This is a genomic window from Streptomyces griseus, from assembly GCF_001715295.1.
GTDB lineage: Bacteria > Actinomycetota > Actinomycetes > Streptomycetales > Streptomycetaceae > Streptomyces > Streptomyces griseus_G.
Window position 1 is genome coordinate 700,423 of the sequence record NZ_MDKB01000002.1, and the last position, 54,042, is coordinate 754,464.

Annotated in this window: 49 protein-coding genes and 1 pseudogene; 16 read left to right on the forward strand and 34 right to left on the reverse strand. The window is 71.5% G+C overall.

Annotated elements, in window-relative coordinates; translation table 11 throughout:
- Positions 1 to 71: 71 nt before the first annotated feature.
- Entirely contained in the window at positions 72 to 239 is a 168-nt protein-coding gene (locus BA175_RS09600; protein ID WP_003966491.1) for a DUF3117 domain-containing protein, read from the reverse strand.
- A gap of 314 nt (positions 240 to 553) precedes the next feature.
- Here BA175_RS09600 and BA175_RS09605 point away from each other — a divergent pair, with 314 nt between their 5' ends.
- Positions 554 to 1,363 carry an enoyl-CoA hydratase/isomerase family protein gene (locus BA175_RS09605; protein WP_069170877.1) on the forward strand — a complete coding sequence of 270 codons (810 nt, stop codon included), beginning with the start codon at positions 554 to 556 and terminating at the stop codon, positions 1,361 to 1,363.
- A 15-nt stretch (positions 1,364 to 1,378) separates the two neighbouring features.
- Here BA175_RS09605 and BA175_RS09610 read toward each other — a convergent pair whose 3' ends face one another.
- Positions 1,379 to 1,960, reverse strand: a complete 582-nt coding sequence (locus BA175_RS09610; RefSeq protein ID WP_069170878.1) for a DNA-3-methyladenine glycosylase I — start codon at positions 1,958 to 1,960, stop codon at positions 1,379 to 1,381.
- Positions 1,957 to 2,349, reverse strand: a complete 393-nt coding sequence (locus BA175_RS09615; protein WP_175420790.1) for a DivIVA domain-containing protein — start codon at positions 2,347 to 2,349, stop codon at positions 1,957 to 1,959. Before BA175_RS09615 ends, BA175_RS09610 begins: the two co-directional genes overlap by 4 nt.
- Positions 2,350 to 2,493: 144 nt before the next feature.
- Here BA175_RS09615 and folP point away from each other — a divergent pair, with 144 nt between their 5' ends.
- Positions 2,494 to 3,366: a dihydropteroate synthase gene (gene folP, locus BA175_RS09620; protein WP_069170879.1), complete on the forward strand. Its 873-nt coding sequence runs from the start codon at positions 2,494 to 2,496 to the stop codon at positions 3,364 to 3,366.
- Positions 3,367 to 3,417: 51 nt separating this feature from the next.
- Here folP and BA175_RS09625 read toward each other — a convergent pair whose 3' ends face one another.
- Together BA175_RS09625 and dapE are read right to left on the reverse strand one after the other, a co-directional pair.
- The gene (locus tag BA175_RS09625) at positions 3,418 to 4,203 is read right to left on the reverse strand and encodes a TIGR00730 family Rossman fold protein (protein ID WP_069170880.1); all 786 of its coding nucleotides are present in this window, start codon (positions 4,201 to 4,203) and stop codon (positions 3,418 to 3,420) included.
- A gap of 85 nt (positions 4,204 to 4,288) precedes the next feature.
- The gene (dapE, locus tag BA175_RS09630; RefSeq protein ID WP_069170881.1) at positions 4,289 to 5,368 is read right to left on the reverse strand and encodes a succinyl-diaminopimelate desuccinylase; all 1,080 of its coding nucleotides are present in this window, start codon (positions 5,366 to 5,368) and stop codon (positions 4,289 to 4,291) included.
- 122 nt (positions 5,369 to 5,490) lie between these two features.
- Between dapE and BA175_RS09635 the strand changes: the two genes are divergently transcribed.
- Positions 5,491 to 6,387, forward strand: a complete 897-nt coding sequence (locus BA175_RS09635) for a hypothetical protein (protein ID WP_175420791.1) — start codon at positions 5,491 to 5,493, stop codon at positions 6,385 to 6,387.
- A 309-nt stretch (positions 6,388 to 6,696) separates the two neighbouring features.
- Positions 6,697 to 7,059, forward strand: a complete 363-nt coding sequence (locus BA175_RS09640) for an ATP-binding protein (RefSeq protein ID WP_069170883.1) — start codon at positions 6,697 to 6,699, stop codon at positions 7,057 to 7,059.
- A 160-nt stretch (positions 7,060 to 7,219) separates the two neighbouring features.
- On the opposite strand, the gene dapC is transcribed toward BA175_RS09640, so the two are convergent.
- Together dapC and fdxA are read right to left on the reverse strand one after the other, a co-directional pair.
- Positions 7,220 to 8,323 (reverse strand): succinyldiaminopimelate transaminase, encoded by a 1,104-nt coding sequence (dapC, locus tag BA175_RS09645; RefSeq protein ID WP_069170884.1) that lies wholly within the window; start codon positions 8,321 to 8,323, stop codon positions 7,220 to 7,222.
- A gap of 158 nt (positions 8,324 to 8,481) precedes the next feature.
- On the reverse strand, positions 8,482 to 8,802 hold the full coding sequence (fdxA, locus tag BA175_RS09650; RefSeq protein WP_018956287.1) for a ferredoxin: 321 nt from the start codon (positions 8,800 to 8,802) through the stop codon (positions 8,482 to 8,484).
- A gap of 117 nt (positions 8,803 to 8,919) precedes the next feature.
- Between fdxA and BA175_RS09655 the strand changes: the two genes are divergently transcribed.
- Positions 8,920 to 9,933, forward strand: a complete 1,014-nt coding sequence (locus tag BA175_RS09655) for a GNAT family N-acetyltransferase (protein WP_069170885.1) — start codon at positions 8,920 to 8,922, stop codon at positions 9,931 to 9,933.
- 28 nt (positions 9,934 to 9,961) lie between these two features.
- On the forward strand, positions 9,962 to 10,816 hold the full coding sequence (locus BA175_RS09660; protein WP_069170886.1) for a transglutaminase-like domain-containing protein: 855 nt from the start codon (positions 9,962 to 9,964) through the stop codon (positions 10,814 to 10,816).
- A 178-nt stretch (positions 10,817 to 10,994) separates the two neighbouring features.
- On the opposite strand, the gene BA175_RS30510 is transcribed toward BA175_RS09660, so the two are convergent.
- From BA175_RS30510 to BA175_RS09680, 4 genes are all read right to left on the reverse strand, one after another.
- The gene (locus tag BA175_RS30510; protein ID WP_175420792.1) at positions 10,995 to 13,094 is read right to left on the reverse strand and encodes a hypothetical protein; all 2,100 of its coding nucleotides are present in this window, start codon (positions 13,092 to 13,094) and stop codon (positions 10,995 to 10,997) included.
- Positions 13,095 to 13,269: 175 nt separating this feature from the next.
- A complete protein-coding gene (locus tag BA175_RS09670; RefSeq protein WP_069170888.1) occupies positions 13,270 to 13,716 on the reverse strand; it encodes a DUF6113 family protein in 447 nt (148 codons plus the stop codon).
- Positions 13,713 to 14,624 carry an N-acetyl-1-D-myo-inositol-2-amino-2-deoxy-alpha-D-glucopyranoside deacetylase gene (gene mshB / locus BA175_RS09675; RefSeq protein ID WP_069170889.1) on the reverse strand — a complete coding sequence of 304 codons (912 nt, stop codon included), beginning with the start codon at positions 14,622 to 14,624 and terminating at the stop codon, positions 13,713 to 13,715. Before mshB ends, BA175_RS09670 begins: the two co-directional genes overlap by 4 nt.
- 86 nt (positions 14,625 to 14,710) lie before the next feature.
- Positions 14,711 to 14,905, reverse strand: a complete 195-nt coding sequence (locus BA175_RS09680) for a hypothetical protein (protein WP_014154257.1) — start codon at positions 14,903 to 14,905, stop codon at positions 14,711 to 14,713.
- Between the two features lie 166 nt (positions 14,906 to 15,071).
- Between BA175_RS09680 and BA175_RS09685 the strand changes: the two genes are divergently transcribed.
- Entirely contained in the window at positions 15,072 to 17,198 is a 2,127-nt protein-coding gene (locus BA175_RS09685; protein WP_069170890.1) for a S9 family peptidase, read from the forward strand.
- A gap of 12 nt (positions 17,199 to 17,210) precedes the next feature.
- Here the strand turns inward: BA175_RS09685 and BA175_RS09690 are convergent, their stop codons facing one another.
- From BA175_RS09690 to BA175_RS09750, 13 genes are all read right to left on the reverse strand, one after another.
- Positions 17,211 to 18,233: a hypothetical protein gene (locus tag BA175_RS09690; protein ID WP_069170891.1), complete on the reverse strand. Its 1,023-nt coding sequence runs from the start codon at positions 18,231 to 18,233 to the stop codon at positions 17,211 to 17,213.
- A gap of 205 nt (positions 18,234 to 18,438) precedes the next feature.
- Complete coding sequence (locus tag BA175_RS09695) at positions 18,439 to 19,638, reverse strand: ABC transporter ATP-binding protein (RefSeq protein WP_069170892.1); 1,200 nt, start codon at positions 19,636 to 19,638, stop codon at positions 18,439 to 18,441.
- Positions 19,628 to 20,605 carry an ABC transporter ATP-binding protein gene (locus tag BA175_RS09700; protein ID WP_069170893.1) on the reverse strand — a complete coding sequence of 326 codons (978 nt, stop codon included), beginning with the start codon at positions 20,603 to 20,605 and terminating at the stop codon, positions 19,628 to 19,630. The genes BA175_RS09695 and BA175_RS09700 overlap by 11 nt, the downstream gene beginning before the upstream one ends.
- A gap of 13 nt (positions 20,606 to 20,618) precedes the next feature.
- Positions 20,619 to 21,611 carry an ABC transporter permease gene (locus BA175_RS09705; RefSeq protein WP_069170894.1) on the reverse strand — a complete coding sequence of 331 codons (993 nt, stop codon included), beginning with the start codon at positions 21,609 to 21,611 and terminating at the stop codon, positions 20,619 to 20,621.
- Complete coding sequence (locus tag BA175_RS09710) at positions 21,604 to 22,527, reverse strand: ABC transporter permease (protein WP_069170895.1); 924 nt, start codon at positions 22,525 to 22,527, stop codon at positions 21,604 to 21,606. Before BA175_RS09710 ends, BA175_RS09705 begins: the two co-directional genes overlap by 8 nt.
- A gap of 92 nt (positions 22,528 to 22,619) precedes the next feature.
- Positions 22,620 to 24,248 carry a peptide ABC transporter substrate-binding protein gene (locus tag BA175_RS09715; RefSeq protein ID WP_069170896.1) on the reverse strand — a complete coding sequence of 543 codons (1,629 nt, stop codon included), beginning with the start codon at positions 24,246 to 24,248 and terminating at the stop codon, positions 22,620 to 22,622.
- A 158-nt stretch (positions 24,249 to 24,406) separates the two neighbouring features.
- Positions 24,407 to 25,549: an ABC transporter ATP-binding protein gene (locus tag BA175_RS09720; RefSeq protein ID WP_069170897.1), complete on the reverse strand. Its 1,143-nt coding sequence runs from the start codon at positions 25,547 to 25,549 to the stop codon at positions 24,407 to 24,409.
- On the reverse strand, positions 25,542 to 26,600 hold the full coding sequence (locus BA175_RS09725) for an ABC transporter ATP-binding protein (protein WP_069170898.1): 1,059 nt from the start codon (positions 26,598 to 26,600) through the stop codon (positions 25,542 to 25,544). The genes BA175_RS09720 and BA175_RS09725 overlap by 8 nt, the downstream gene beginning before the upstream one ends.
- A gap of 11 nt (positions 26,601 to 26,611) precedes the next feature.
- Positions 26,612 to 27,556: an ABC transporter permease gene (locus tag BA175_RS09730; protein ID WP_069170899.1), complete on the reverse strand. Its 945-nt coding sequence runs from the start codon at positions 27,554 to 27,556 to the stop codon at positions 26,612 to 26,614.
- A complete protein-coding gene (locus BA175_RS09735; RefSeq protein ID WP_069170900.1) occupies positions 27,549 to 28,478 on the reverse strand; it encodes an ABC transporter permease in 930 nt (309 codons plus the stop codon). The genes BA175_RS09730 and BA175_RS09735 overlap by 8 nt, the downstream gene beginning before the upstream one ends.
- Positions 28,479 to 28,598: 120 nt before the next feature.
- Positions 28,599 to 30,221: a peptide ABC transporter substrate-binding protein gene (locus BA175_RS09740; protein ID WP_069170901.1), complete on the reverse strand. Its 1,623-nt coding sequence runs from the start codon at positions 30,219 to 30,221 to the stop codon at positions 28,599 to 28,601.
- 438 nt (positions 30,222 to 30,659) lie between these two features.
- Entirely contained in the window at positions 30,660 to 32,534 is a 1,875-nt protein-coding gene (gene typA / locus BA175_RS09745; RefSeq protein ID WP_069170902.1) for a translational GTPase TypA, read from the reverse strand.
- A gap of 369 nt (positions 32,535 to 32,903) precedes the next feature.
- Positions 32,904 to 35,204 carry an ABC transporter family substrate-binding protein gene (locus BA175_RS09750; protein ID WP_069170903.1) on the reverse strand — a complete coding sequence of 767 codons (2,301 nt, stop codon included), beginning with the start codon at positions 35,202 to 35,204 and terminating at the stop codon, positions 32,904 to 32,906.
- A gap of 245 nt (positions 35,205 to 35,449) precedes the next feature.
- On the opposite strand from BA175_RS09750, the pseudogene BA175_RS09755 reads away from it, so the two are divergent.
- The 3 genes and pseudogenes from BA175_RS09755 to BA175_RS09765 form a co-directional block, all read left to right on the forward strand.
- A pseudogene (locus BA175_RS09755) lies at positions 35,450 to 35,794 on the forward strand (glucoamylase family protein); the annotation flags it as partial.
- Positions 35,795 to 35,948: 154 nt separating this feature from the next.
- Positions 35,949 to 37,847: a hypothetical protein gene (locus BA175_RS09760; protein WP_069170905.1), complete on the forward strand. Its 1,899-nt coding sequence runs from the start codon at positions 35,949 to 35,951 to the stop codon at positions 37,845 to 37,847.
- A gap of 32 nt (positions 37,848 to 37,879) precedes the next feature.
- Positions 37,880 to 38,590 carry a PspA/IM30 family protein gene (locus BA175_RS09765; RefSeq protein ID WP_069170906.1) on the forward strand — a complete coding sequence of 237 codons (711 nt, stop codon included), beginning with the start codon at positions 37,880 to 37,882 and terminating at the stop codon, positions 38,588 to 38,590.
- Positions 38,591 to 38,951: 361 nt separating this feature from the next.
- Here the strand turns inward: BA175_RS09765 and BA175_RS09770 are convergent, their stop codons facing one another.
- The 6 genes from BA175_RS09770 to BA175_RS09795 form a co-directional block, all read right to left on the reverse strand.
- Positions 38,952 to 41,525 carry a SpoIIE family protein phosphatase gene (locus BA175_RS09770; RefSeq protein ID WP_175420843.1) on the reverse strand — a complete coding sequence of 858 codons (2,574 nt, stop codon included), beginning with the start codon at positions 41,523 to 41,525 and terminating at the stop codon, positions 38,952 to 38,954.
- A 191-nt stretch (positions 41,526 to 41,716) separates the two neighbouring features.
- On the reverse strand, positions 41,717 to 42,181 hold the full coding sequence (locus tag BA175_RS09775; RefSeq protein WP_069170908.1) for an ATP-binding protein: 465 nt from the start codon (positions 42,179 to 42,181) through the stop codon (positions 41,717 to 41,719).
- 147 nt (positions 42,182 to 42,328) lie between these two features.
- Positions 42,329 to 42,733, reverse strand: a complete 405-nt coding sequence (locus tag BA175_RS09780) for a (deoxy)nucleoside triphosphate pyrophosphohydrolase (protein ID WP_069170909.1) — start codon at positions 42,731 to 42,733, stop codon at positions 42,329 to 42,331.
- A gap of 169 nt (positions 42,734 to 42,902) precedes the next feature.
- A complete protein-coding gene (locus BA175_RS09785; RefSeq protein ID WP_139131382.1) occupies positions 42,903 to 43,070 on the reverse strand; it encodes an SPOR domain-containing protein in 168 nt (55 codons plus the stop codon).
- A gap of 684 nt (positions 43,071 to 43,754) precedes the next feature.
- Positions 43,755 to 44,507, reverse strand: coding sequence for a GntR family transcriptional regulator (locus BA175_RS09790; RefSeq protein WP_069170911.1), 753 nt, complete (start codon positions 44,505 to 44,507; stop codon positions 43,755 to 43,757).
- Between the two features lie 437 nt (positions 44,508 to 44,944).
- Complete coding sequence (locus tag BA175_RS09795) at positions 44,945 to 45,427, reverse strand: cupin domain-containing protein (protein ID WP_069170912.1); 483 nt, start codon at positions 45,425 to 45,427, stop codon at positions 44,945 to 44,947.
- A 204-nt stretch (positions 45,428 to 45,631) separates the two neighbouring features.
- On the opposite strand from BA175_RS09795, the gene BA175_RS09800 reads away from it, so the two are divergent.
- Positions 45,632 to 48,202 carry a glycosyl hydrolase family 65 protein gene (locus BA175_RS09800; RefSeq protein ID WP_069170913.1) on the forward strand — a complete coding sequence of 857 codons (2,571 nt, stop codon included), beginning with the start codon at positions 45,632 to 45,634 and terminating at the stop codon, positions 48,200 to 48,202.
- Between the two features lie 79 nt (positions 48,203 to 48,281).
- Here the strand turns inward: BA175_RS09800 and BA175_RS32110 are convergent, their stop codons facing one another.
- On the reverse strand, positions 48,282 to 48,470 hold the full coding sequence (locus BA175_RS32110) for a type II toxin-antitoxin system YoeB family toxin (protein WP_079159487.1): 189 nt from the start codon (positions 48,468 to 48,470) through the stop codon (positions 48,282 to 48,284).
- 24 nt (positions 48,471 to 48,494) lie between these two features.
- On the opposite strand from BA175_RS32110, the gene BA175_RS09805 reads away from it, so the two are divergent.
- The 4 genes from BA175_RS09805 (at position 48,495) to BA175_RS09820 (ending at position 49,965) form a co-directional block, all read left to right on the forward strand.
- Positions 48,495 to 48,764, forward strand: a complete 270-nt coding sequence (locus tag BA175_RS09805; protein ID WP_069170914.1) for a type II toxin-antitoxin system Phd/YefM family antitoxin — start codon at positions 48,495 to 48,497, stop codon at positions 48,762 to 48,764.
- On the forward strand, positions 48,757 to 49,020 hold the full coding sequence (locus BA175_RS09810) for a type II toxin-antitoxin system RelE family toxin (RefSeq protein ID WP_069170915.1): 264 nt from the start codon (positions 48,757 to 48,759) through the stop codon (positions 49,018 to 49,020). Before BA175_RS09805 ends, BA175_RS09810 begins: the two co-directional genes overlap by 8 nt.
- Before the next feature lie 301 nt (positions 49,021 to 49,321).
- Positions 49,322 to 49,573: a hypothetical protein gene (locus BA175_RS09815; RefSeq protein ID WP_069172030.1), complete on the forward strand. Its 252-nt coding sequence runs from the start codon at positions 49,322 to 49,324 to the stop codon at positions 49,571 to 49,573.
- The gene (locus tag BA175_RS09820; protein WP_069170916.1) at positions 49,573 to 49,965 is read left to right on the forward strand and encodes a DNA-binding protein; all 393 of its coding nucleotides are present in this window, start codon (positions 49,573 to 49,575) and stop codon (positions 49,963 to 49,965) included. Before BA175_RS09815 ends, BA175_RS09820 begins: the two co-directional genes overlap by 1 nt.
- A 132-nt stretch (positions 49,966 to 50,097) precedes the next feature.
- Here the strand turns inward: BA175_RS09820 and ychF are convergent, their stop codons facing one another.
- Positions 50,098 to 51,186, reverse strand: coding sequence for a redox-regulated ATPase YchF (gene ychF / locus BA175_RS09825; RefSeq protein ID WP_069170917.1), 1,089 nt, complete (start codon positions 51,184 to 51,186; stop codon positions 50,098 to 50,100).
- Between the two features lie 231 nt (positions 51,187 to 51,417).
- Between ychF and BA175_RS09830 the strand changes: the two genes are divergently transcribed.
- Positions 51,418 to 52,056: a DUF6542 domain-containing protein gene (locus BA175_RS09830; RefSeq protein WP_069170918.1), complete on the forward strand. Its 639-nt coding sequence runs from the start codon at positions 51,418 to 51,420 to the stop codon at positions 52,054 to 52,056.
- A 192-nt stretch (positions 52,057 to 52,248) separates the two neighbouring features.
- On the opposite strand, the gene ppgK is transcribed toward BA175_RS09830, so the two are convergent.
- Positions 52,249 to 52,986, reverse strand: coding sequence for a polyphosphate--glucose phosphotransferase (gene ppgK, locus BA175_RS09835; protein WP_069170919.1), 738 nt, complete (start codon positions 52,984 to 52,986; stop codon positions 52,249 to 52,251).
- A 267-nt stretch (positions 52,987 to 53,253) separates the two neighbouring features.
- The coding region (locus tag BA175_RS09840; protein ID WP_079159618.1) for a 4-hydroxy-3-methylbut-2-enyl diphosphate reductase at positions 53,254 to 54,042 on the reverse strand (789 nt) is incomplete at its 5' end.

Below are 54,042 nucleotides of genomic sequence, written 5' to 3' on the forward strand. Positions count from 1 at the left end.
TCCGGCCCCCGGCGCACCGCTGCCCCGGCACGCGTTCCGCGCCGGGGCAGGGGTGAAGTGTGGGCGCGGTCTCAGCCGACGACCTTCTTCAAGGCGTCGCCGAGTGCATCGGCCTCGTCCGGAGTCAGCTCGACGACAAGCCGACCGCCGCCTTCGAGCGGAACGCGCATGACGATGCCCCGCCCCTCCTTTGTCACCTCGAGCGGGCCGTCGCCCGTCCGCGGCTTCATGGCCGCCATGCTCGTTCCCCTTCCTGAAACCAGCTCATCGCAACCGGCGGCTCCATGACAGGCGCTGCCTCACCGGCGTCGAACACAATGCTTCCTCCGCATTATCCCGCATCGAAGACCCCGATGACCAACATCGGTCGGCATCGCTTGCGCAACGCGCTCTGCCAAAACCACTCAATTCGGCGATCCGGCTGCGATACTGCGCCGCCGCCACCCCTCAGCCGAGAGCCAATTGTTAGACGCAGGTCACATATACCGTGCACGCGGCGTCGGCCATGCTTGCGTGGACAGGCACAATGCCGGAGCCGTAAGGAGACCCAGCGATGGCCGACGTGGCCGACACCGTGCTCACCGACGTGAGCGACGGGCTCGCGACGATCACGATCAATCGCCCTGACGCGATGAACGCCATGAACACCGCCGCCAAGGTCGCGCTGCGCGACGCGCTGCGGGCCGTCGCGGACGACAGCGGCGTACGGGCGGTCCTGCTGACCGCGACCGGGCGGGCCTTCTGCGTGGGCCAGGACCTGAAGGAGCACGTCGCCAAGCTCGCCGAGGCCCGCGGGGCGGGGGGCGGCAACGCGCTGAGCACCGTGCGCGAGCACTACAACCCGATCGTGCGGGCCCTCACCGAGATGGAGAAGCCCGTCGTCGCGGGCGTCAACGGGGTCGCCGCCGGCGCGGGTTTCGGGTTCGCCCTCGCCGCCGACTACCGCGTGGTCGCCGACACCGCGGCCTTCAACACGTCGTTCGCGGGCGTGGCGCTGACCGCCGACTCGGGGGTCTCCTGGACGCTGCCCCGGCTGATCGGCGCGAGCCGCGCCGCCGACCTGCTGTTCTTCCCCCGCTCGATCACCGCCCAGGAGGCGTACGAGCTGGGCATCGCCAACAAGGTCGTACCGGCGGCCGACCTGGCCGCGGAGGCCCTGGCGGTGGCCCGTGCCCTGGCGGACGGGCCGACGGTGGCCTACGCGTCGCTCAAGGCCTCCATGGCCTACGGCGCCGGCCACACACTCGCAGAGTCGCTGGAGAAGGAGGACGAACTGCAGACCCGGGCGGGAGCCTCCGAGGACCACACGATCGCGGTCGAGGCCTTCCTCGCCAAGCAGCCGCCGAAGTACCTCGGCCGGTAGACCGGCTGCGGACCGCTACCGGCCGCCCCTGGCCACGCAGTCGGCCAGGTGGTCGTCGACCAGACCGCAGGCCTGCATCAGTGCGTAGGCGGTCGTGGGGCCGACGAACCGGACGGACCGCCTCTTGAGCTCCTTGGCCAGCGCGGTGGACTCCGGGGTGATCGCGGGGACGTCGTCGAGGGTGCGGGGGACGGCACGGGTGGCCGGATCGGGGGCGTAGGACCAGACGAGGGCGTCCAGCTCGCCCTCGTCCCAGCCGGCCAGCACCCGGGCGTTGGCCAGCGTCGCGTCGATCTTGGCCCGGTTGCGGATGATTCCGGCGTCGGCGAGGAGGCGTTCCCTGTCGGCGTCGGTGAACTCCGCCACCGCCGCGATGCTGAATCCGGCGAAGGCGCTGCGGAAACCCTCCCGGCGGCGCAGGATCGTCAGCCACGAGAGGCCGGACTGGAAAGCCTCCAGGCAGAGCCGCTCGAAGAGGGCGTCGTCGCCGCGGACCGGGCGGCCCCACTCGGTGTCGTGGTAGGTGAGGTAGTCCTCCGCGGACAGGCCCCACGGGCAGCGCGGGCGTCCGTCAGGTGCGGGCAGGACACCGCTCATCGCCCGTCCTCCTCCGCGGGCCCGCCGCTCTCCCCGGTGCGCGGCCGGCCGGGCCGCTCGAAGAGGCCGGGGCCTCCCGCCGCGGCCGCCCGCGCCCCGGCGAGTGCGGACTCCAGCTCGGCGATGCGGGCGTCCCGCTCGGCGAGCTCGGCGCCGAGCCTGCCCAGCGCCTCGTCCACGTCCGTCATGCGGTAGCCCCGCACCGCCATGGGCAGCCGCAGCGCCTCGATGTCGGCCCGGCCGACCGGGCGGTCCGCCGGGAGCGGATCGGTGAGCCGCTCGCCCTCGACGTCCTGCAGCACCGCGCTTCCACCTCCGCCGACCACCGCCAGTGTGACCGCGGCCACGACCACGGCCATCGTGAGCAGCAAGAACCAGAACACGTGCATCTCCCCGGAAGCGGATACCTGTCCGTCCAGATCGTGCCATGCGCCACCGACAGTCAGGGCCTTTCCCGACGGGCCGGGGCGGACCCGGCGTGATCCGGACGGAGGGCTTAGGGTCGCAGGCGACCTACCTAGGAGGACACAGCAATGCCAAGCGGGGCGCTCAGGCTGGGGCGGCGCGAGTTCGGACCGCACGAGCCGGTGATCATGGCCATCGTGAACCGGACCCCCGATTCCTTCTACGACCAGGGGGCGACGTTCCGCGACGAGCCCGCGCTGGCCCGGGTCGAGGAGGCCGTCGCGGAGGGCGCCGCGATCATCGACATCGGCGGGGTGAAGGCAGGTCCCGGTGAGGAGGTGTCGGCGCAGGAGGAGGCCCGCCGGACGGTGGGCTTCGTCGCGGAGGTGCGCCGCCGCCACCCGGACGTGGTGATCAGTGTGGACACCTGGCGGCACGATGTGGGTGAGGCCGTCTGCGAGGCGGGGGCGGACCTGCTCAACGACGCGTGGGGCGGGGTCGACCCGAAGCTCGCCGAGGTCGCCGCGCGGTACGGGGTGGGCCTCGTCTGCACGCACACCGGCGGTGCGGAGCCGCGTACGCGGCCGCACCGGGTGGCGTACGACGACGTGATGGCGGACATCCTGCGGGTGACCGTGGGCCTCGCCGAACGGGCCGTGGCGCTCGGGGTCCGGCCGGACGGCATCATGATCGATCCCGGTCACGACTTCGGCAAGAACACCCGGCACTCCCTGGAGGCCACGCGCCGGCTCGACGAGATGACGGCCACCGGCTGGCCCGTGCTGGTCTCGCTGTCCAACAAGGACTTCGTCGGGGAGTCGCTGGACAAGCCGGTCAAGGAGCGTGTGATCGGCACGCTCGCGACGACGGCCGTGTCGGCGTGGCTGGGAGCGCGGGTCTACCGGGTGCACGAGGTGGCGGAGACGCGGCAGGTCCTGGACATGGTGGCGTCCATCGCGGGCCACCGCGCGCCCGCCGTGGCCCGGAGGGGACTGGCGTGATCCCGGGGCGCCGGGTGGTCCCGGCGCCCCGCGGCCACCCGGCACCACCCCTCAGCGCCCGACTTCCTTCGTCACCAGCCGGACCGCCTCGTCCACGTCGTCGGTCACATGGAACAGCATCAGGTCCTTCTCGGAGGCCTTGCCGCCCGCGACCACCGTGTTCCGCAGCCAGTCCACCAGCCCGTTCCAGTACGCCGAGCCGAACAGCACGATCGGGAAGCGCGTCACCTTGCCGGTCTGCACCAGCGTCAGCGCCTCGAAGAGCTCGTCCAGCGTGCCGAGGCCGCCGGGCAGGACCACGAACCCCTGGGCGTACTTCACGAACATCGTCTTGCGGACGAAGAAGTAGCGGAAGTTGACGCCGATGTCGACATGTGGATTCAGGCCGGACTCGAACGGCAGCTCGATGCCGAGTCCGACCGAGACGCCCTTGGCTTCCCTCGCCCCCTTGTTCGCCGCCTCCATGGCCCCCGGGCCACCGCCCGTGATGACCGCGAACCCCGCCTCGACCAGGGCCCTGCCGATGCGCACGCCCGCCTCGTAGTCCGGCCCGCCGGCCGGGGTGCGGGCGGAACCGAAGACGCTGATGGCGCTCGGCAGTTCGGCCAGCGCCCCGAAGCCCTCCACGAACTCCGACTGGATCCGCATGACCCGCCACGGGTCGGTGTGCACCCACTCGGAGTCACCCTCGGTGTCGAGCAGGCGCTGGTCGGTCGTGCCCGGCTGCACCTGGTCCCTGCGGCGCAGCACCGGGCCCATCCGCTGTTCCTCGGGCTGCACCGCGCCCTCGGGGACCTGCGCGCCCTCGGGGATCCGCGCGTCCTCCGGGTTGCCCATGACCTGCTCCCTCCGCCGACCTGCGTGATGCGTGTGTCGCTCCAGCCTAGGTCCGCGGAGGTTACCGGCAGGGGAATGCCGTGCGTCAGGCGGTGAGCCAGGAGCGGAGGCGCTCCTCGCAACGCGTGATCCGGTCGACGCGCACGTGCTCGTCACGCTTGTGAGCGAAGAGGGGGTCGCCGGGGCCGTAGTTGACCGCCGGGATGCCGAGCGAGCCGAACCGGGAGACGTCCGTCCAGCCGAACTTGGGCTTCGCCGTCCCGCCGACCGCCTCCATGAACGCCTTGGCCGCGGGGTGCGAGAGTCCGGGCATCGCCGCGCCGGAGTGGTCGTCGACCGTGAAATCGGCGACGCCGCAGTCCGCGAAGACCTCCTGGACATGGGCCTCGGCCTGCTCCGGCGTGAGGTCGGGGGCGTAGCGGTAGTTGACCACCACGGTGCAGGCGTCCGGGATGACGTTGGTGGCGACGCCGCCCTCGATGCCGACGGCGTTGAGCCCCTCGTGGTACTCCAGGCCGTCGATGACCGGACGGCGGGGCTCGTACGCGGCCAGCCGGGCCAGTACCGGCGCGGCCGCGTGGATCGCGTTGGACCCCATCCAGCCGCGGGCCGAGTGCGCCCGCTCGCCCTCCAGCCGCAGGTGGACCCGGAGCGTGCCCTGGCAGCCGCCCTCGACCTCGGCGTCGGAGCCCTCCAGGAGGACGGCGAAGTCCGCCTCCAGCCAGTCCGGGTGCGCCTCGGCGACGTGGCCGAGGCCGTTGAGGTGGGCGGCGACCTCTTCGTTGTCGTAGAAGATGAAGGTCAGGTCGCGGTTGGGCTCCGGTACGGTCGCCGCGATCCGCAGCTGGACGGCGACGCCCGACTTCATGTCCGTGCTGCCGCACCCCCACAGCACGCCGTCCTCGTCGAGGCGGGACGGCACGTTGCCGGCGATGGGGACGGTGTCGATGTGGCCCGCCAGCACGACGCGCTCGGCACGGCCCAGCGAGGTCCGGGCGACGATGTTGTTGCCGTACCGGTCGACGGTCAGGTGGGTCAGCGGGCGCAGGGCGGCCTCGATGGCGTCGGCGAGGTCCTTCTCCTGCCCGCTGACCGACGGAAAGTCGACGAGCCGGGCGGTGAGTTCCGGGCCGTCCAGGGCCAGGTCGAGCGTGTGTCCGTACATGGCCACGAGCCTAAGGGCTGTCCCGCACTTCCCGGTGGATCAGCGTGCGACGTCAGATGCGGGACAGCCCTGAGGCGACAGGGATACCCGCCCCGGCCCTACCCTCCAGTACGGTGGGCCCCGTGCCCAGGACCGCCTCCACCACCCGCCGCAGCCGCCTCCTGCGTACCGCCGCCGCCTTCGCCGTGCTCGTGGCCGTGGCCGGTTACGTGGCCCTCCAGTACGTCTCCCACAAGGGCGCGCCGCGGTGCACCGTGCGGTCCGCCGACGGGGGCGGGGGCCGCACGTACGAGTTGAGCCCCGAGCAGGCCGCCAACGCGGCGACGATCTCCGCGGTGGGCACCGCGCGCGGGATGCCCGAGCGCGCGGTGACCATCGCGCTGGCGACCGCGCTCCAGGAGTCCGCGCTGCGCAACCTCGACCACGGCGACCGGGACTCCCTCGGGCTCTTCCAGCAGCGCCCGTCGCAGGGCTGGGGCACCCCGGCGGAGATCCTCGACCCGGTGTACGCGTCCGGCGAGTTCTACGAGCACCTGGCCGAGGTTCCGGGCTACTCGCGGTTGCCGCTCACCGTCGCGGCCCAGCGGGTGCAGAAGAGCGGATTCCCGCAGGCCTACGCCAAGCACGAGCCGGATGCCACACTGCTGTCCGCCGCGCTGACGGGCCGCGCCCCGGCGTCCCTGACCTGCTCGCCCGCCACGGCGACGGCCACCGGCCCCGGGGACGCGGCCGAGGTGCGGGCGGATCTGGTGCGCTCCTTCGGCAAGGACGTGCTGCCGGCCGCCGGGACCGCGGGCGCCTCCTCGGCCGGCCCGGTCTCGGTACCCGTGCCCGCGGAGGCCGGCGGGAAGGCCTCGCGGCGCGGCTGGGAACTCGCGCACTGGGCGGTGGCCCGGGCGGGCACCCTGCGGATCGAGACGGTCTCCTACGCCGGCCAGGTGTGGACCCCGGGCACCGGCTGGCGGACGGAACGCAAGGAATCGGGCACCGCGGCGGTCCGCATGCGGCTCGCTCAGTAGTACGGACCGTCCTGCGTACGAGTCAACCGCCCTCTCCCTCTCACCCGCGCGCACCCCTGCCCGGCGAACCCGGCGGATATCCCCGTGACCCCGTGCACGGCAACGGAAGTGACGTTTCGCCAGGACGTCTGCCCAGGCCTCCTCCGCCCGGGTCCCCGTGATGCGGATTATCTGACGCATTGCCGAGTCTTTACCCCGGCGTCCCGCAACCTTCCCCGCCCCCGGACCGGTTGTTCAGTGCGTCCGATCACCGGACAGGCAGATCCCCCGTCTGCCGATCATCCGCAGAAGTCCCGTCGAAGGAGCATCATGTCCCTCCCCCTGACCCGCAGGATCGCCCGTACCGCACTGCTGATCGCCGCGGGCGCGGCCCCCGTGGTCGGTGCGGCCGGTGCCGCGGGTGCCGCGGGGCTCCCGCAGACCCCCGCCCTCGGCGGCCTGACCTCACTCGACGGAGCCGGCGTCAGCAGCACCCTGGACTCCGCGTCGAAGCAGGGTGCCGGCGTGGCGAACGAGACCGGCGGCAAGGTCGTCGGCACGACCCTCCCGGTCGCCGGCAAGGCCGTCCAGAAGGCCGGCACGGTGGCGGACGGCGAACTGGCGGACGACACCCTGTCCACCGACGGCCTGCCCACCAAGGGCCTGCCGACGGGTGGCCTGCCGATCGGCTGAGCCACCGGCGTACGCGGCGGCCGCGAGGCCCGGGCAGCGCGCCCCGGCTTGCCGGAGCCGTCGCACCACGTCCGCCCACGGGGTGCGGCCCGGACATCGGCCGCCCACGCACCACGCCCGGCCGGGAAACCCCGGCCGGGCGTTCGCATGCACTGCCCGCTCAGGACAGGCGCTCGACCGCCGCGTCCACCCGCTCGTCCGTCGCCGTCATCGCAACCCGGACGAAGCGCCCGCCGGCCGGGCCGTAGAAGTCCCCCGGCGCCACCAGGATGCCCAGCCCGGCCAGGTGGGCCACGGTCTCCCAGCACGGCTCGTCGCGCGTGGCCCACAGGTAGAGGCTCGCCTCGCTGTGCTCGATCCGGAAGCCGTGTGCCTCCAGGGCCGCCCGCAGTGCCGTACGGCGCCGCGCGTACCGCCCGCGCTGCTCGGCCACGTGGGTGTCGTCGCCCAGCGCCGCGACGGTGGCCGCCTGGACCGGCGCCGCGGTCATCATTCCGCCGTGCTTGCGGATCCGGAGCAGCTCGCCGAGCACGGCCGCGTCGCCCGCGACGAACGCCGCGCGGTACCCGGCCAGGTTGGACCGCTTGGAGAGCGAGTGGACGGCCACGATGCCGTCGTAGCTGCCGCCGCACACGTCCTGGTGCAGCACCGAGACCGGATCGGCCTCCCAGCCGAGCTCCAGGTAGCACTCGTCGCTGAACACCAGCACGCCGTGCTCACGGGCCCACGCGACGATCCTCGTCAGCTCGTCCTTCGCGAGGACGCGGCCCGTCGGGTTGGACGGCGAGTTGAGCCACAGCAGCGCGAGCCCCGCCGGGTCCAACTCCGTCGGGTCGTCGTAGACGACGGGTTCGGCCCCGCAGAGCCGGGCGCCGACCTCGTAGGTGGGGTAGGCGAGCCGGGGGTAGGCCACCCTGTCGCCCGCGCCGAGTCCCAGCTGGGTCGGCAGCCAGGCCACCAGTTCCTTGGAGCCGACGACCGGCAGGACGTTCTCGTGCGTCACGCCGGCCGCGCCGAGCCGCCGTTCCACCCAACCCGTCAGTGCGTCCCGCAGGGCGGTCGTCCCCCACACCGTCGGATAGCCGGGGCTGTCGGCGGCGGCGATCAGCGCCCTCTGGATCAGCTCGGGCACCGGGTCCACGGGCGTGCCGACGGACAGGTCCACGATGCCGTCCGGGTGGGCGGCGGCCGTCGACTTGTACGGCGCGAGCCTGTCCCACGGGAAGACGGGGAGGCGGGAGGAGACGGGGGCTTCTGCGGACACGGAACTCTGCTTTCTCGTCTTCCCCGTACGGACACTCCCGTACGGACTGTCCCGTACGGCCGCTCGATCGGCGGGGTACGGGGCCGGGGCCTGGAAAACACCTCGGTCCCGTACGGGGACGAGCCGTACGGGACCGGGCGGCGCTCGTGGTGCCGCTGTTACTGGTTCTGCGGCGGCAGCGCGGCGATGAACGCGTGGTCGCGCTCGATGAGGCCCAGCTTGGACGCGCCACCCGGCGAGCCGAGGTCGTCGAAGAACTCGACGTTCGCCTTGTAGTAGTCCTTCCACTCCTCCGGGGTGTCGTCCTCGTAGAAGATGGCCTCCACAGGACAGACCGGCTCACAGGCTCCGCAGTCGACGCACTCGTCCGGGTGGATGTACAAGGACCGCTGGCCCTCGTAGATGCAGTCGACGGGGCACTCTTCGATGCAGGCCTTGTCCTTCACGTCGACACAAGGCTGCGCGATGACGTAGGTCACGCTGTCGTTCCTCCTCGGTAGGGCGTTGGCTCTCGCGCGGGAGCGCGGCGTCGTCGATGCCCGCCCCTAGTATCTCCGTTCCGGAGCACGATCCGAACAGGAGGGGCGAACAGACCTGTGGAATTCACCATCAGCGGACGACTCGAGGTTCGCATAACACCCGCTGACGTGGGAAAACGCGTGTCCGTACGGCGCGTCGCCGATGCTCCCGAGGCGGGCGCGAGGTTCGCCGACACGGTCGGGGTTCTCACATCGTGGGACAAAGGCCTCCTGTCGATCACACCGAAGAACGGTGAGAGCGTCCGCATTCCGGAAGCGGCGCTGGTCGCGGGCAAGGTCGTCCCGGCCGCCCCGGCGCGGCGGCGCGGCCCCTCCGCCTCCTTCGGCGAACTGGCCCGGGTCGCCGCACGCGCCTGGCAGCCCGTGGAGAGCGAGGCGCTGGGCGACTGGCGGCTGCGCGCCGCCGCCGGGTTCACCCGCCGGGCGAACTCCGTGCTCCCGCTCGGCGATCCGGGGATGCCGCTCGACGAGGCGCTGCGCCGGGTGCGCCGGTGGTACGGGGCGCGGAACCTGCCCGCCTACGTCCAGACCGCCACCGGTGGCGAGGACACCCAGGAGCAGCTCTGCGCGGGCCTGGAGGCGTCCGGGTGGCGGCGCGAGGTCTCGGCCGACGTACGGATCGCCGCACTGGCGCCGCTCGGCGACCGGGACGCGGACGTGTCCGCGGTGCGGACGGCCCGCGGAGCGGACGAGGCGTGGCTCTCCCGGTACCGGCGCTTCGACACCCCCGGCGAGGCCCCGGGGGCCCACGTGCGGGAGGTGCTGGAGAGCGGCCCCTCCGTGTGGTTCGCCACCGTCCCCGGTGAGGACCCGGCAGGGATGCCCGCAGCGATCGGCCGGTGCGTGGTGGACGGCCGCTGGGCGGGCTTCATGGCCGTCGAAGTGGGACCGGAACACCGGCGCCGCGGTCTCGCGACGGCCGTGATGACGGCCCTGGCCCGCACGGCGCTGCGGGAAGGCGCGTCCGCGGCCTGGCTCCAGGTGGAGACGGACAACGAAGGGGCACGCGCCCTGTACGACGGCATGGGCTTCGCCCCCCACCATCGCTACCACCACTTCCGCGCGGCGTAGCGCGGACACCGGCAGGGGAACGCCAGACATGAGCTCTCAGAATCCCGGCACGGCCGGACTCCGGCGGCGGTTCGCCGAGGAGGCGCGCGCGGAACGGCCGGATCTCGCGCTTCTCTGTCTGCTGCTGGGGGCCGAGGCGGGAGAGACCGAGCCGGGCTCCGCCACCGACCCGTACGGCATCGACGCGGCGCAGATCGAGCTGGACCGGCTGGCCGGTCTCCTTCCCTACGGCGTGCGCGGGGCCCGGGAGTGGGCGGCGGCGCTCGCCGAACTGCTCGGCGTGCGCTGCGGATTCTCCGGCACGCCCGGCGACTACCAGCGGCTGGAGTCGTCGCTGCTCCAGCAGGTGCTGCGGCGGCGCAGGGGGCTTCCGATCCTGCTGTCCGTGGTGTGGACCGAGGTGGCGCGGAGGGCGGGCGCCCCGGTGTACGGGGTGGCGCTGCCCGGCCACTTCGTGGTCGGTTTCGGCGACCCCGGGGAGCGGGTGCTGGCCGACCCGTTCGCCGGCGGTGCCCCGCTGAGCGGCGAGGACGCGGAGTTGCTGGTGGCCCGGACGACCGGCCGGCCGCTGGAGGCGTCGATGCTGGTGCCCGCCGGGCCGCTGGAGACGGTGCTGCGGATCCTGAACAACGTCAGGGCATGGGCCGCCACCCGCCCCGAGCGCACGGACGTGGCGCTGTGGGCGCTCGAACTCTCGCTGCTGCTGCCCTCCCACCCGGCCAGGCTCCGCCTGGAGCGGGCGGAACTGCTCGTGCGGCGCGGGGAGTACCTGCGCGGAGCCGCCGAGATGGAGGAGTACGCGGAGGTCGTCGACGCTGTCGAACCGACGGCGGCCCAGGCCGTCCGCCACCGCGCCCGGGCCGCCCGCGCGATGCTGAACTGAGGGTCGTCCCGCCCTTCACCTCGATGGTGGGGCGGGCCATGTCGACCCCGGATCCGCGCGCCCCGCAGCAGGGCCGCCGTTCCTGAGGCGGCCACGGCGACGTCCCGCGGAGCGGACGACGCCGCCCCCGTCCGGGGTCCGGGCGGGGGCGGTCGTACGCGGCTGTGGGTGCGGCCGGTCAGCCCTGGCCGTCGAGGTCGATCGTGACGGTCCGCTCGGCGGGGGTCTTGCCGAGCAGTGCGCTCTGCATGGCGTGGGCCACGTCATCGGCGCTGACCTGGTGCTTCTTGCCGTCACCCTTGGTGATCATGATGCCGTCGAACACGCCGTCCAGCAGGGTGTCGATCGCCTTCTTGTCGTAGACCTCGACGAGCCGGCCGTCGACCGGCTTCATGGAGAGGATCTGCGGCAGCGACCGGGCGGGACCGAAGTCGATCTGCTTGGTCCCTGCCTTGATCGTGATCAGCCCGGACATCGCCGGCTTGGCGAACTCCTTCATCGCCCGGTCGATCTCGGCCTGGCTGACGGTGGGTTCGGTGGTGGCGACCGGCAGTTCCACGACGCTGGGCTCCCCGGTCTGGACCTGCGCGCGGTAGGCGTCGCGTACGGAGATCATCGACCGGTTGACGTCGAGCGCCTTGCCCGACTTCCCGGGCACGGCCACGGCCTTGTTCGGCTCGAACCTGATCGTCCCGTCGTTCGCGGAGCCGGAGACGCCCGCGAGGTCGGTCAGGGCGACGCCCAGCTTCTCCTCGTCGACCGGGATGACCGGGTCGGCCGGGCGTGCCCCGCCGAAGAGCGAGCCGATCACCGACACCGGGTTGTAGTCGCTCCCCGCGGCGCCGCGGACGGTCTCCTGGCTGTCCAGGGTCAGACCGGCCTTGTCCGGGGCGAGCTTCTCCTCCTTGCCGTCCACGGACAGCCGCAGGGGTGTACGGGCCCGCTCGCCGAGGGCGCTGTCGAGCTTGGCGACCGCCTGCTCCTTCGTGCCGCCGCCGATGTCGACGCCGAGGACGGTGGTGCCCTTGGGTACCTCGGAATGGTTCAGCAGCAGGCCTGCGCCGTAGGCGACTCCGAGGAGGACGAAGACGGCCGCCCCCAGGAGGACGAGCTTGGAACGGCCCTTGGCCGGGGCCGGCGCCGCCTTCGGCGTGGGCCGGGGTGCGGGCGCCGATGCCTCAGGGCCCGCGGGCCCACTGCCCATCGGGTCGGCCGGCCGGCCCCCCAGGGGGGTGCGGGGGCCGCCCGGGGAACCGGGGCCGCCCGGGGAACCGGGGCCGCCCGGGAAGGGCGAGCGGGACTCCGGGGGGACGACGGGGATGCCGCTGGTGAGCGTGTCACCGGAGACGTGACCGGCGGGGCCGGGCGCGGGGACGGCGGGCTGCGGCGTCAGGATCGCCGTGTCGTCGGACATCCGCGGCGGTACGCCACCGGGGGCGGACGGACCGCCGGGCCGGGGGCCGGACGGGCCGCCCAAGCCGGGGAGGCCGTCGAGGTTCGGCGTCAGCGGCGAACTGCCCGTGACCGGACCGGTGGTGGGCCCGGCCGGCCCCGGAGTGCGTGCACCCGGGCCCTGGGCGGGCGGGCGGGGACCGCCGGGGCCGTCCGCACCGAAGGCGTCCAGAGCGCTGCCGCCCGGCGTGCCGGCTTCCCGGTCACCGGCCCGGGCGTCCGGGCCGTACGGCAGGTCGGCGCGGGGCGGTACGGGGCCCGGGCCGCTGCCCGGTGCGGCCGGGCCGCCGGGGGCGGGCCCGGCGGCCGGGGCCGCGGCGGGTCCGGCCGCGGGGGCCTTGCGCGGGGCGAACCAGTCGCTGCCGCTCTTCTCCTTCGCGGGCTTCCCGGCCGCCTCCTGGGAGCCGGGGCCGGCATCGCGCGCGCCACCGTCCCGTGCGTCCGGGCCGGTACCGCCACGCTCACCGGAACCGGACGGTCCGTCGGACGGCCCCGCGGCCGCGGCGGGCCTCGGGGTGCTGCCGGTGCGTTCGGCGTCCGGACGTCCGCCGGCCGGGTCGGTGTCGCTCATGGGCGTGCGCATGACGACAGGCGGGATCGGACGGGAACCCGGGATGTTGATCCGGATGCGCGTCGTCAGCGTCGTCTCGGTTCTGGGCTCCTCGGGCTGAGCCGCATCCGCGGGCTCCGGAGTCCCTCCCGGTCCGTCCGGGGACGGGTGCGACGACGGATACTGGCGTGATCCGTACGGCGGCGTACCTGACGGGTACGCGGCTCCTCCGCGCCCCTGGGGCCCGGACGACGAACTGTCAGTTTCACGACTCAAAGCAGGTTCTCCCGATTGGCTCCGCCGCCCGTACTTCCCCCATGCCGCAGGCCAGGGGACGGCTCGGCGCGCGCACCACCATACTGGCCGCCGCCGTAAGACTCTCCGCGCCCGGGCGGAACAAGGATGCACCCATGGCCGCCCAAGCGGTCAATCCGGGAGCGGACATAGCACATCACGCACCAGGTCGACCGGCGCCGGTGGCCGAATACGGCAGCCTCGACAGGGTGGCACACATCACAGCCAGGGCCGTGCCACCGAGCATGAAGAGCGTCAGGCCGAGTGCGTCACCGAAGACGTAGTCGCCCTCCGGCCGACCGCCGAGCAGCACGAGCAGGGCGAGGAACCAGCCCACCGCAGGTGCCAGGGCGCCGAGTTGGGTGCGGGTGAGCACCCGGCCCCCGTAGAAGAGTCCGGCGGAGGCCGTGAGGGCGAGCAGCAGGCCGCCCGGGAACAGGGCCGCCTGGACGAGGGCCCCCGCGAGCCCGACGGCCGCGCCCAGCACGGCGAGGCCCACATACAGCGGGATCCGCGCCGGGTCGAGGGGCGCGGCGAGGCCGGTGGGCGGGCCACCGGCGGCCGAGGACGGCGACGAGGCGCGCGGCCTCTGCTTGCTGCTCATGCCCCTGCTCCCGGTGCGGCCTCGGTGCCCGGCACGCCCGCGAAGAGGTCGTGCTCCCGGGCACCGTCCTCCACGCCGGCCCGGCCGCGCGCCAACTGGTAGTACTCCGTGGTGAATACGGGCTGGCCCAGATCGTTCGAAAGAGCGAAGAACGGGCCGTCCACGGCGATCTGCGTGGCATGCGCCCGCATGGCCGCGGTCTTCGCCGCGGCGTACCGGGCACCGTCGATCTCGGCGGTGATCTCCGCGTCGTCCACCACCCCCGGGACGTCGTCGATCGCGGCGATCCCGGGGAAGACGCCGGGGGCGGTCTCCCGCAGCCGGGCGAAGCCCTCCTCGGCCGCGGAGCGGGGCACCCGGTTCCAGTAGATCTTGTCGACGGAGTGCGGGGCGCCGGTGCCGTGACCGGCATCGGCGGCCAGATCCGCAGCGCGCATCGCCACGCGGTGGGCCTGGATGTGGTCGGGGTGGCCGTAACCGCCCTCGGGGTCGTACGTGATCAGGACCTGCGGGCGCACGGACCGGATGACGTCGACCAGGTGGCCGGCCGCCTCGTCCAGGTCCGCGTCCCAGAAGGCACCGGGCCGGTGGTTCTGCTCGGTGCCCATCATCCCGGAGTCGCGGTACCGGCCGGGGCCGCCCAGGAAGCGGTGGTCGGTGACCCCGAGCTCCCGCATGGCGGCGGCGAGTTCACCGATGCGGTGGGCGCCCAGGGTGCCGTCCCGGTCGGCTGCGAGGTGGGCCAGGCCGGGTGGGATGACCTCGCCCTCCTCGCCGAGTGTGCACGTCACCAGGGTGACGTGGGCGCCCTCGGCCGCGTATGCGGCCATGGTGGCGCCGTTGTTGATCGACTCGTCGTCGGGGTGGGCGTGCACCAGGAGCAGACGGCGGGCGGGAAGGTCCTTCATGGGACCACCCTACGAGCCGCCCGCCCCTGCCTCCGACCGCCCCGCGGGGTCCGGTGGCGTGCGGAGCCCCGGCGCCGGGCCCCGCCTCAGAACTTGATGCCGCCGATCATGCCTGCCACGTTGGACGTCACCTCCGAGATGGTCGGGGCGATCGACGAGCTCGCGAGATAGAACCCCAGCAACATGCAGACCACCGCGTGTCCGCCCTTCAGTCCGGATTTCCGGATCAGCAGGAAGACGACGATCGCCAGCAGCACCACCGCCGAAATCGAGAGTGCCACGGCGGTTCACCTCCATCAGTACGGTCGGGACAGGCAGCACACATGGAGCCAGCAGGTTCTTACCCACCGAGCGCTACGGATCATAACTATCCGTGCCGACGCATTGATCGGGGCACGGCAGCACGAGGGGCGCACGCAGGGGCGGGCGCGGGCTAGGTTCGGAGCCATGACCTCGAAGAATCTGTCGTTTCCCCGTCAGCACGCCCGGACCCAGCGGTTCACTCTCGGCGCACCCCGGGCCTTCACCGTCTCACCGGATGGGACGCGGGTGGTCTTCCTGCGGTCGGCCTCCGGGACCGATCGGACGAACCGGCTCCAGGTGCTGGACACGGGGACCGGCGAGGAGCGCGTCGCCGCCGACCCGGACGCCCTGCTGGGCGGTTCGGCGGAGAAGCTGTCACCGCAGGAGCGGGCCCGCCGGGAGCGGCTCCGCGAGGGTTCCGCGGGCATCGTCGGCTACGCCGTGGACGAGGCCGTCGAGTTGGCCGCGTTCGCCCTGTCCGGGAAGGCGTACGTCGCCGAACTGAGAGCGGGCACCGCCCGCGCCCTCCCGGTGCCCGGCCCGGTGCTCGACCCGCGCCCCTCCCCCGACGGCCGGCACGTCGCCTACGTCTCACGGGGCGCGCTGCGGGTCGTGGGGGCGGAGGGCGCGGGCGACCGCGCGGTCGCCGAACCCGAGGACGGGCACACGTCGTACGGGCTCGCCGAGTTCGTCGCGGCGGAGGAGATGAGCCGCTACCGCGGCTTCTGGTGGTCGCCGGAGTCGGACCGCCTGCTGGTCGCGCGGGTCGACGACAGCGCCGTACAGCGGTGGTGGATCGCCGATCCCGCGCACCCCGGCAGCGAGCCCGCCGAGATCGGCTATCCGGCCGCCGGAACGCCCAACGCCGAGGTGCGGCTGTTCCTCATGGGCCTGGAGGGGGCCAGGACGGAGGTGGCCTGGGACCGTGCCCGCTTCCCGTACCTGGCCCGGGTGCACTGGTCCTCGCACGGCGCCCCCCTGCTTCTGGTGCAGGCCCGCGACCAGCGCAGTCAGCGGTATCTGGCTGTCGACACGGAGAGCGGCTCGACGCGCACGGTCCATGTCGACGAGGACCCGGTCTGGCTGGATCTTTTCGCCGGGGTGCCCGCGTGGGCGCCCGACGGACGGCTCGTACGGGTCGCGGACGAGGGGGGCGCACGGGTCCTCTCGGTCGGCGACCGGCCGCTGACCGGCGGGCAGTTGCACATCCAGGCGGTGCTGGACATCGGTGCGTCGGACGTCCTGGTGTCGGCCACGGCGGGTGAGCGGGCCGCCGACCCGGAGACCGGCCAGATCCACGTGTACCGGGTCAACGAACTCGGCGTCGAGCGCGTCAGCGAGGGCCCCGGGGTGCACTCGGCGGTCCGTGCCGGCGGGGTGACGGTGCTGTTCTCGGCCACCCCGGACACCCCCGGTACGGCCGTGCGGGTCCTGCGGGACGGCAAGCGGATCGCCACCGTCGCCAGCCTCGCCCAGGAACCGGTCCTGACGGCCCGGGTGCGGCTGACGGAGGGGGGCGCACGGCGGATTCCGTGCGCCGTGCTGCTCCCCACCGGTTATAAGGAATCAGACGGTCCGCTTCCTGTCCTGATGGATCCGTACGGCGGTCCGCACGGCCGCCGGGTCGTCGCCGCCCACAACCCGCACCTCACGTCCCAGTGGTTCGCGGACCAGGGGTTCGCCGTCGTCGTCGCGGACGGCCGCGGCGCGCCCGGCCGGTCGCCCGGCTGGGAGAAGGCGGTCCGGGACGACTTCACGCTCACCCTCGACGACCAGGTCGAGGCCCTGCACTCCCTGGCCGGCCGCTTCCCGCTGGACCTCTCGAAGGTGGCGGTGCGCGGCTGGTCGTTCGGCGGCTACCTCTCGGCGCTCGCGGTGCTGCGGCGCCCGGATGTCTTCCACGCGGCCGTGGTGGGCGCCCCGGTGACCGACTGGAGGCTGTACGACACCCACTACACCGAGCGCTACCTCGGTGACCCGGCCGAGCAACCCGAGGTGTACGCGGCCAGCTCCCTGGTGACGGACGAGGGGCTCTCCCGGCCGGCCGCCGAGGCGCGGCCGATGATGATCGTGCACGGCCTGGCCGACGACAACGTGGTGGTCGCCCACGCCCTGCGGCTGTCGTCCGCCCTGCTCTCGGCGGGCCGTCCGCACGAGGTGCTGCCGCTGAGCGGAGTGACGCACATGACCCCGCAGGAGCAGGTCGCGGAGAACCTGCTGCTGCTCCAGGTGGACTTCCTCAGGCGGTCGTTGGGGCTGCCCCGCCCCTGACCACGAGCGACGTCACCAGCCCGGCGGCGGGGAGGCGGGCGGCGGGGGCCCGAACCCGCCGCCGGGCTGCCCGCCCTGCGGGTGGCCGTACCCCGCCGGGCCCTGCGGCGGGTAGCCGTGGCCCGGGCGGTCCTCCTCCAGCCCCCTGCGGGCCAGGACGAGGAGCGCCGCCGCCCCGGTGAAGGCGAGGAGGAACGAGGTGAGGACGGCGAGCCGGTGCTCGGCCGGCAGGTCGCCGAAGTGGTCCAGCAGGGCCAGGTGCACGGCACGGGCGATTCCCAGGACCCCCGACAGCAGCAGGAATCCCGCCGCGATCATGCCGAGCGGGCGGGCGTGCACGGCCCGCAGGAGCGCGGTGAGCGCCACCACCCCGCAGAGCAGCGCGAGAGCCACCCCGCTCCAGCCGGGTGGCGCGCCGACCAGATTCACCGGGACGGTGGGTCCGCCGGTGAACCGGTCGGGGTGGAACCGGGCGGGGAGGGTGAGGAAGTGGCGGATCTCCCAGGCGATCAGGACGGCCCCCGAGGCGCCGAGCACCAGGAACGCGGTGACGCCGGCTCCCGGCCCGGGCCGGGTGGGCAGTGGCTCGTAGCCGTCCGCGGGCTGCGCGCGGCCGGCGCTCCCCGTGACGATCAGCGCGAGGGCGGCGGCCAGGGTGACGAAGGTACCGATCAGCGCACGGGTACGCAGTTCGTCGCTGTACCGCCCGTCCGTCCAGGAGGCGCCGATGCCCCAGACGCCGGGCAGCCGCAGGACGAGCGTGACCACCCCGGTGGCGACGAGCGCCGACGCGGCCACCCGGGAGCGCAGCGCCGCGAACGCGACGAGGACGGGGACGAGGAGCAGGACCAGGTCGCCCTGCGAGGTGGCGGGCAGCGCCGCCGGCCGTACGTCGGTGTACCCGGCCCAGTGGCGCAGGAGGTCCGCCGGATCACCGGCCGCCCGCAGGTCGCGCACGATCCAGCCCGCGGTGATCACGCCGAGCACGGCGCACAGCACCGCTCCGGTGATCCTGGCTCCCCGAGTGAGTGTCACCTCAGCGATGTTCCACCGCGGCCGGTGGATGGACAAGGGAGCTGTGGGGCGCGGCGGGAGAGGGCGACCGGCCGGGGCGACGTGATGAACGCCCCGGCCGGTCCACGGCACCCGCACGGCCGTACGCTCCTCATGGTGGTGCGTCCGTATATCGGTGCGGGAACAGCCGAGTTGCCGAGGCGTTAACGAAACGGCCGGCCCCGCGTCAGGGCGTCGTCCCCTCTTCGCCGTCGTCCCGGGGTGGAGGCGGCGGGGCGTCCTCGGGCTCCGGAGTCTCCAGCAGCCCCGCCGGGGGGACGACCCGTGTGTCCTCGGCGAAGTGACAGGCGGAGTCGTGCCGGGCGGGCGTCCGCACGTCCCGCAGGGCCGCCGGCACGGCCAGCAGCGGCACCTCCAGCGCGCACCGCTCCTGAGCCTTCCAGCAGCGTGTGCGGAAGCGGCAGCCGGAGGGGATGGCGGCCGGCGAGGGCACGTCCCCGTGCAGGATGATCCGCTCGCGGTATTCGCGGGCCGCCGGGTCGGGCACCGGGACCGCTGAGAGCAGCGCCTGGGTGTACGGGTGCGTGGGGTGGTCGTAGATCTCCTCGTCCGTACCGATCTCGACGATCCGGCCGAGGTACATGACCCCCACGCGGTCGGAGATGTGCCGGACGATCGACAGGTCGTGCGCGATGAAGACGAAGCTCAGGCTGAACTCCGCCTGCAGCCGGTCCAGCAGGTTGACGACCTGTGCCTGCACCGACACGTCCAGGGCGGAGACCGGCTCGTCCGCGACGATGATCTCCGGGTTGAGCGCCAGGCCGCGGGCGATGCCGATGCGCTGGCGCTGCCCGCCGGAGAACTGGTGCGGATACCGGTTGATGTACTCGGGGTTGAGCCCCACGACGTCGAGCAGGTCCTGCACCTTCTGCCGCCGGCTCCCCCTGGGCGCGACCTCGGGGTGGATCTCGTACGGCTCCCCGATGATGTCGCCGACCGTCATGCGCGGGTTCAGCGAGGTGTACGGGTCCTGGAACACCATCTGGATGTTGCGGCGCACGGCCTTCAGCGCGCGGCCGGACAGCTGGGTGACGTCCTCACCCTTGTAGCGGATCGCGCCGCCGGTCGGCGGCTCCAGGTGGACGAGCATCTTCGCGACGGTCGACTTGCCGCAGCCGGACTCCCCCACGATGCCGAGCGTCTCGCCCTCCGCCAGGTCGAAGTCGACGCCGTCGACGGCCTTGACGGCGCCGATCTGCTTCTTGAACAGGATCCCCTGGGTCAGCGGGTAGTGCTTGGCCAGGCCCCGCACCTCCAGGATCGGGTCGCCCCCGGCGTGGGGCCGGGCGGGGCCCGGCTCGCGTCCCTCGGACAGGAGCACGGAGCCTGCGGACGTCCCGTGCCGCCCGGCGTGGTCAGCGCTCATCGAGCGTCTCCTTCCAGAAGTGGCAGGCGCTCCGGCGTTCCGCGTCCACGGTGTACAGCGGCGGCACATCCGTACGGCAGACCTCCCGGGCCTGCGGGCAGCGGGGGTGGAAGGCGCAACCCGGGGGGATGTGCAGCAGGTTGGGCGGCAGTCCCTTGATCGCGTACAGCTCCTGGCCCTTCTGGTCCAGCCTCGGGATCGACCGGAGGAGGCCCTTGGTGTACGGGTGGGCGGGTGCCTCGTAGATGGCGTGGACGGGCGAGGTCTCGACGATCCGGCCGGCGTACATCACGGCGATCTTGTCGGCGACGTCGGCCACCACGCCGAGGTCGTGGGTGATGAGGATGAGCCCCATGTCGAGCTCGCGCTGCAGTTCCGCGAGGAGGTCCATCACCTGGGCCTGGACGGTCACGTCGAGGGCGGTGGTGGGTTCGTCGGCGATGATCAGCGAGGGTTCCAGCGCCATCGCCATGGCGATCATGATGCGCTGCCGCATGCCGCCGGAGAACTGATGGGGGAAGTCCCCGACGCGTTCCCTGGCGGCCGGGATGCGTACCCGGTCCATCAGCTCGACGGCCTTGGCCCTCGCGTCCTTGCGGGACATCCCGCGGTGCACGACGAACATCTCGCCGAGCTGGTCGCCGACGCTGAGCACCGGGTTGAGCGAGGACAGGGCGTCCTGGAAGATCATGGCCATCTCCCGGCCGCGCACCGTGCGCCGCTCATCGGCCCCGAGCTTCAGCAGGTCGCGGTCCTTGAAGAGGATCTCGCCCCCGCTGATCCTCCCCGGCGGCGTGTCGAGGATGCCCATGATGGCCTGGGCGGTGACCGACTTGCCCGAGCCGGACTCCCCCAGGACGGCGAGCGTCTCGCCCTCGGCCACCGAGTAGTTGACCCCGTTGACGGCCTTGGCCACGCCGTCCCGGGTGTGGAACTCCACGTGCAGATCGCGCACTTCGAGCAACATGGCAGCGGGCTCCTCAGCGCAGCTTGGGGTCGAGGGCGTCGCGCACCGCGTCGCCGAGCATGATGAAGGCGAGCACCGTGACCGCCAGCGCCGCCGCCGGCCAGAGCAGCATGTGCGGCGCGTTGCGGATGTACGGGGAGGCGGCGGAGATGTCGATGCCCCAGGAGACGGCCGGTGGTTTCAGGCCGACTCCGAGGTAGGAGAGGGTCGCCTCCAGCGAGATGTAGGTGCCCAGGGCGATGGTCGCGACGACGATGACGGGGGCGATCGCGTTGGGCGCGATGTGCCGCAGCAGCATGCGGGAGTGGGAGGCGCCCAGCGCCCGGGCGGCCTGGACGTAGTCGTTCTGCTTGACGGTGATGACGGACCCGCGGGCGATGCGGGCGATCTGGGGCCAGCCCAGCAGGACGATGAAGCCGATGACCGGCCAGACCGTGGAGCTGGTGACCACGGAGAGGAAGACCAGTCCGCCCAGCACCACGGGGATGCCGAAGAAGACGTCCGTGAGGCGGGACAGCAGGGCGTCCCAGGTACCGCCGAAGAAGCCCGCGAGTCCGCCCGTCACGCCGCCGAGCAGGGAGACGCCGAGCGTGGCGCAGACGCCCACGGTCACCGAGGTCCGCGCCCCGTAGACGGTGCGGGTGTAGACGTCGCACCCCTGCCCGTCGAAGCCGAAGGGATGGCCCGGCTGGGAGCCTTCCTGGGCCTTGGCCAGGTCGCAGTCCAGCGGGTCGAGGCTGGTGATCAGCGACGGCCAGATCGAGATGACCACCAGGAAGAGGATGATCAGCCCGGAGATGATGAAGACCGGGTTGCGGCGCAGGTCGCGCCAGGCGTCGGACCACAGGCTGCGCGGCTTGCCGGCGGGGCCGGTGCCGCCGGGACCGCCGGGCGTCTTCTCCAGCGTGGCGCCCTCGTCCATGGCGAGGTCCATGGCCCCGCCCGCCCCGGCCCCCGAGATCGCTCCGCCCCCCGCTGCGTCGTCCCACGGCTGCGGCTCAGGCATAGCGGATCCTCGGGTCGAGTACGGCGTACAGGAGGTCGACGATCAGGTTCGCGGCGAGGAAGACGAGGACCAGGACGGTGACGAAGCCGACGACCGTCTGGGTGTTCTGGCGGAGGATCCCCTGGTAGAGCTGGTAACCGACTCCGTGGATGTTGAAGATCCGCTCGGTGACGATCGCCCCGCCCATCAGGGCCCCCACGTCCGTACCGATGAAGGTGATGACGGGGATGAGGGAGTTGCGCAGCAGATGGCGCACGACGACCCGCCGCCGCGGCAGTCCCTTGGCGACGGCGGTGCGCACGTAGTCGGCGCGCGTGTTCTCCGCGATCGAGGTCCGGGTCAGCCGGGTGACGTAGGCGAGCGACACGGAGGCGAGGACGAGACCGGGGAGGATCAGTTCGTCGAGGGGCGCCTCGGAGGAGACGGACGGCGAGATGACACCCCACTTCACTCCCAGGAGGAGCTGGAGCAGGAGACCGGTGACGAACGTCGGCACGGAGATGACGACCAGGGTGAGCACGAGGACGCCCGTGTCGACGGGCCGGCCGCGTTGCAGGCCGGTGACGACACCGAGGCTGATGCCGATGACGATCTCGAACACGATCGCGACGACGGTGAGCCGGATGGTGATGGGGAAGGCGGTGGCCATCAGTTCCGTGACCTTCTGGCCGTTGAAGGCGGTGCCGAAGTTCCCGGTGAAGACGTTGCCCATGTACGTCAGGTACTGCTGCCAGACCGGCTTGTCGAGGCCGAACTCGGCGCGCAGCCGGGCGGCGGTCGCCGGGTCGCACTGGCGGTCGCCGCAGAGGCCCGCGACGGGGTCACCCATCACGTTCACCATGAGGAAGATCAGCAGCGTGGTGCCGAAGAAGACCGGGATCATCTGCAGCAGCCGCCGGATCACATAACGTCCCATGCGGGGCTCCGGAGGTCGGGGCGAACGGGCGGAGGGCCGGAGGCCGGACGGCCGGCGGGCGGTCGCCGCACCGGCCGTCCGGCCTCAGTGCGTCACTTGACCTTGATCTGGTCGTACACCGGAACGCTGAACGGGTTGAGCGAGACGTTCTCGACGCGGTCCGAGTAGCCCGCGCTGCCGTTCTGGTACCAGAGCGGGATGACGGGCATCTGCTCGGCGAGGACCTTCTCGGCGTCCTGGAAGGTGGTGACGGCCTGCGCCTTGTCGCTCTCGGCGTTGGCCTTGTCGACCAGGCCGTCGAACTTCTCGTTGCTCCACTTGCCGTCGTTGGACGAGGCGTTCGTGTAGTACAGGGGCTGGAGGAAGTTCTGGATCAGCGGGTAGTCCATCTGCCAGCCCGCGCGCCAGGCGCCCGTCAGCTTCTGGGTGGAGACCTGGCTGCGGAAGTCGGCGAACGTGCCGACCGGCGCCCCGACACAGGCCCGGTTGTCACCCATGACGTTGTTGATGCTGTTGCAAACGGCGTCCACCCATTCCTTGTGGGATCCGGTGTCGGCGTTGTACGAGATCTTGAGCTGGCCGCCGGGGATCCCGCCGCCCTCCTCGATCAGCTTCTTCGCCGCGGTCCTGTCGTACTCGCAGGGGGAGCCGCACAGGCCCGGCTTGTAGCCGCCGTCCTTGCCGAGGACGGGCGAGGTCCAGTCGGTGGCGGGGGTGCGGGTCTTCCGGAAGATCTGGTCGGTGATCTGCGCTCGGTTGATGGCCATCGACAGGCCCTGGCGCACCTTGACCGCGTCCGGGGTGTTCCACGCCTTGACGTAGAAGGGGAAGGCGAGGGTCTGGATGATGCCGGCCGGGGTGTTGATGTACCGGTTGCCCAGGTCCGCCTCGACGTTCTTGAGCTGCGAGGCGGGCACGTCGTCCACCAGGTCGAGGTTGCCCGCCGTCAGGTCGGTGTAGGCGGTGTTGTTGTCGGTGTAGACCTTGAGGTCGATGCCGCCGTTCTGCGCCTTGTCCGTACCGGGGTACCCGTCCCACCTGCGCAGGTTCATCGAGGAGCCCTTGGCGTAGCTCTCGACGGTGTACGGGCCGTTGCCGACCGGCTTGGCCAGCCAGGCGTCGTGGTTCTCGTAGAAGGTCTTGGGCAGGGGCACGAAGGCCGCGTAGCCGAGTGTGTCGGGCCAGAGCGAGAACTTCTGCGACAGCTTGACCGTGAAGGTCGTGTCGTCGACGACCTTGAGGCCGGAGAGGGTGCCGGCGGAGGCCGAGCCCGACTCGGGGTGCACCTTGTCGTAGCCGTCGATGTACTGGAAGAAGTAGGCGTTCTTCTGGTTGTTCTTCAGTGCGGCGCCGTAGTTCCAGGCGTCCACGAACGACTGCGCGGTGACCTTCTCGCCGTTGCTGAAGGTCCAGTTGTCCTTGATCGTGATCGTGAAGTTCTGCGAGTCCGTCGACTCGATCTTCTGGGCGATCTCGTTCTTGGCCTCACCGGTCTTGGGGTCGTACCGCACGAGGCCGCGGAAGACCATGTCGAGGACCTTGCCGCCCTGAACCTCGTTGGTGTTGGCGGGTTCCAGCGGGTTCTGCGGGTCCCCCCAGGAGGAGCTCACGATCCCGTCGGCGCCACCGCCGCCGGTGCCGCCGCCACCGCCGCAGGCCGTCGCTGCCAGGGCCACGGCGACCGCGCAGGCGGCCCACCTCACCTGTGTGGCTCCGCGCATGGAGTGCCTCCTAGGTTCCGCGAGTAGCTCGATGCCCCATATCACCCCATATGCCGGTGTGACGCATGTTCATGTCCTCCGTACGTGCGTCCGGACGCGCGAAGGCGCCCGGCCCCTCGTCGGGGCCGGGCGCCTTTCCTCCGGGGCGTCGGTGGGAACTACGCCGCGTGCACGACGTCCTTCTCCTCGGCGAAGTGGCACGCCGACTCGTGCGCCGCGGGCGTGTCCGAGGCCCGGAAGCGCTCGGGAACGGCCAGCAGCGGCACCTCGGTGGCGCACTTGTCCTGGGCCTTCCAGCACCGCGTGCGGAAGCGGCAGCCCGACGGCGGGTTCGCCGGCGACGGGACGTCACCGGAGAGGATGATCCGCTCGCGGCCCTCACGGGCGTCCGGGTCCGGGACCGGGACCGCCGACAGCAGCGCCTGGGTGTAGGGGTGCGTCGGGTGGTCGTAGATCTGCGTGTCCGTACCGATCTCGGCCATCTTGCCGAGGTACATGACGCCGACCCGGTCCGAGATGTGCCGGACGATCGACAGGTCGTGCGCGATGAAGAGGTAGGACAGGTTGAACTCGTCCTGGAGCTTCTCCATCAGGTTGATGACCTGTGCCTGCACCGACACGTCGAGCGCGGAGACCGGCTCGTCGCAGATGATGATCTCCGGGTTGAGCGCGAGGCCGCGGGCGATGCCGATGCGCTGGCGCTGCCCGCCGGAGAACTGGTGCGGATACCGGTTGATGTACTCCGGGTTGAGCCCGACGACGTCCAGCAGGTCCTGGACCTTGCGGCGGCGCTCGCCCTTCGGGGCCACCTCGGGGTGGATCTCGAAGGTCTCCCCGATGATGTCGCCGACCGTCATGCGCGGGTTCAGCGAGGTGTACGGGTCCTGGAACACCATCTGGATGTTGCGGCGCACGGCCTTCAGCGCACGGCCGGACAGCTTGGTGATGTCCTGGCCCTTGTAGAAGACCTCACCGGCGGTGGCCCGCTCCAGCGTCATCAGGAGCTTGGCGACCGTCGACTTGCCGCAGCCGGACTCACCGACGATACCGAGCGTCTCGCCGGCGTACAGGTCGAACGAGATCCCGTCGACCGCCTTGACGGCGCCGACCTGCTTCTTGAACAGGATGCCCTGGGTCAGCGGGAAGTGCTTGACCAGGTTGCGCACCTGGAGGATCGGCTCCCCCTGCGCCACCGGGGCGTCGACGGCCGCCACGGCCTCGGCCTCGGTGGCCGCGTTGACCGTCCCCACCTCGGCGACGTTCGGGGTGGCGTCCACGGGCTCCTTCTTGAGCTCAGCCATGGATCGTCTCCTTCCAGAAGTGGCACGCGCTGCCGCGGCCGACCAGCTCGGTGCCGTCCCGCTCGGTCACCGGAAGCAGCGCCGGGATGTCCGTACGGCAGATGTCCTGCGCCATGGTGCAGCGCGGGTTGAAGGCACAGCCCGAGGGGACGTGCAGCAGGTTGGGCGGCAGCCCCTTGATCGCGTACAGCTCCTGGCCCTTCTGGTCCAGGCGCGGGATCGACTCCAGGAGACCCTTGGTGTACGGGTGCGCGGGGCGCTTGTAGATCTCGTGGACCGGGGCCGTCTCGACGATCCGGCCCGCGTACATCACGGCGATCTTGTCGGCGACGTCGGCGACGACACCGAGGTCGTGGGTGATGAGGATCAGACCCATGTTGAAGTCGCGCTGGAGCTCCGCGAGCAGGTCCATGACCTGTGCCTGCACCGTGACGTCGAGCGCCGTGGTGGGCTCGTCCGCGATGATCAGGTCGGGCTCCAGGGCCAGCGCCATCGCGATCATGATGCGCTGGCGCATACCGCCGGAGAACTGGTGCGGATAGTCGTTGATCCGCTCCTTCGCCGCCGGGATGCGCACACGGTCCATCAGCGCGATGGCCTTGGCCTTCGCGTCCTTCTTGGACATGCCCTTGTGGACGCGGAACATCTCGCCGAGCTGATAGCCCACGGAGAGGACCGGGTTGAGCGAGGAGAGCGCGTCCTGGAAGATCATCGCGATCTTCTGGCCGCGGATCTGCCGGCGCTCCTCGTTGCTCATCTTGAGCATGTCCTGGCCGCGGAAGAGGATCTCGCCCTTCGGGATGCGGCCCGGAGGCATGTCGAGGATGCCCATGATCGCTTGCGCGGTCACGGACTTGCCGGAGCCGGACTCGCCGAGCACGGCGAGGGTCTCGCCGGCACTGACGTTGTAGTTGACTCCGTTGACGGCCTTGGCGACGCCGTCGCGGGTGTGGAACTCCACGTGCAGATCGCGGACTTCGAGCAGCGGGCCGCTCTCGTCGTTCGAACCACGCGGAGCAGGAACATCCGCCGTCTTGTCGATGATGGTCATGTACGCCTCCCTCAGCGCAGCTTGGGATCGAGGGCGTTGCGCACCGCATCGCCGAGCATGATGAACGCCAGGACGGTGATCGACACCATGACCGACGGGATGATCAGGACGAACGCGGCGTTACGCAGCTGCTCCTGGCCGGAGGAGATGTCGACACCCCAGGACACGGTGGGCTCGGCGAGACCGATGCCCAGGAAGGACAGCGTGGCCTCCGCCGAGATGTAGCCGCCGAGCGCGATGGTCGCGACGACGATCACCGGGGCGATCGCGTTGGGCAGGATGTGACGAAGCAGGATGCGGGTGGTCGAGGCGCCGAGCGCCTTGGCCGCCATCACGTAGTCGGCCTGCTTGATCGTCAGCACCGAGCCGCGTGCGACACGGGCGATCTGGGTCCAGCCGAGGAAGGCGAGGGCCAGGATGACCACCCAGATGTGCCGCTCCGCGAACGAGGTCAGGACGACCATCGCACCGAGGATGAACGGGACGCCGAAGAAGATGTCGGTGACCCGGGACAGGATCGTGTCGATCCAGCCGCCGAAGTACCCGGCCAGCATGCCGACCACGGTGCCCAGGACGGTGACGAGCACGGTGACGACCACGGCGACCATGATCGAGGCGCGGGCGCCGTAGACGACACGCGCGTAGATCGAGCGGCCCTGGATGTCGTAGCCGAACCAGTCCTCCTGGAAGAAGTTCCCCCACTTGGGCTTCTGCAGGTAGTGGTGGGCCAGGTCGGCGTAGCGCGGGTCCGCGCCCGTGAACAGGCCGGGGAAGACCGCCATCACCAGCAGGAAGACGATCAGGATCGCCGACACCACGAACAGCGGGCTGCGCCGCAGGTCGTGCCAGGCATCCGACCACAGGCTGCGTGGCTTGCCGGCCGCGGCCGCGGGAACCGGTGCGGCCGTCGCCTCGACGGTCGGGTCCGGGGTGGTTTCCTTGAGCGTCTCAGGCATAACGGATCCTCGGGTCCAGGACCGCGTAGAGCAGGTCGACGAGCAGGCTGGTGACGAGATAGACGATGACGATCAGCGTCACGATGCCGACGACCGTGGCGCCCTCCCGGTGCTGCAGCGCGCCGAACACGGCCCGGCCGACACCCTGGACGTTGAAGATGCCCTCCGTCACGACCGCGCCGCCGAGCAGCGCGCCGAGGTCGGTGCCGAGGAAGGTGACCACGGGGATCATCGAGTTGCGCATGAGGTGGACGCCGACGACGCGGCGTCGCGGCAGCCCCTTGGCCACGGCGGTCCGCATGTAGTCGGCGCGCAGGTTCTCCGCGACGGACGTACGGGTCAGCCTCGCGACGTAGGCGAGTGACAGCGACCCGAGGACGACGGCGGGCAGGAACAGTTCGCTCCAGTTCGCCTCCGCGCTCACGTTGGGGTCGACCCAGCCGAGCTGGAAGGCGAAGAGGTACTGGCCGAGGAAGCCGAGTACGAACGAGGGCACCGAGATGAGCAGGAGCGTCAGGATGAGCAGCCCGCGGTCGCGCAGGGTGTCGGCCTTCAGGCCGGCGAAGACGCCCATGGAGATGCCGACGATGACCGTGAAGAGGAAGGCAAACAGAGCCAGCCGGATCGTGATCGGGAACGCGTCCGCGATGGTGTCGGCCACCGGACGTCCGCTGGCGATCTCGGTACCGAAATCCCAGTGGAACAGACCCGTGAGGTAGTTCCAGTACTGGTGCCAGAGCGGCAGGTCGAGACCGAGCTTGTGCTTCATTGCCGCGATCTGCGCCGGGTCGACGGTCTGTTCGCCTGCCAGTGCGCGCACGGGGTCGCCGGGAAGCGCGTACATCATGGCGAAGACCAGCATTGTTGATCCGAGGAAGACCGGGATCATCTGGAGCAGTCGCCGCGCGACATAACGCCCCATGTTTGCCTCCGATAGGGATAATGCAGCCCAGGGGCCGCTCTCCGGATGCGGAGAGCGGCCCCCGGGGCCTACTGCCTGGTGTGGGCGGCTGATGGCCGAGTGGGGGCCCTCAGGCGTGTGTTACTTGACGGTGACGTCGGTCATGACGTAGTCGCCGCGGTAGTCGATGCCGACGTTGTCGACGGACTTCGAGTAGCCACCGTTGATCTTGTAGTTCCAGAGCGGGATCGCCGGCATCTTCTGCAGGACGAGCTTCTCCGCGTCCTGGTAAGCCTTGATCGACTCGTCCAGGCTGGCCGCGTTGTCGCCCTTCTTGAAGGCCGCGTCGACCTCCCTGTCGGAGAACCGGCCGTTGTTGGCCTCGGCCGTGGTGCCGTACAGCTCGCGCATGAAGTTGACGTTCAGCGGGTAGTCGGCCACCCAGCCACCGCGGTACATCGACTTGACCTGGTTGTTGTCACGCGCTTCCAGGTCGGTCTGGAAGTCGGGCTTGGCGTCCGGGACGCAGTCGACACCGGTCGAGTTGCGGATGGACTCGCAGACAGCGGTCACCCACTCCTTGTGGCCGCCGTCGGCGTTGTACTGGATCCAGAGCTTGTTCTCCGGAACGCCGCCGCCTTCCTCGATGAGCTGCTTGGCCTTGGCCGGGTCGAACTTGAACACGTCGGTGTTCAGGTCCTGGTTACCCGCGACGCCCGGAGGCGTGAAGCTGGTGGCGGGCTGACGGGTGCCGTTGAGCACGGTCTTGGTGATCGTGTCGCGGTCGATACCCATCGACAGACCCTGGATGACCTTCGGGTCGATGCCCTTGAAGGTCTTCGAGTAGAAGACGGGGACGAGCGACTGGACGGCCGCGTACGCCTGGTCGACGGTGCGGTCACCGAGGTCCGTCTTGTACTTCGGCAGGTCCTTCGGGCCGATCTGGCGGATCATGTCCAGGTTGCCGGACAGGAGGTCCTGGTACGCGGCCTCGACGGTCGCGTAGTTCTTGAACAGGATGCCCTTGTTCTTGGCCTTGTTCGGACCCTGGTAGTCCGGGTTGGCCTTGACCTGGATGAGCTTCTTGTGGTCCCACTTCTCGAAGACGTAGGGACCGTTGCCGACCGGCGCCTGGCCGAACGCCTTGGTGTCCTTGTAGAACACCTCGGGCAGCGGGGCGAAGGTGTAGTAGCCGAGCTTGTACTCGAAGTACGGAACCGGCTTGTCCAGCTCGATCGTGAAGGTGGTGTCATCCACCGCCTTCAGACCGGACATCTCCGCGCCCTTCGGGTCACCCTTCTCAGGGTGGACGTCCGCGTAGCCCTTGATGTCCTCGAACCAGAAGGCGTTCTGCTGGTTGTTCTTGATGTTGGCGTACCAGTTCCACGCCTTGATGTACGACTCGGCGGTGACAGGGGTGCCGTCGTGGAACTTCCACCCGGGCTTGAGCTTCACCGTCCACGTCTTGTTGTCGTCCGACTTCACGGACTCGGCGTTCGTGTAGACGATGTTGCCCTTGGCGTCGAACTCCAGGAGCTGGGTGAACAGCGCCTGGATGACGTAGCTGCCGAGCGACTCGTTGGTGTCAGCCGGGATCAGCGGCTTCTGCGGCTCGCCGACGTCGACGGAGACGTAGCCCGCGGGCTTGCCCTTCTCCTTCGAGGCCGAGTCGCTGCTGTCGTCGTTGCCGCCGCCACAGGCGGTCGCGGCCAGGGCGATGATTGCCGCTCCCGCGACCCACTTGGCGCTCTTGGCACCGCGCATGGGTTTCCTCCTCATGAGTCCACTTTTGACTACAAGAGGGGCACTGCAGAGATCCACCGACACCCCTGACGGTGATCGTTTCCAGTGCCCCGAGTGTGCTCGTGAGTCCGCACTCCCCACAGTGCGCCGACCCATTGACCCGAGCTCAATGGAGCCAACTATTAAGGAACACCGGGCTGTAAACCACACTTAAAGGGTCTCGGTTTGACAACATCAGGAAGGCACGGTTGCCCGAAATCCGGACAAAGCGATCCCAGACAGACACCCCCGAAACGGACCGTTAACACATGTTCCGGAGAGCGACGCCCGATAACCGGACACCTCGGTCGGAAAAACCGTTTGACGAAAGGCCCGGGCCCCCACAGTCTCTGCGGGGGCCCGGGCCTCAGGACGACGGCTCTGCGCCGAGGGACCGCCGGCGGACGCCGGCCGTCCGGTTCAGCCGTTCTTCGCGCGCGAGGCCGTGCGGCCACGCTGCTTCTGGTCCAGGACGACCTTGCGGATGCGGACCGTCTCCGGGGTCACCTCGATGCACTCGTCCTCGCGGCAGAACTCGAGCGACTGCTCCAGGGAGAGCTTGCGGGCGGGCACCACGTTCTCCGTGGTGTCCGCGGAAGCCGCACGCATGTTGGTGAGCTTCTTCTCCTTGGTGATGTTCACGTCCATGTCGTCGGCGCGCGAGTTCTCACCGATGATCATGCCCTCGTAGACCTCGGTGCCCGCCTCGGTGAAGATGACACCCCGCTCCTGGAGGTTGACCATCGCGAACGGCGTCACCGTGCCGGCGCGGTCGGCGACCAGCGAGCCGTTGTGACGGGTGCGCAGCTCGCCGAACCACGGCTCGTGGCCCTCGAAGATGGAGTGCGCGATGCCCGTACCGCGGGTCTGCGTCAGGAACTCCGTACGGAAGCCGATGAGGCCGCGGGAGGGGACGATCCACTCCATGCGCACCCAGCCCGAACCGTGGTTCGTCATCGTCTCCATGCGGCCCTTGCGGGTCGCCATCAGCTGGGTGATGGCGCCGAGGTGCTCCTCGGGGGAGTCGATGGTCATGCGCTCGATCGGCTCGTGCGTCTTGCCGTCGATCTGCTTGGTGACGACCTCGGGCTTGCCGACCGTCAGCTCGAAGCCCTCACGGCGCATCTGCTCGACCAGGATCGCCAGCGCGAGCTCACCGCGGCCCTGGACCTCCCAGGCGTCGGGGCGCTCGGTGTCCAGGACGCGGAGCGAGACGTTACCGATCAGCTCGCGGTCCAGACGGTCCTTCACCTGGCGGGCGGTGACCTTGTGGCCCTTGCCGCCCTTGCCGACCAGCGGCGAGGTGTTCGTGCCGATGGTCATGGAGATGGCCGGCTCGTCGACCGTGATCAGCGGGAGCGCGATCGGGTTCTCGGGGTCGGCGAGGGTCTCGCCGATCATGATGTCCGGGAAACCGGCGACGGCGCAGATGTCGCCCGGGCCCGCCTTCTCGGCCGGCTTGCGGGTGAGCGCCTCGGTCATCAGGAGCTCGGTGATGCGCACGTTGGACATCGTGCCGTCACGCTTGATCCAGGCGACCGTCTGGCCCTTGCGCAGCTCGCCCTGCTCGACGCGGCAGAGCGCGATGCGGCCGAGGAAGTTGTCGGCGTCGAGGTTGGTGACGTGGGCCTGCAGCGGGGCCTCTTCGTCGTACTCGGGGGCCGGGACGGTGGAGAGGATCGTCGTGAAGAACGGCTCCAGGTTGTCGCTGTCCGCCGGGACGGTGCCGTCCTCGGGCTTGGTCAGCGACGCGACGCCGTCACGGGCGCAGGCGTAGACGATCGGGAACTCGATCTGGTCCTCGTCGGCGTCCAGGTCCAGGAAGAGGTCGTACGTCTCGTCGATGACCTCGGAGATCCGCGAGTCCGGCCGGTCCGTCTTGTTGATGCAGAGGATGACCGGCAGCTTGGCCGTCAGCGCCTTGCGGAGCACGAAGCGGGTCTGCGGGAGCGGGCCCTCGGAGGCGTCGACCAGCAGGACGACCGCGTCCACCATCGACAGACCACGCTCGACCTCGCCACCGAAGTCGGCGTGGCCGGGGGTGTCGATGATGTTGATCGTGATCGGGTCCCCGCCGTCCTTGGGGTGATACTTCACCGCCGTGTTCTTGGCGAGGATCGTGATGCCCTTCTCACGCTCCAGGTCGTTCGAGTCCATCATGCGTTCGTCGAGGTTCTCGGCAGCGTGCGCCGCGAAGGCGCCCGCCTGCTTGAGCATGGCGTCGACCAGGGTGGTCTTGCCGTGGTCGACGTGGGCGACGATGGCTACGTTACGGATGTCGTGACGCGTGGGCATGGGTGGCTTGCGCTTCTCTCGCTCGGGGATCAGGCGTCTCAGTCGGTCTCGAGTCCGCGTACGCCCGCCGGGCGGCACGCCACGGCTAGTCCCATGGTACGGGCCCGACGCGTCCGGAGCTTCCCGGCCCGATCCGCGGGGCCGTTCTCCAGTCACTGTTCAGCCGGTATTCAGCTGGTATCCAGCCATCGTCCGGCCGGTGGGGACCGGCCGTCACGGGGGTGCGGGGGGTGGGAGGCCCGGGTCTGGGCGGACAACACCTTGCCCGCCGGCGGCACCGGCGGGCAAGGGACTTGAGCGGGTTCTGAGGTTCGAAAAAATGCGTGTGACCTGCTACTTCTTACGATTCGCGGTGGAAACTTCCGCTTGTCACCGGGTGAATCCGATGTCTTCGTAGCGGGGCGTGGCGAAGCCGAAGGCGCCGACGTTCGCCAGTTTCTTGTCGACGGCGACCAACTGTGGCCGCTGATACAGCGGAATCGATCCGGCGGCGGCCCAGATGCGGGCGTCCGCCTGCTTCAGCAGCTCCCGTGAGGCGTTCACGTCGAGCTCGGAGACGGCCCGGTCGAAGAGCTGGTCGATGTGGTCGGAGCCCACCCGGGTGTAGTTCTGCTCGACGAGCAGCGAGCCGTCGGTGGCGGGCTCCGGCTTGGCGAAGATCGGGCGCCCGTCGGTCGCGGGGTAGGCGGTGGCCGGCCAGGAGTACAGGGCGAGGTCGTAGTCGCCGGAGGCGACGTGGTCCGTGAAGTAGCTGTCGTCGGGGACCTTGGTGATCACCGTGCCGACGCCGATGGCGTCCAGCATGGCGACGATCTTCTCGCCGACCCCGCGCAGGGACTGCGAGCCCGGGCCGGACGGGAGTACGAAACGCAGGGTGAGCGGCTTGCCGTCCTTGCCGAGACGGCCGCGCAGGGAGGCCGGGGCGGGAGCGGGGGTGCCGGCGGGTGCGTAGGCGCCCGCGGCACCACCCTGCCGCTGGTCCCGGGCGGTGGCCCCGGCGGCGTCGTCGCCGGTGGCTTCGAGGGCTCCGGCCCGGCGCCGCGCCCCGCCGTGGGCCACCGCCGTGCGGGCCCCGGAGGCGGAGGCCGGCGCGGGGTGGTCGCCCGGCTTCCCGTCGTCGCCGACGATGTAGAGCCCCTCGTCGCGGGAGGCCTTGTCGTCCTTCTCCTCCTCGGCCGCCTTCGCCTCCCCCTCGCCGGCCTTCTTACCGCTCTCGGCCTTCTTCCCCTCTTCGGCCTTCTTCCCCTCCTCCGTCTTCTTGTCCGCCTCACTGCCGGCCTTGGTGTCCCCGGGCTTGCGCACGGCCCCGCCCACGGTCCAGCCGGCGTCCGCCAGGAGCGCCTGCGCCTCCTTGGGGTCCTGGTCGCCGAGCGCGCCGCTGCCGTCCCGGTACGCCGGCTGCCCGGCCAGGGCCAGGTGGCTGCCGGGCGGCTTCGCGGGCAGGCCCAGCGGCCTGAGCACCGTGTCGGCGAGTTCCTGGCGGTCCAGGGCGCGGGCGATCGCACGGCGCACCCGGTCGTCGGCGAGGGGCCCGGACTCACCGTTCAGCGCCAGCTGCGTGTAGGCGGGCTCCAGGGACTTGCGTACGGCGAAACCGGCCAGGGACTTCTGCTCGGCCGCGTACACCGCCACGGCCTCGCGGTTCTTCGCCCGGGCGGCCTGCGCGGCCTCGGCGGCCTCCTCGTCCGACCCGTGGGCCAGAGCCCAGGAGCGCAGCGCGGCGGCCGGGGTGATGTCGGAGCCGGGGCCGTGCGCGGGCGGCTGCCCGTTCCCGCCGCGGTAGCGGGCGGCCCGGGCGACGGCGTTCGCGGTGGCCGGGTCGATGTCGGCGACGTCCACCGTGCCCTCGGTCAGGGCCTCGGCGCGTTTCTTCGGGTCGACGGCCCGGAAGACGAGGGATTCGAGCTTGGCCTCGTCGCCCCACCAGCGCGGGTTCCGGTCCAGCGTGACCGTCCCCTCGTCCTTGTTCACCTTGCGCAGGCGAAACGGTCCTGCGGTGTTCTTGAGGGCGGCCCTGGCTCCGTCGTTGAAGGTGCCGGGCGAACCCGTCACCTCCTTCGGGTACAGCGGCGAGAAGAGCGAGCGCCAGTCCCCGTACGGCTTGGCGAACGTCACCCGGACCTGGAGGTCGTCCTTGCCGCGTTCGATCTTCTCGATCCGCTCGTACCCCGCGTTCCGCGCGGTCCAGAACGCCGAGTCCTTGCCGCTCAGCGCGCGCCACTGGGCGACGAAGTCGGGGGCCCCGATCTCCCGGCCGTCGCTCCACACGGCTTGCTGGTTGAGCTTGTACAGGACGACCTGCTTGGGCTCCCGCTCGATGACCTTCGCCGACTCGAGGTAGTCCGGGTTCAGCTGCGGCTCGCCCCGCGCGTCGAGCGGGAAGAGGGTGGGCAGCAGGGCGCCGGTGATCCGCGTGGTCGCACCGTCGGCGTCGGCCTGGAAGGCGTTGAGGGTGGCGGGCACCGCGTCGATCGCCCAGGTGAGCTCGGACCCCGCGGCGACCACCTCCCGTGACGCCGGTGCGATGTCCTGGCCCGCGGCCACGGCGACGGGGTCCTCGCCACCCGAGCTGCAGCCCGCCAGTACCGGGACGGTGAGCACGCCCGTCGCCAGGAACGCGAGGGAGCGGCGTGTGCGGGCCGTCCCGCGTGGGACGCCGACGTGGGCCATGGCTGATACCTCCGGGGCCGGCCCGGCCCACCCGTACCGGAATGGACCGGATTATGCGTTTAGGTGGCATGTACGTTGATCACACTGGTTCGCTGGTCCACTGAACGCTCCTCCCCGCGCGAGGGCCGGCAGACATGGCCGGTGGGGCCTCCGACATCACCCGCGCGGCCCCGCGGCCCGTCCCGCCCGCCTCCCCGGCGGGTCCGGCGGTGCGGCGGGAGGCGCGGGTCCGTCCTGCCCGACGGACCACGCACGGTGCACCCCTGCCGGACCCGGCCGCCTTCACCAACGGGGTGGTCACCCCGCACGCCTCGTTCCTCGCCCTGCCGTACGCACCGGGCGAGGCGGTGGCCAACCTTCTGGCGCCGGCCCGTGACTTCGGGGCCTACGACGAGGGATACGGCTTCCGGGACTCCGTCAACGTCTCCACCGGCCGGGTCAGCGACTTCGTGCTCGCCCTCGACCAGGGCATGATCGCCGCCGCCCTGGCCCAGGCGCTCCGGCCGGGACTGCTGCAGCGGCCGTTCCGCACGGGTGGCTTCCGCTCGCGGGTGCGCCCGCTGCTCACCCGGGAACGCTTCAGCATCTGAGCGGCCTCCCGGAAACCACGTCGGCGGCCCCGCGCCGACCGCTCTCCGGCGTCCCGGCCGGCCACGTCACCCGACCGGCCCTGAGCGCGGGTGGCGGGGCCGGGGAAGGGTTGCCGGGTCGCGGGTCCGGAAAGGCGGACATAGCCTCCCGAATGTGACGCCGTCCGCACGCCGTATCCCGATACCCCGGCCTTCGGCTCCCGGCAGCCTCCTGCTCGCCGCACTGGCGGCCACGCCGGCCGCGCTGTGCTGGGTGACCGTGACCGCCGCCCCGGGCGCCCGCGCCGACGAGCGGGCGGTCCTGTCCCCCGCCGGGCGGAGCACCGGCGAGCCGGGGGCACACGGTGCCCGGGAACCGCGGGCCGTGGCCGCGTTCGACGGGGGGTCCGGGAAGCGCGGGGTCCGGCCGTCCGGGGCGTCCGCGCGGAGCTTCTCCGGGTCCGGCCCGGGTGCCCGGACCTGGACCTACGGGAGCGTCGTGCCCGCGGCGACGGGTCCCGGGGCCCTCGGGGCCGGCGACCACTCCGACGCGGGCAGCGCGGTGAACCTGATCGTGCCCGTCGCCGTGCTCGTCGCCGCCCTGCTGACCGCCCTGTACGCCTCCACGCGGCGCAGGCGGCGTACGACGATCCGGACCACGCCTGCGGCGACCGGCTGGGGCGGCGTCGGGGCGGCCGGGCCCCAGGCCCCGCTGCCGCTCCTCGACGCCCGGACCGCGGCCGATCTGGTCGACACGGACGACGCCGTGCACACGAGCGAGGAGGAGCTGGAATTCGCCCTCGGCCGGTACGGCGAGGAGGCCGTGGCGCCGTTCGCCGAGGCCCTCGACCACGCCAGGGACGAGCTGGCGGCCGCGTTCCGGTTGCGGCAGCGGCTCGACGACGGGTTCCCTGAGGGTGAGGCCACCCGCCGTCGCCTGCTGGAGGAGATCGTGCGCCGGTGCGCGGACGCCAACAGCCGTCTGGACGCGGTCACCGAGGACTTCGACCGGCTGCGCGGCCTGGAGCAGCACGCCGCGCAGGCCGTGGCCGCCGCCGAGGCGGCGTTCAGCGGTCTGGCGGACCGGGTGGCCGCGGCGGAGGCGGCCCTGGACGGGATGGCGGAGCGGTACGGGGAATCGGCCACCGCACCTGCGGCCGGGGATCTCGCACGGGCCCGGGAGCGGATGGCCTTCGCGACGACCGGCCTCGACCGGGCCCGCGCGGCCGTGGACGGGGGCGCCGCCGCCGAGGCGGCGGTGTACGTGCGCGCTGCCGAAGGGGCGATCGGGCAGGCCTCCACGCTGGTCGGCGCCGTGCGGCGACGGGCCACGGAGCTGGCCGAGGCGGCGGAGAAGCTCCCCGGGGTGCTCACCGGGGCGGAGACCGACCTGGCGGAGGCGGCCGGGCTGCTCGACGGCACCTCCGAGGACGCGCCGGCCGCCGAGGTGGGGGCCGTGGCCGCACGGGTCCGGGCGGTGCTCGACGACGTGGACGGGGACCTGCGGGCCGGCCGGTACGACCCCGTGGACGCCCTGCGCAGGGTCGGGGAGGCGGACACGGCTCTGGACGCGGCCCTTGCCGACGCCCACGAGCTGGAGCACGGCAGCCTGCGGGCGCGCACCCTCCTGGAGGGGTCGATGCTCACCGCGCGTTCGGCGATCTCCGCCGCGGCGGACTACATCTCCACCAACCGGGGGGCCGTCGGCTGCCCGGCCCGCACCCGGCTCGCCGAGGCGCGGCGGAAGTGGCGGCGGGCCACCGGGCTCCCCGAGGCCGGCGATCCGCGGGGCGCCCTGGCCGAGGCGCGGCACGCGGACGCGCTGGCCGTCCGGGCACGGAGCCTGGCCGAGCAGGACGTACGGGACCATCTCGCCCCGGAGGGGCCGGACGGTTCGTACGGCTCCGGCGACGGTACGGGCGGTGCCGTGCTGGGAGGGATCCTCCTGGGCGGGCTGTTCGGCGGGAACGGCGGCCCCGGGGAGGGATTCGGCGGTGGTCCGGGCAGTTTCGGCGGTGGGGGCACGCGTGGCCGGAGGGGAGGGGAAGGCCCGTTCCTGACCGACGGCCCGTGACCGGCACGTTCCGACGAGGAGACGACGACGCCATGCCCAAGCAGACGGTTCTCGGCCGTGCCACCCAACTGGCACGGGCCGATGTCAGCACCCTTCTCGCCCAGGCGGAAGACCCCCGGAAGATGGCGGACCAGCTGATCCGCGAGTACGCCCGCACCATCGCGCAGGCGGAGGAGGCGGTGGCCGCCACGATCGGCGGCCTGCGGCTGATGGAGCAGGACCGCAGGGAGGACGTCGACTCCGCCCGCGAGTGGGGTCAGAAGGCCCTCGCGGCCAGCAGGAAGGCCGACGAGCTGCGGGCCGGGGGTGCGGGGCCGGACGCCGACAGGTTCGACACCCTGGCCAGGGTGGCGCTGGGGCGGCAGCTCCAGGCGGAGCAGGAGGCGAGGACGGCCGAACCCGCCATCGCTTCCCAGCAGGTCGCGGTGGACAAGCTGCGGTCGGGCCTGGACCGGATGCGCGCGAAGCTGACCCGGCTCACGTCCGAGCGCGACGCACTCGCCGGGAGGGCCCGGTCCGCCCCGACGCGGAACAGGATGACGGACGCGGTCAGGACGATCGACGTCCTGGATCCGGCGACCGAACTCGGCCGCTTCGACGACAAGGTGCGGCGCGAGGAGGCACGGGCGGTGGGCGGGCAGGAACTCCCGGCATCGACCCTGGACGCCGAGTTCGAGCAGGTGGAGAGCCTCGGGAACGACGCGGAGGTCGAGGCCCGCCTCGCCGCCCTCAAGTCGGGCTGAGGCGGGCGGGCCCGGACGGACCGAAACGGTCGACGCGGAAGGGTGCGCCCGGCAGGGACGGGTGCCGGTCCCTGCCGGGCGGCCCCAGGCGGGGGCAGGCGGGCGCGGAAGGACCTGGGCGCGACCCTGGCCCCGGCGGCCCGGCTCCGTCGTGGGCCGGCACGGACGCACGGACGAACGCGAATCCGGCGGCACGGCAGCCCCCGCACCGGAACCGGCACGGACACACGGACAAGCGCGAATCCGGCCCGGCAGACCCCGCACCGGAACCGGCACGGACACACGGACGAGGGCCGGTCGTGGCCGGGTGGTCCGTCGTGGCCGGGTGGTCCGGGGCCTCCGTAGGCGGCCGCGGTCTTCCTCAGTACATGCTCATCAACTGCTCGACGGAGAGTTCGGCGGCGGGTTCGCCGTCCGGCAGCGCGAGTTCGAACCACACCGTCTTGCCGCGCGGAGTGCGCCGCGATCCCCAGGCGGCGCTCAGCAGTCCGACCAGTTGCAGGCCGCGCCCGCCCTCGTCGGTGTCACGTGCGCGTCGGCGCCGCGGCTGGACCAGCCCCGCGTCCCAGACCTCGCAGACGAGGGTGCGGTCGCGCAGCAGTCGGAGCCGTATCTCGCCCTCGCCGTAGCGCAGGGCGTTGGTGACGAGTTCACTGACGAGCAGTTCGGTGGTGTCCACCAGGTCGTCCAGGCCCCAGGCGGTGAGCTGGGTACGGGCGAGCTCACGGGCCCGGCCCACGGAGCGCAGCTCGCGCGGAAGCCGCCAGTCACCCACCGCTTCCGCGGGCAGCCCCTGGATACGGGCCATCAGCAGCGCGATGTCGTCCTCGCCGTGCCCCGTGTCGAGGGTCGTCAGCACGTGGTCGCAGACGTCCTCCAGGAGAGGCGACGGCTGGGCGATGACGCGCCGGAACGCCTCCAGGCCCTCCTCGAGCGGGTGGTCGCGGGACTCGACGAGCCCGTCGGTGTAGAGCGCGAGGAGAGCGCCCTCCCGCAGTTCCACCTCCACCTCCTCGAACGGTTCGCCGCCCACGCCGAGCGGCATGCCCGGCGGTACGTCGAGAAGCAGGGCGGGCTCCCCGGGTTCGACCACCAGGGGCGGGAGGTGGCCCGCGTTGGCGAAGGTGCACCGCCGGGTGACGGGGTCGTACACCGCGTACACACAGGTCGCCAGATAGACCTCGGAGAGGTCGGCCTCACGCGACTTGTGGGCGGCCCGGGAGGGCCACTGCGCGCCGCCGCCCCCGCCGAACCCGTCGCCGCGCCCCCCGCCACCCGGGGTGCCGAGCCCCCGGGCGACCTCGTCGAGCGCGGACAGCACCTCGGCGGGTTCCAGGTCGAGCAGCGCCAAGGTGCGTACCGCCGTGCGGAGTTCGCCCATCGCCACTGCGGCCCGCAGCCCGCGGCCCATGACGTCGCCGACCACCAGCGCGGTGCGGTGGCCGGGGAGTTCGATCACGTCGAACCAGTCGCCGCCGACCTCGGTGGCGGTGTTGCCCGGCAGATAGCGGCAGGCGATGTCGAGGCCGGCGGCCTCGGGGTCGCCCGGGGGGAGCAGGCTGCGCTGGAGGATGAGCGCGCGCTCGTGCTCGCGGCGGTACAGGCGGGCGTTGTCGATGCAGACGGCGGCACGGGCCGCCAGCTCCGTGGCCAGGGCCCGGTCCCGTTCGCCGAAGGTCTCGCTGCCCTTGGTCCGGGAGAACTGCACGAGGCCGACGACGATGTCGTGCGCGACCATCGGCACGGCGAGCGTGGAGTGGACGAAGCCGCGTTCGTCCCCGGGTACGTCGGTGGCGCGCCGGGTGCGCAGTGCGACGGAACAGGGCGAGTGGAACGGGTAGTGGTGGACCGCCCCGAGCGCCGGCGGGCCCATGTCCTCGCCGGGGGCCGTGCCGCTCCCGGGGAGGACACCCGGCAGGGCGTCGGACACGGCACTGGCCTGAGCGACCCGTCGCAGCTCGGCTGAGCCGCTGCCGGACTGCTGGTGGTGGTACCGGCCCCAACTGCCCGGCGCGGCCTCCTCGCCGGTGAGCAGCCCCTGGTAGAGGTCGACGGAGGCGAGGTCGCAGAAGCCGGGTACGGCGACGTCGAGCAGTTCCCGGGCGGTGGTCTCCAGGTCGAGCGAGTTGCCGATGCGCGCGCTGGCCTCGTTGAGCAGGGCGAGGTTGCGACGGGCGCTGGCCGCCTCGCGGGCGGCGATGTGCCGCTGCGTGACGTCGATGGCGAGTGCGGCGATGCCGATGGGCCGCCCGGAGCGGCTGTGCACCCGGTAGAGGTTCATGGACCAGTGGCGCCGGTCCGCGGAGCCGGGCGGCGTGCCGACGAGCTGGAGGTCGGTGACGGCGTTCCCGGTTTCCAGGACGCGCTCCAGTGTGGCGGAGAGACGGTCGGCCTCGGGCCTCGTCAGGTAGTCCGAGACGGTGCGGCCCCGGTGGTCGTCGGCCTTCCCGCCGAAGACGGTGACGAACCGCTGGTTGGCCCGGACGACGGTGAAGTCCGTGCCGAAGAGGACGAAACCGAAGGGAGATTGACCGAATATCGCCTGCGAGGCCGCCAGGTCCGTCTCGATGCGCCGCAGCGCCCTGACGTCCACGACGATGCAGAGCGCGGCCCGTTCACCCGCCCGGCTCTCGCTCGGCATGACGTAGATCTCGGCGAGTCCGCGGACACCGTTCTCGCCCGGCATCCGGAAGGGTACGAGACCCGTCCACTCCTTGCCGTCGAGGATCTCGCCGACCCGCCGACGGGCGCCCGCCCGCAGCTCGGCGGGCATGAACGCCTCGACCGGATCTCTGCCCACCGCGTCGCGGGAGGCCATGCCGAAGAGACCGGCGGCCCGCCGGCTCCACTGCTCGATCAGCCCGTCGGGCCCGATCGAGAAGGAAGCGACCCTGATGTAGTCATAGATCGAGCCAGGCGGGCTGCTCTGCCACAAGACGTCGCCCGCTGTCCCAGGTATCTCGCTCACGCGACCGTCCCCTCCAGCTCACACACCGGACCGGTCCTGCACGCAGTATTCAGCACTACGGGCCCCACCGGCACGGCGTTCACGATCACAGCACGGTCTCAGTCCCTTTCAGCCAGGTCCTGCCCGACCTCCGGTGATCGTGTGCGTTCCTCCCACTCCTAACCAGGCAGGGGCAGCTCGAACCACACCGTCTTGCCGCTCTTTCCGTGCCTGGTCCCCCAGCGGCGCGCGGAACACGCCATGAGCCGCAGTCCCCGTCCGGTCTCGTCATCGGGTCCGGCACTGCGTTCGGTGGGCGGATCCGGAACCGGATCGGAGACTTCCACCAGCAGCCCCCGCGGCCCGGCCGGGCCCGTGCCGGGCAATGCGTCCGGTACGGTACCGGGCGCCCGGCCGCCGGGACACGGGCGCACCACCCGGACACCGATGGGCCCCGAGGCGTGGCGGAGGGAGTTGGTCACCAGCTCGCTGACGAGCAGGACCGCCACGTCACCCACCGCGTCGGCCATACCCCAGTGGTGCAGGGCGTCACGTACGGCGTGCCTGGCGCTGCGCACCGAGCCCGGCACCGCCGGAAAGCTCCACGCGGCGCTCTCGCCTTCGGTATCGGTCACGCCGCTCACTTCCCAGGGCCGGCGGCAGCGGGGGCACTCCCCTTCCAGGGGAATCTATCCACCACATACCCATATTCCGGACAACTTAGCGTGTCCGGCGGAGGGTGGGGCGAACGGGCGCAGCCACGGTCCGCACGGTGGCAGCCCCTCAGCCGCTCAGCGGCGCGAGGCCGCCCGCAGCCGGCGTACGGCTTCGGCCACGGCGGGGCGGTCCTGGTCCAGCCAGTCGACGGTGTCCACCTCGTCCGGCGCGAGCCAACGGAGTGCGTCGTGGTCCTCCAGCGGGCGGGGCTCGCCCGAGATCAGACGGACCGTCCACACCTGGAGCACATAGCCGGGCTTCAGCGGCCACCGGCCGGGAAGGCGTTCCAGCGGCTCCGCCTCCACACCGAGCTCTTCCCTGAGCTCGCGCACGAGGGCCTGCTCGCCGCTCTCACCCGGCTCCATTTTCCCGCCGGGCAGTTCCCAGCGGCCGGCCAGCTCCGGCGGGGCGCTGCGGCGGGCGGCCAGGAGCCGCCCCGCATCGCACACGGCCCCGGCCACCACCACGGATTCGTTCATGGGGCGGAGCGTAACCGCCCGGACGGACGGGCTCCTTCGCCCTGGCGGTTTCGCTCCGGCCCCGGTGCCCGGCTTCGATGCCCGGCTCCGTCGTGCACGCAAGTCGTGCACGCACGTCGTGCCTGTGTCAGCTGTGCGTGTCAGCCGTGCGTGTCAAAGGGTGTGCGCTCTACCCGAGCCGCTCCACCCAGTACAACTGCTCGTGTCCGTGCCGGTCCAGGTCGTCCGCCGTCTTCTGCGCCTCGTCCTGCGTGGCGTAACGGCCGACGCGGTACCTGTTGCCGTTGTCGTCCTGCCTGATCACCAGCCAGGGGAGCACGGCCCCACCGTCGGTCATCGCGCCCCTCCCCAGCATGTCGCCCCTCTCCCTGACGGCGTGCACGTCTCTAAGGATCCCCAGGAAACCGCAGTACGCATATGCCCGAGCGTACGCCTGACCTTTACTCAGCGGATGCGTGTTTACACAAAGAGATACGCATCCGGCCATACCCGTGGGGCGCACCCGGCCGGATGCGCCCCCGCGCGGCAGCACCGCGGGCGTGAGCCGGGGCTGCCCGCACCCTGGGTGGCGGTATCAGGACGGGCCCGTCCGAGGTCCTCCGCACCAGGCGGCCCCGCTCACGCCTCCGCTCCCCCGCGGGCCGGTGAGCAGCACACGGGCAGACCCGTCCCGCACGGGCGGGGCCGCCGTCGGCGACGACCGGCGGTGCGTACACCGCCCCGCACGCCGCACGTGCGCGGGCCGCGAACGTCGGTGGCCCGGGCGCCGGGGGCGTCCACGGCGTCGGGTGTGTGTGCCCCGGTCGCGGCGCCTCGCCCGTGGAGCCCGGCGATGTCCGCCCTCGGCGACTTTCCGTCGGCCCGTCCGGTGCACAGGGGTGAACGGGAAGCGGAGGCCGAACGCGCCATCCCGTCACGGCCGGGGAGTGCCTGCCGGTGCCCGGCCTCCGAGGGGCGGCGACTCCGCAGGGAGCCCGCCGGACCGGCCTCACGGCCGGCGGTCGTCACAGCCGCCCACCGGTCAGCGGACCGGCAGGTGGTAGGCGATCCGGTAGCGGTCGGCGGGCACGATCACGTCGGCGGTCTCCACGGCCCGCCCCGACGCGTAGTACGTCCGCGCGATGACCATCACCACATGGCCGGGGACCCCGCCGAGCGCAAGGAGCTCTTCCGCCAGTCCCGGGCGTGCGCCGACCTCCTCCGCGACGTTGTCCACGACCACGTCGATCGCCGCCATCCTCTCCACCACGCCGCAGCCGCCCAGCGGGCCCTCCTCGGGCAGCATCACCGGCGTGCGCCCCGTGACGGCCAGCGGCTCCCAGGAGGTGGAGAGCATCATCGGCTCCCCCGCCTCGCGGAAGACGTACCGCGTGCGCATCACCCGGTCCCCCGGCTCGATGCCGAGACGCCCGGCGATCTCCGGGCCCGCCTCCTCCTGCTCACTGCGGGACTCCCAGGTGCCCTGCGCCCCGTCCGCCGTCTGCTCCTGGCGGAACGGGCTGGCCCCTCCCTCCGCCCGGTAGCCGGACCGGGCGATCCGGCGCGGGACCGGGCGCTCGCGCACGTACGTACCGGATCCCGACCTCCCCTCCACCAGCCCTTCGGCCATCAGCACCTTGCGCGCCTCGAGGGCGACCGTGTCCGAGACCCCGTACTCCTGGCGGATGCGGGCCTGGGACGGCAGGCGGGTACGGGGCGGCAGCGCGCCGTTGACGATCTTCTCCCTGAGATCGCTCGCCACGCGCAGATAGGCGGGCTGCTCACCGAAAGCCACAGGCCACTCCCAACAGGTTGACAGACAGCAACAGCCTGACAACCGTGGGTTGAGAATCGCAAGCACGGGCCAGAGTTTCACTCGATGTGATGATTCGACGCCGACCAGCGCAGGTACCCTGCGGCGCGTCAACGAGCCATTGACCACACGCGGCCCGGACCGCCGGGTGCCCGTGCGCAGCACGGCTCGCGCCCTCCCTCCCGTACCGGATCCACGCACGGCCACGGCGCCCTCATGCGCCCATGAGCGTCGTCCGGACGGCCTGCGCCTCGCGGGCGCGGGCGGGCTCACGACGAGGGCGACCCACGGGAGGCGCCCCTGCCCACCGGTGCACGGCGCCCGGGGCCGGGCAGGGAGCCGGGCGGGAGCGCCGACGGCCCGGCCCCCGACGGGCACGGGCGCCGGAACCGGGCCGCCGAGGCCCGTGCGACCGTGCCTCAGTCGGTCCAGTACGTGTCGTGCTTGATGAAGAACTCCGCCCGCTCCTTCTCCGGCCAGTCGGAGACCTGCGACACCTTCTCGAAGTACTCCTCACGCGGAGCCCCCGGTGTGAAGAGGAGCAGCATCGACGCCGGTTCGTCGGAGTCGTTACGGAAGGCGTGCAGCCCACCCTGGGGCACGTACAGGAAGTCCCCCGCAGTGGTGTCGGTCCACTGCTCGCCGTTGTAGATCCTTACCGTCCCGTCGAGGATGAAGAACGACTCCGATATCGACCGGTGGAAGTGCGTGGCCGGACCGCCCGCCCTGGGCGCCATGTTGATCCGGTACAGCCCGAACTCGCCGTGTGTGGTCTCCGTCGTCGCCAGGTAGTGCGTGCTGCCGCCGGTACGCGTCAGCAGATTCGGGGCGGTGTCCGCGGGGCGGTACTGCGCACTGATCTCGCCCTCGCCGTCCGTGTAGGTGGGTTCGGGGTACGACATGCGGTTCTCCCTGTCCTGGTCGGGCTGTCCGCCACCGCCGGAGCGGCGCCGGTCACCGGCCGCCGGTGGCGGCCGCTGTTCACTGTCGCCGGTCCGGGGCCCGGCCGCTCGTGGTTTCACGGCCACCCGCACCGCGCACACGACCACGCGAAGACCCGCGCGCCGTAACCGTGCCCGCGCCGCCGCCCTGCCTACCGTCGTACGGTGAGCCTCACGCGCTGGTGTCTCGTCACCTCTCTGGTCGCGGCCGCGTCGATCGCGCCCCTCCCACCCCGCTCGTACGCCGCGGGGCCGGGCCACGCCCCCGCGTGCGATCGGGCGGACTCCTCATGGGCGCCGGCGTCCACGGCCTTCGGCGAGGCCGCCGGGTACGACCCCTACGTGGGCAACGGCTACCTCGGCCACCGCGTGCCCGCGACCGGCGCCGGGTACGCGGCACCGGGCGGCAGGACCGGGTGGCCCCTGTACACACCACGGTACGACGGGGCCTTCGTCTCGGGGCTCTACACCCGCGACGAGGACCTCGCCGGCGGCCGCGAGGTACTGGCCGCGCTGCCCAGCTGGACCTCCCTCGACGTGCGCGTCGGCTCGGAGACGTACGGCACCGGCACGCCCGCCGCCCGGATCTCGCACTACCGCCAGAGCCTCCTCCTGCGCTGCGGCACAGTCGTCACCTCGCTGCGCTGGACCACCGCCGACGGCCGTGCGACCGACCTGACCTACGAGGTCCTGGCCGACCGCTCCGACGTGCACGCGGGAGCCGTACGCCTGCGGATGACCCCGCACTGGACCGGCACCGCGACCGTGGCGGGCCGCCTGGACACGCGCGGGGCGCGCCGGATCACGGTCGCGGACGACGGCACGTTCCGGACCCTGGGCACCGGCGTCGACGGGGCGGTCGTCCAGACCGGCAGCGGCACGGGCGTCCGAACCGTCCGCGTCCGGGCCGGCCACGCCTACACCTTCGAGAAGTACGTGGGCGTCGACACCTCCCTCACCTCCCGCACACCGCTCGCCTCCGCCCGCGCTGCCGCGCGCCGCGCCGACCGGCGCGGCTGGGCCGGGGTGTTCGCCGACAACGCGGCGGCCTGGCGGCCGGCCTGGTCGGCAGGCGTCTCGGTGCCGGGCAGTACCGCCCTACAGGCCTGGCTGCGGGCAGCGCAGTACGGCCTGCTCGCCAGCAGCCGGCCCGGCTCCTCCGACAGCCTCGCCCCGGCCGGGCTGACCAGCGACGCCTACGCGGGCATGGTGTTCTGGGACGCCGAGACCTGGATGTACCCGGCGCTGCTCGCCACCCGCCCCGAGCTGGCGCGCTCGGTCGTCGAGTACCGCTTCCGCACCCGGCACGCGGCCCGCGCCAACGCCGAACAGCTGGGACACGCGGGTCTCTTCTACCCCTGGACGAGCGCGAGCAGGGGCCGGCTCGACTCCGAGTGCCAGAGCTGGGACCCGCCCCACTGCCTGACCCAGAACCACCTGCAGGGAGACGTGTCGCTGGCGGTCTGGCAGTACTACCTGGCCACCGGTGACCGCACCTGGCTCGCGGCCCGCGGCTGGCCGCTGCTGAAGGGCATCGCCGACTTCTGGCAGTCGCGGGCCACCGAGAACAGCGACGGCACCTACTCGGTGCACGACGTGGCGGGCCCCGACGAGTACAGCAACGGCGTCACCGACGGCGTCTTCACCAACGCGGTGGCCGCCACCGCCCTGCGCAACGCCACCCGCGCCGCCGCGGTACTCGGCCACCCGGCGCCCCCCGGCTGGAACCGGACGGCCGACGGGCTGCGCATCCCGTACGACCCCGCGCGGAAGCTGTTCCTCCAGTACGCGGGCTACAACGGCTCGACCATCAAGCAGGCCGACACCGTACTGCTCGCCTATCCGCTGGAGTGGCCGATGGAGGAGGGTGCCGCCGCCGCGACGCTGGACTTCTACGCCGCGCGTACCGATCCCGACGGGCCGGCGATGACGGACTCGGTGCACGCGATCGACGCAGCGGCGATCGGGGAGCCCGGTTGCTCCACGTACACGTACCTCCAGCGCGCCGTGCGCCCGTTCACCCGCGGTCCGTTCAGTCTCTTCTCCGAGGCGCGCGGCGAGAAGTCCGGCACCGAGGACCCGCTCGCCGGGTTCCCCGCCGAGGACTTCCTCACCGGTAAGGGCGGCTTCCTCCAGGTCTTCACGCACGGCCTGACCGGTCTCAGGCTGCGCGAGGACGGCGTACGGATCGACCCGCTGCTGCCGCCACAGCTCCGCGAGGGCGTGGAACTGACGGGCCTGCGCTACCGGGGGCGTACGTACGACATCTCGATCGGCGCCGCGCGGACGACGGTCCGGCTGACGGACGGCGCCCCGTTCACCGTCCACACCCCGCAGGGCCCGCGCCGCCTCTCCACGACGCTCACGCTCCGCACCCGCCGCCCCGATCTGGCCCCGACCTCCGACGCGGCCCGTTGCCGCCCCGCGAGGGCCACCTCCGAGACGCCCGGCCTCTACGCCGAAGCGGCGGTGGACGGCAGCCCGTCGACGGCCTGGTCTCCCGACGGCGCCACGGGCACCCTGACGGTGGACCTGCGCCGCACGGTCCCGGTCTCCTCCCTGGTCCCGCACTGGACCGACATCGCACCGGCCGCCCACACCCTGGAGACCTCGGTCGACGGCCGCACCTGGCGTCCCTTCCGGGCGGGCACCCCGGCCCGGCACGTACGGGTGACGGTCACCTCGGGGGACGCGGCGAAGCCCGCGGGGGTGACCGAACTGACCGTCGGCAACTGATCCGCTCGTCCGCGTCGGCTCTCCGCAGGCACGTAGGGGGCGTCCCCCGGCACACCGGAAGCCGGACACCGGACGATCATTAGCGATACCGGGCAGCGAGGACGGCGATCTCCTTGTCTCCTACCAGATGGACGAGGCGGTGCTCCTCGTCCATCCGTCGCGACCAGGCACCGCCCGTATGCAGCACCGATCCGGCACGGGGCACGTTCATCCCGCACGCACGGCCCGTCGAGGGACTTACCACGACACGACTCCACTGTGTACACATGACACACCCGGTACACTTGGGCGCATGACGCTGCCACTGCCCATAGAGTCCATCCGCGACGTGCGCGCACACCTGGCGGAGGTCGTGGAGCGCGCAGACCGCGACGACGTTCCCACAGTGATCACACGCCGGGGCAAGGAAGTCGCCGCCGTCGTGTCCATCGAGGTACTACGCAAGTACCAGGAGTGGGAAGAGCGCGAGATCAACCGCATCATCGACGAGCGCATGGCCAACCCCGCACCCGGCATCCCGATCGAGGACATCATGAGGGAGACGCTGGCGCGCAGTGAGTGAGTACCGAACCGTCTTCCACCCCGAGGCGCAGGCCGAACTGCGGAAGATCCCTCGCGAGATGGCGCTGCGCGTCCTGGCCAAGCTGACCGAGCTGGAGGGCGATCCTTTCGGCTTCAACACCACCGCACTGGTGTCCCAGCCTGAACGTCGCCGCCTCCGAGTCGGCAACTACCGCGTCGTCTACACGATCGACAACGGTGAGCTGGTCGTTTGGGTCGTCCACGTGGGACACCGCTCTACCGTTTACGACACCTGAAGCCAGCTGATGCAACATCAGGATATCCAGCACCCCTTCAGGTCTGCACGCATGACGAATCCAGCAACACGCAGTAGCGAATCAACCACACGTCGAAGCGGAATGTCTGCGGTCCGATCATGACCTGCGAAGGAACCCCATCCAGGGCCCTGACCAGCCATTTCTCCGTTGGCTCGCGTTGGCCTGCGACGGGCGCTTACGGGTGCCCTGCGGACTCTCTGCGGAGCGGACGGACACCCGTCCGCACAGTCCGCGCGGCCACGACACCCAGAGACTTACGACCACCGGTAGCATGGGCACCATGAGTAGTAGCAAGAAGTACTCGATCAGCCTGCCCGAGGAACTCGCCGAAGCCGCACGCGCCCACGTCGGGCCCGGCGGTTTCTCCTCCTACGTCGCCGAAGCCCTCGAACAACGGGTCGCCATGGACAAGCTCCGGGAGATCGCCGCCGACTTCGCGACCGACAATGACGAACTCACCCGCGAGGAGGTCGAAGCCGCCCGCGCGCTGCTGCGCCATGACCACCGGCAGGTCGGCGGGGCCGCAGCCTGATGCCCGGCACCCTACTGCTCGACAGTGAAGGCCTCTCCAAGCTCTACCGCAAGGACCGCACCGTCATGGCCCTGATCCAAGCAGCATCGGAGGAAGGCATCCGCGTGACCACAAGTGCCATGACCACTCTCGAGGCCGACTACGAGCGCATTCACCCCGCCCGAATCAAGTGGGTCCTCTCCCGCGTCGACGTTCACGACGTCACCAAGGAGATCACCGATCAGGCCGCAGCCCTCCTGCGCAGCCACCGCCTCCACGGCCACAAGTACGCCATCGACGCCGCCTTCGCCGTCATCGCCCGCACCGCACCCCAGCCGATCACCGTCCTGACCTCCGATCCCGAGGACCTGACGCTCCTGTGCGGCCCCGCCGTAGAGATCGCCAAAGTCTGAACGCCGACCGCAGTCGCACCAACCAGACCCGTCACCAACACCTCAGCGCTTCGCGACACAAGGACTCCACGCGGACGTACACCTGTGCCCGACCCACCGACAAGCGGGCCGGGCACATCTCTTGACCGCCCGTCAGACGTTGAAGCGGAACTCCACCACGTCGCCGTCCTGCATCACGTAGTCCTTGCCCTCCATACGCGCCTTGCCCTTGGCGCGGGCCTCGGCGACGGAGCCCGTTTCGATCAGGTCGTCGTACGAGATGATCTCGGCCTTGATGAAGCCCTTCTGGAAGTCGGTGTGGATCACACCGGCCGCCTCCGGAGCCGTGGCGCCCTTCTTGATGGTCCAGGCGCGGGCTTCCTTGGGGCCTGCCGTCAGGTAGGTCTGCAGGCCCAGGGTGTCGAAGCCGACGCGGCCGAGAGTGGCGAGGCCCGGCTCTTCCTGGCCCATCGACTGGAGCAGTTCGAGGGCCTCGTCGTCGTCGAGCTCGATCAGCTCGGACTCGATCTTGGCGTTGAGGAAGATGGCCTCGGCCGGGGCGACCAGGGCACGCTGCTCGTTCTTGAAGTCCTCGTCGACCAGTTCGTCCTCGTCGACGTTGAAGACGTACAGGAAGGGCTTCGTCGTCAGCAGGTGCAGCTCGTGCAGGAGGCGGCCCTTCTCCGTGCCGGCCGTGATGCCCTTGGCGAAGAGGGTGTCACCCGCCTCGAGGATCTTCTGGGCCTCCTCGACCGCGGCGAGCACCGCCACCTTGTCCTTCTGGAGCCGGGACTCCTTCGTCAGGCGGGGAACGGCCTTCTCGACGGACTGGAGGTCGGCCAGGATCAGTTCGGTGTTGATCGTCTCGATGTCGTCCTTGGGCGAGACCTTGCCGTCCACGTGGACGACGTTCTCGTCCTTGAAGGCACGGATGACCTGGCAGATCGCGTCGGACTCACGGATGTTCGCCAGGAACTTGTTGCCCAGGCCCTCGCCCTCGCTCGCGCCGCGCACGATGCCCGCGATGTCGACGAAGTCGACGGTGGCGGGGAGCAGCTTCTGGGATCCGAAGATCTCGGCGAGCTTGTTCAGACGGGGGTCGGGGACGCCCACCACGCCGACGTTCGGCTCGATGGTGGCGAACGGGTAGTTGGCCGCCAGCACGTCGTTCTTGGTCAGGGCGTTGAACAGGGTCGACTTGCCGACATTCGGCAGGCCGACGATTCCGATCGTGAGCGACACGTTGGCGACTTCCTGGAGTGAGGAGCGGGGCTGTGCGGGCGGGCCGGGAGTGGACCGATTCTCCAGTTTACGGGCGGGACGGCGCGCCCCGTCACGGGTGCGGAAGGGGGGAGGACGCCCCGGGGCCGAACGGACCCGTTTCGGCCGTGTGACGTCGAACGCAGGGCCAAGGTCGGCCAAAGCGCGTGTCCCACGCCCGAAAGAGCCCGCTTCGCGACCTAGGTTGTCCGGGTGGAGCAGCACAGGACACGTAGCCCGCAGCGCAGGCAGCCCCAGCAGGCCCCGCTGTCCCCGCCGGGCGGCCCCGGCGAGGCCGAGGCCGGCCCTCCGGTGGCGGTCACGGTCGCCCCGGCCGCGCCGGGCGCGAAACCGGCAGCGGGGCAGGGCCGCACCTCGGGGCGCAGGCCCCGGGGCGGACCGGTCGCGCCCGTGGTTCTCGCACTGCGCCGATTCCCCAACCCTCGGCTGACCGGTATCGGCGCGGGGCTCTTCGCGGCCCTGACCATGTTCCTGCTGGCCTGCCTCGACCGGCTGCTCCTCAGCGGCTCGGAGTTCGTGTTCGGACTGCTGTTCCTGCCGGTCAGCGCGCTGACCGCGCTCTGGGTACGACCCGCCGACCTGGTCACCGCGCCGATCAGCGTGCCCATCGCCTTCGCCTTCGGCGTGATCCCGATCGCGGGTGGCACGGGCGGTTTCGGCGGTCAGGCGATGGCGGTCGTCACCGCGCTCGCCGTCCAGGCGGGCTGGCTGTACGGGGGCACGCTCGTCGCGGGGATCATCGCCACCGTGCGCAAGATCCGGCAGATGCGGGAGCGGCAACGGCACCTGGCCAGGGCTGCCGCCCAAGGTGCCCGCCGCCCCCGCCCCTGAGCCCTCCCGGGCACTGCTCCGCAGTCGCGGGCTGTCCACCGAGGGGGCAACGGTGGCCCCCACGAGGTGCTCACCGACCTGCCACGAGGGGTCACTGCCCGCCACGGGGTGATCGGTCGCCGCCGAGACGGCCGACCACCGCCGAAGTGGTCAGTCGCGCGTACCGAGGTGGTCAGTCGCGCACCGAAGTGGTCAGTCGCGTGCCGCGGCCATGGCCGCACCCACGATGCCGGCGTTGTTCTGCAGCTGGGCCGGGACCATCTCGGCCCGTACGTTCTCGATCAGCGGCAGGAACTTCTCCGCCTTGCGGCTCACGCCCCCGCCGATGATGAAGAGCGCGGGTGAGAACAGCATCTCGACGTGGACCAGGTACTTCTGCACCCGGTGCGCCCAGTGCTGCCAGCTCAGGCCCTCGTCCTCCTTGGCCTTCGTGGAGGCCCGCTTCTCCGCGTCGTGCCCGTGCAGCTCCAGGTGGCCCAGCTCGGTGTTGGGGACGAGCTGCCCGTCGGTGAAGACGGCGCTGCCGATCCCCGTACCCAGCGTCAGCATGATCACCGTGCCCTTGCGGCCCCGGCCGGCGCCGAAGGTCATCTCGGCCACCCCGGCCGCGTCGGCGTCGTTCAGGATCGTCACGGGCTGCCCGATACGGTCGCTGAGCAGCTTCCGGGCGTCCACGTCGATCCACGCCTTGTCCACGTTGGCCGCGGTACGCGTGATGCCGGCGGTGACGACACCGGGGAACGTGATGCCGACCGGGCCCCGCCAGTCGAAATGGCCCACGACCTCGGCCACACCGTCGGCCACGCCCTCGGGCGTGGCCGGATGCGGTGTCAGTACTTTGTGGCGCTCCCGCGCCAGCTCTCCACGGTCCAGGTCCACGGGAGCTCCCTTGATCCCTGACCCGCCGATGTCCACACCGAAGATCTCCATGGAAACCACGGTACGGGGAGGTGGCGCGGATCACGCCACGGGGAGCGATCCGCGCGCCCCGCGGGCCGGTTGCCCGGGTGTTCGGCGTATCCGTTGCACCCGGACTGTCGGCTTCGCCCTCACTTCTCCGTACCACCGACGGATACGAGAGGGCTCACGCGGACCGGCGGAAGGCGGGCCGGCCGAAGGCGGGCCGGCGAGGATCCGCACGAGGGGGGTGTGCGGGACGCCGGCCGGCCGGGGCGCACCCGCCGTCGCCTGACGCGTCTACTGCGCCGAGAGCGCGGCCGCCTCGGCCCGCAGGTCGCGGCGGAGCTCCTTGGGCAGCGAGAAGGTGATGGACTCCTCCGCGGTCTTCACCGTCTCCACGTCCCCGTAGCCCCGCTGGGCCAGCCACTCCAGTACGCCGTCGACCAGGACGTCGGGGACCGACGCTCCCGAGGTGAGGCCGACCGTGGTGACGCCCTCCAGCCAGGCCTCGTCGATCTCCTCGGCGAAGTCCACCAAGTGCGCGGCGGGGGCTCCCGCGTCGAGGGCGACCTCGACCATGCGGATCGAGTTGGACGAGTTCTTCGAGCCGACGACGATGACCAGTTCGGCGTCCTCCGCGAGCTTCTTCACCGCGATCTGGCGGTTCTGCGTGGCGTAGCAGATGTCGTCGCTCGGCGGGGAGAGCAACTGGGGGAACTTCTTCTTGAGGGCGTCCACCGTCTCCATCGTCTCGTCGACGGAGAGGGTGGTCTGGGAGAGCCAGACGACCTTCGACTCGTCGCGCACGGTGACGTCGGCGACGTCCTCGGGCCCGTCGACCAGGGTGATGTGGTCGGGGGCCTCGCCGCTCGTCCCGATGACCTCCTCGTGGCCCTCGTGGCCGATCAGGAGGATGTCGTAGTCCTCCTTGGCGTAGCGGACGGCTTCCTTGTGGACCTTGGTGACCAGGGGGCAGGTCGCGTCGATCGTGGCCAGCCTGCGCTCGGCGGCCTCCGCGTGGACGGTGGGGGCGACGCCGTGCGCGGAGAACATCACGATGGAGCCCTCGGGGACCTCCGCGGTGAC

Bases quoted from the DNA above. Each gene is read 5' to 3' on its own strand.
- BA175_RS09600 (WP_003966491.1), bottom strand. From the start codon at position 239: ATGGCGGCCATGAAGCCGCGGACGGGCGACGGCCCGCTCGAGGTGACA.
- BA175_RS09605 (WP_069170877.1), top strand. From the start codon at position 554: ATGGCCGACGTGGCCGACACCGTGCTCACCGACGTGAGCGACGGGCTC.
- BA175_RS09610 (WP_069170878.1), bottom strand. From the start codon at position 1,960: ATGAGCGGTGTCCTGCCCGCACCTGACGGACGCCCGCGCTGCCCGTGG.
- BA175_RS09615 (WP_175420790.1), bottom strand. From the start codon at position 2,349: ATGCACGTGTTCTGGTTCTTGCTGCTCACGATGGCCGTGGTCGTGGCC.
- folP (WP_069170879.1), top strand. From the start codon at position 2,494: ATGCCAAGCGGGGCGCTCAGGCTGGGGCGGCGCGAGTTCGGACCGCAC.
- BA175_RS09625 (WP_069170880.1), bottom strand. From the start codon at position 4,203: ATGGGCAACCCGGAGGACGCGCGGATCCCCGAGGGCGCGCAGGTCCCC.
- dapE (WP_069170881.1), bottom strand. From the start codon at position 5,368: ATGTACGGACACACGCTCGACCTGGCCCTGGACGGCCCGGAACTCACC.
- BA175_RS09640 (WP_069170883.1), top strand. From the start codon at position 6,697: ATGTCCCTCCCCCTGACCCGCAGGATCGCCCGTACCGCACTGCTGATC.
- BA175_RS09660 (WP_069170886.1), top strand. From the start codon at position 9,962: ATGAGCTCTCAGAATCCCGGCACGGCCGGACTCCGGCGGCGGTTCGCC.
- BA175_RS09670 (WP_069170888.1), bottom strand. From the start codon at position 13,716: ATGAGCAGCAAGCAGAGGCCGCGCGCCTCGTCGCCGTCCTCGGCCGCC.
- mshB (WP_069170889.1), bottom strand. From the start codon at position 14,624: ATGAAGGACCTTCCCGCCCGCCGTCTGCTCCTGGTGCACGCCCACCCC.
- BA175_RS09685 (WP_069170890.1), top strand. From the start codon at position 15,072: ATGACCTCGAAGAATCTGTCGTTTCCCCGTCAGCACGCCCGGACCCAG.
- BA175_RS09695 (WP_069170892.1), bottom strand. From the start codon at position 19,638: ATGAGCGCTGACCACGCCGGGCGGCACGGGACGTCCGCAGGCTCCGTG.
- BA175_RS09700 (WP_069170893.1), bottom strand. From the start codon at position 20,605: ATGTTGCTCGAAGTGCGCGATCTGCACGTGGAGTTCCACACCCGGGAC.
- BA175_RS09705 (WP_069170894.1), bottom strand. From the start codon at position 21,611: ATGCCTGAGCCGCAGCCGTGGGACGACGCAGCGGGGGGCGGAGCGATC.
- BA175_RS09710 (WP_069170895.1), bottom strand. From the start codon at position 22,527: ATGGGACGTTATGTGATCCGGCGGCTGCTGCAGATGATCCCGGTCTTC.
- BA175_RS09715 (WP_069170896.1), bottom strand. From the start codon at position 24,248: ATGCGCGGAGCCACACAGGTGAGGTGGGCCGCCTGCGCGGTCGCCGTG.
- BA175_RS09720 (WP_069170897.1), bottom strand. From the start codon at position 25,549: ATGGCTGAGCTCAAGAAGGAGCCCGTGGACGCCACCCCGAACGTCGCC.
- BA175_RS09725 (WP_069170898.1), bottom strand. From the start codon at position 26,600: ATGACCATCATCGACAAGACGGCGGATGTTCCTGCTCCGCGTGGTTCG.
- BA175_RS09730 (WP_069170899.1), bottom strand. From the start codon at position 27,556: ATGCCTGAGACGCTCAAGGAAACCACCCCGGACCCGACCGTCGAGGCG.
- BA175_RS09735 (WP_069170900.1), bottom strand. From the start codon at position 28,478: ATGGGGCGTTATGTCGCGCGGCGACTGCTCCAGATGATCCCGGTCTTC.
- BA175_RS09740 (WP_069170901.1), bottom strand. From the start codon at position 30,221: ATGCGCGGTGCCAAGAGCGCCAAGTGGGTCGCGGGAGCGGCAATCATC.
- typA (WP_069170902.1), bottom strand. From the start codon at position 32,534: ATGCCCACGCGTCACGACATCCGTAACGTAGCCATCGTCGCCCACGTC.
- BA175_RS09750 (WP_069170903.1), bottom strand. From the start codon at position 35,204: ATGGCCCACGTCGGCGTCCCACGCGGGACGGCCCGCACACGCCGCTCC.
- BA175_RS09765 (WP_069170906.1), top strand. From the start codon at position 37,880: ATGCCCAAGCAGACGGTTCTCGGCCGTGCCACCCAACTGGCACGGGCC.
- BA175_RS09780 (WP_069170909.1), bottom strand. From the start codon at position 42,733: ATGAACGAATCCGTGGTGGTGGCCGGGGCCGTGTGCGATGCGGGGCGG.
- BA175_RS09785 (WP_139131382.1), bottom strand. From the start codon at position 43,070: ATGACCGACGGTGGGGCCGTGCTCCCCTGGCTGGTGATCAGGCAGGAC.
- BA175_RS09795 (WP_069170912.1), bottom strand. From the start codon at position 45,427: ATGTCGTACCCCGAACCCACCTACACGGACGGCGAGGGCGAGATCAGT.
- BA175_RS32110 (WP_079159487.1), bottom strand. From the start codon at position 48,470: ATGTGTACACAGTGGAGTCGTGTCGTGGTAAGTCCCTCGACGGGCCGT.
- BA175_RS09805 (WP_069170914.1), top strand. From the start codon at position 48,495: ATGACGCTGCCACTGCCCATAGAGTCCATCCGCGACGTGCGCGCACAC.
- BA175_RS09815 (WP_069172030.1), top strand. From the start codon at position 49,322: ATGAGTAGTAGCAAGAAGTACTCGATCAGCCTGCCCGAGGAACTCGCC.
- BA175_RS09820 (WP_069170916.1), top strand. From the start codon at position 49,573: ATGCCCGGCACCCTACTGCTCGACAGTGAAGGCCTCTCCAAGCTCTAC.
- ppgK (WP_069170919.1), bottom strand. From the start codon at position 52,986: ATGGAGATCTTCGGTGTGGACATCGGCGGGTCAGGGATCAAGGGAGCT.